Below are 54,983 nucleotides of genomic sequence, written 5' to 3'. Positions count from 1 at the left end.
TTGGGATCACTAGACACTAGTTGAGATCTCTCGGTTTCGTGTCGGTGAGGTGGGTGTCAGTGGCGAGTCTGTTTGGTAGCGGACTCGAGTCTGCTTGGTAGTGGACTGCGGTGCAGGTCAGAGGGAATGTTCTGCCTGTCGCGCCCACTGTCGCGAAAGTGAGGGATCGGGGTCCTTTCGCTGTCATCGAGTGAAAGAGCGGCGAGGAAGGGTCCCGGAGCGGTGCTCAGACCAGTCGCCATGGACCCGGCCCGGCTTGCATCGGAATTCGAACACATGAGCTACTGAAATATGCGCCACCAGTACTTCCCCCCCGACCTGGTCCGAATACAGCTCGCCTGGATCCGCACCTACGAGGACCTTGATCGTCTCACACCCGCACAGAGCCCGACCGCGCTGCGCCGTCAGCTCCTGACCCTCTCCCGGGCCCTGGCCGTCCACCCGTACTGGGCCATCCCCGGCCGTTCACCAGTAGGTCGGGTGGAGCTGCTGCGCCAGGCCCGCGCACGCCGCTGGGCGTGGGCGGCGTGATCCGGCTGACCGCGCGCCGGGTGCGGATCCTCGAAGCAATCGCCGCCCATATCGCCGCCCACGGTGTGGGCCCATCGGTCCGTGAGCTCGGCCGGGCCGTGGGGCTGGCCAGCTCGAGCAGCGTCGCCCACCAGCTGGCACAGCTGGAAAGCGGAGGGCTGCTGGTGCGCGCCGGCCGGGCCTGGAGCACGGCCGAACTGACGGGCACGGCGGTGCGCAGGCTCGCTGCGTCGCGGTAAGCCCTGCCGCTTGGGCTGCCGTGTCGTGGCGCCGTCCGGCGTCCTCCACCAGGCGGTGACTTCATGCCCGGGTCAGGCTGGGCGTGGGGCCGTGCGAGGTGGCGTAGGAGGGGGTCGTCACCCCGTTAGGCCGTCTCTTTCGGATCATGCTTCGCCCTGGCGGGCGGCCCCCGTCCGGCGGGTCATCACGTAGACGCTCCCGGCCAGGCCAACCGTCCCGGATTGGCCTTGGCGGGCTCACCTCGGCATCACTACGGTCCTGACATGCACATTCACGTCGTCGACGCCTTCACCGACCGCCCTTTCGCCGGGAACCCGGCGGCCGTATGTCTCCTGCCGCCCGGGCAGTGGCCCGGTGATGCCTGGATGCGACAGGTCGCGGCAGAGATGAACCATTCCGAGACCGCGTTCGCTCTCCCGCTGCCCTCCCCGGCCGAGGCCGACTGGGCCATCCGCTGGTTCACCCCGCTCGTCGAGTCCACGCTGTGCGGCCACGCCACACTGGCCACGGCACACGTACTGCGCAGCGAGCGGGAACTCGCCGGCACCGTACGGTTCCTCAGCCGGCACTACGGCGTCCTCCTCACCCACGCCGACGAGGACGCCGGCGTCACCCTGGACTTTCCGGCGATACGGAGCACCGCGGTGCCCGCGCCGCACGGGCTGTCCGAGGCACTGGGCGTCGCGCCCGAGGCCACCTTCCGTTCCGACGGGCTCGGTGATCTGCTGACCGTCCTTCCCGACGAAGCCACCGTCCGCGCCGTGACTCCGGACATGTCCGCGGTGGCCGCCCTGACGCAGCGCGAGGGCCTGCGGAGCGTGATCGTCACGGCGCCGGCGGCCGGGACCGGCGCGGAGCACGACTTCGTCTCCCGCTTCTTCGCGCCGGGCAGAGGCATTCCCGAGGATCCGGTCACCGGCAGCGCCCACACCGTGCTCGCCCCCTACTGGTCGGCGCGCCTCGGCCGCAGCGAGCTCACCGGCCTCCAGGCATCCGCGCGCAGCGGCCTGGTCCGCACCGCCGTACACGAGGATCGCGTACACCTCACCGGTAACGCCGTCACGGTGCTGGACGGCACCCTGCGCGTCCAGCCGGTTCCGGAAGCAGCACCCGCCAAGGCCTAGGCGGTTTCGTTTGGATCAGCGGGCGGACCAGAGGAAAATGCCTGCGATGGGGAGGCCGGCGAGGTAGATGGTTGCGGTCTTCTCGTAGCGGGTGGCGGTACCGCGCCACTGCTTCAAACGATTGATGCACCGCTCGACGGTGTTGCGTTGCTTGTAGGCGTCCCGATCGAAGGCCGGCGGCCTGCCGCCTCTGTTCCCCCCGTCGCAGCCGGTGACCTTGTTGGTCCAGTGGGACTGTTGGTCCAGTGGGACCGGGATTACCGCTCGAATGCCGCGCTTGCGTAGGTGGTCGCGGATCGCGGGGGAGCAGTACGCCTGGTCGGCCAGGACGACGTCAGGCCTGGTCCGGGGTCGCCCGCGGCGCCGGGGAACGCGCGGTCGGGCCTTGACGTCGGTGAAGGCGGGTGCGTCGCCGGCTCGTCCGGCGGTGAGGACGAAGGCCAGGGTCGGCACTTGCTGTCGGTGGCGAGGTGGATCTTCGTTGTCAGGCCGCCCTGGGACCGCCCGATGGCGTGGTCGTGCGGCTCGCCGGGCCGGGGCCCCTTTTTGCGGGCCCGGGCAGCGTGGTGGTGAGCGCGGACGACCGTGGAATCCACCGAGACGGCCCCAGTCGAGGGTCGCGGCGGGCTAATCGCCCGAGAAGGCAATCCGCAGGTCTCTGTCCGCACGACAGCGCAGGCCCCAGGCCAGCAGTGTCGTGATGGCCTCATGCTCGGCACCCCTCAACCGAGCAAGATCCAAACCTTCCAGCTCCCGCACCATCCGGACCACTGCCTCACCGCGCAGCACAGTGTCCCCGTAAGGATCGACGTCAGCCAGGGTGGGCAGCCGGTGCCGGCCCAGCCTTTCGATGGCCGTCCAGAACTCGTCATCGACGACTATCCGCTCCAATGTCCTTGCTGAGGGACGCGGCCCTGGCCTCCGTCCAGTCCGGGAGGCCGGGACTCCGCGCCGCAGTTCGATGACAAGCGTCATCCCGACCCCCCTCCTCGTTCATGACTCACCCTGCCCGGCCTGGCCAACCGACAGCCAATTCTTCATGATCTAAACGAACCTCCTAGAGGTGGCGGCCCCTTCGCATGCTCTCTACCGGGTAGGGGCGGTGCTTGCGGAGGTCGACGCTTAGCTGCCAGCACGCCAGAGCTGTGTGCGTATCTCGGTTCGAGGAAACGGCAGAAGTGCCTGTTACAGAGCTCGGAACCCCTTCGGCGCACACAAACGGCATGGCGTGAATGAACTGTTTATCTGGCCGAAACTCCATTGTCCCAGCAGTGGAAGGGCTGCCCCGGCCTCCTGCCCCGTCTGCGTCAACTGGGCTTTGACACTTGCATCTTGCAAGGGAGAGTTGCGGACATGTCCGCATTGGGAAACATGAGTGCCGGGTTGTGGCGGTTGATGGCGAGTGCGGGCCAGAGTGTGGCTCCTCGGCAGGACGCCGGGAACCGCACGGAGCCCGCCCGGCTTGCACGAGGCCGGGATGGGCTGACTGTTCAAGGAGCCATCTGTATGTCTGCTTCCCTCGCCACCCGTCGTCTTTTCGCCGCGGTCCTGGCCGCCGGCGCCCTGGTCGGCGCGGCCGCAATCCCGGCCGCCGCCCACGGCGACGGCCGGCACTCCTCGATCGTCATCGGCGACGTCCAGCACGACAGCCGCGGCCGCGAGAGCCGCGCCCTGAACCGCGAATGGGTCGAGGTGAAGAACACCGGCCGCCACTCCGTCGACCTGCGCGGATTCACCCTCACCGACCGCGACGGCAATCGCTACCGCTTCAACCACCTCCGCCTGGACGGCCGCTCCAGCGTCAAGGTCCACACCGGCAAGGGCCGAGACACCCACCGCGACGTCTACCAGGACCGCCGCCAGCAGATCTGGGACGAGCGCGACACCGCCACCCTGCGCGATGGCCGCGGCCGCGTCATCGACACCGAGACCTGGGGCCGTCGCGGCCACCACGACCCCCGCTAATCCGGCGCGGCAGCCACACCACCGGGGACCGTGAACTGCCGGCCACCATCAGCAATGGGCGTGCCGCGGCAAACAGCCGCGGCACGCAACGCCCCCCACCACTCCCGAGGCCTGACCTGCCCGATTCGTCAGGCCTCCACCCCACGTCTGCGCCACACATCGTCGGGCTTGGGAGGTACGAGAGGTGTGACGAGAGGGGTATTGAGGCCGTTCGGGTCGCGCCCGGACCTCCATCGCAGTTACGGCGGTGCCCCGAGGCCTTGATCGAAGCAGCAGCGGCACATCCGACACGGGAGGCTTTTTGTGGAGTTCTGGCAGTACACCTCGTCCGAGGCCCCGCTCCCTCAGCTGGGCCTGGACCCCTACCGCTTCCCCGGCGCTGACACCGTGCAGCCCGCAACCCACGATGCTGCGCCGCAGAGCCGCCCGGGTGACACGGACTGGCTACTGCCTCCCTTCGGCGAAGAGCGTCCGGGGGCGCACGGGCCGGCGTCCGACCGGCGCCTCGGCCGGTCCCTGACGCCCATGGACCGGCGGCGGTTGGACCTGCAAGCGGCGCTGACAACCGCCGGCATTCCACCACTCCCCGGCGACGTGGAAGCCATCTACATTCTGTCGGCGCTCGACGACACGACCCACGCAGCCCTCGTACGATGGATCACCACCAGCCACTAGACGTTCCGTAGTTCGGTCAGGGGCCGGCCGCCGCGGCTGGCTGAACATTCGGTCCAAGGGCGCATGCCGGGGGCGGCTGGGGTCTGATGCGGCTCTCGGGGTTCCCGGGCTGGCGTTATGGGGTCCGAGACGGAGACGGAGACACGGACGGCTGCCACGAAGGCCTGCCACTGCTGTGCGCTCAGTTCTCGGATATCGGGCCGCATGACGACCGCGCGGGGGCGTTCGCACCGGATGCCGCGGTGCCCCGCAGTGGTCGACGGCATTGTGGACGGCCAGGGCGCGGGCGTCCTGCGCTGACGGACGCTCAGTCGACGGACTTACTGATCGCTTTCAGTGCGGGTCGAGTTGCGGGTCTTGTGCTCGGCGATCTTGGTCGGCAGGGGTGTCCGGGGTGCGTGCTGATTTTGTTCCGGAAGACCTGTGGGAGCGGGTGGCCCCGCTGCTGCCGAACGGCGCCACTGCTACCCCGGACGCACCCGTCGGCGTAACGCCGGCTGGCAGTGTGTCCGTCACGGTGACGGTGCCGGTGGTCGGCTCGGCGCTGGCGGCGTTGGACACATCGATCGTGTAGGTGCCGGTCCCGCCCTGGGTGAAGCTGCCGGTGTGGGACTTGTTGATGGTGAGGGCCGCAGCCTCCGAGGCCGGAACGATCGTGGTGGGATCGGAGTCCGCTCCAGGCAGAGGTGCCCCGCCTCCACTCGCCGTGACATTGTTGACGACCTCTGCCGGGGCGTCGTCGGCGACGTCGACGACGATGGTGATCCGGGGTAGGAGGCACCGGGCTCCAGGACGTCGCTCCTCGTGCAGCTCAACGGAGCGAGGGTGCAGGACCAGCCAGGACCGGAGATAGTAAGGGAGTGCGGTTCGCGGTGTCGTGGGGGAGCCGGGACGTCCTGGACGCGGTCCTCGTCGAGCACTGCCAGGGCGCGGACGAGTCGGCGGTGACCGGCCCGCGCGCTCCACTCCTGGCGCCTCCCTTCGCTCCCGGCGCGCCTGTTTCCGCAGGCGCCGGCGCGGTCCGGGCACACCCCGTGCATGACGGCGAGGGCGACCGGTAGGAGAACAGCGCGATGACCACGTTCACTCCGCCCAACTCGCCGACGGCTACGGCCGCGGCGCAGCTGCTGAAAGCAGTGGCGCGGCCTCGCCACCCGGTACGACAACACCGCTACCGTCCACCTGGCTGCCCTCCACGTCGCGGGCATCCACATCCGGGTCGCCAGGTGATCCGGAAGAAACGCCTTAGGCGACGCCGGGGATCTGCCGGGCGGCGAAGGCAGCCTGTACGGCGTCCGCCTCCGTGTCGCCGTACATCTGGCGCGCCGTCGCGATGGTCGTCAGCGCCGCGTTCTGGAAGCTGGTGTCGGGTGCGAAGTCGAACTGCGCGTTGATGATGATCCGGTCGGCGGTACGGGCGCCCAGCGCGTTGCGGATGTCGAACAGCGCCCGCGACCAGATCTCCCCGTCCGCGTGCACCTCGTCTTCCAGGTCCGCGTACACCTTGTCGCCGTCCACCCGGCGCAGGCAGTGCGGGGCGGTGCTGTACGGGACCGAGTCCCAGTCCGCCACGCACGCCAGGTCCGCACGGCGCGGCCAGCCGTACGCCTCCACCGCGTGCTCCCCCACCTCGACGGCCAGGTAGTCCCCGAAGGCCTCACCGATCGCGCCCGCTTCGGGGGACGAGCCGAAGCCGGGAACCTGCGCCTGGTGCACCGCGTGCCCGTACTCGTGGACGATCACCTCGGCGTCCTCGGCATCGTCCACGCCGCCCTTGCCGAAGCGGATCTCGCCCCTCCTGTCCGTGAAGAAGGAGTTGTCCCGGCCCCACTGGTTGATCCGCACCGCCTGCCGACGGTCATTGGCGCCCGGCAGCTCACTGCCGAAGCCCAGGCCCTGGAGGTACTCCTGCGCCTCGTTGACCCAGAAGTACGCCATCACCTGCTCGAACTGGTCGTCCCTGCGGTTGTACGAGGCCGCCGCGGAGACGGTGGCAGGGGCGCCGGTCTCCGAGCGGATGTACGCCCACCGCCCCGAAAGGCGGCCACTCGCGTCGAGGTTGCCCAGCCCGGCCAGGGTGTACGCGTAGGCCGGGACGGCCGCGGGGGAGTCCCTCTGGTCGGTGAGGTTCTGGTTCCCGGTGGACTGTACGGGGTTGACCATGAAGATCCGTGCCTGGGGCAGGGCGGCGGCGCCGGCGGTGGGGGCGGCGCCAACCGGTCCGGCCGGCACGAGCAGTGCGGCGCTGGCGGCGGCCGCGGCGACGAGACCACGGGTGGTGGTGCGGCGAGCCATCAACATCCTCCTGGGTGGGGCGGTTGCGTGAGCGACGGTGATCCTGCGCACGAAGGCGCCCATCGCCAGCCACCTGCTGCCCTGACCTGCGCACGTTTCGGGACGGCTCGGCTCCGCGACGGCCTCGCCGGATGATGGAAGCATGCCGTCCGGCCGCGGCCAAGGAACCCGACGGTGAACTCCTGCTACTCCGACGCCCGTACGCCCGTACGGCGCACCGCCCGCAAGGGGAGCTGGTCCGTCCGGTCCCGGGGATGGCGGCACAGGTCGGCGGTCCAGGCTGTTCCAGCCCGCCACGCGGGTCGACGCCCCGACCGGCGCCGTACGGAGGGGCAGCACCTTCGGTCAGGGCACCGTGCGCGAGGCCGCCGAGGCCCTGCTTGCCAAGTCGAACAATGTCAGCGCCCTGGTCTCACAGTTGGTCGCCGAGGGCCTGCTTAAGCGGCGCCAGGACGCCGTCGACAAGCGCATCGCGCACCTGCACCTGACGGCCGAGGCACTGCGCCGGGTCGCGGCGATCGAACAACTGGTCCAGGGCTATGTCACCGAGGCCCTGCGTACCCTGTCGGACGGAGACGTCGCGGCCATCGGCCTGTTCATGGTCGGCCTGGACGGCAGCGTGTCTCCATCGCACCAACCCCGAGATCGGCCGGGACCTGCACGCCTCCACCGCCGACCTGCAGCGGGTCACCAACACCTACCTGCCGGCACTGGCCGCCGCACTGATCCTCGGCGGCAGGCTGGGCGACCGCTTCGGACGGCGCGCCTTCTACAGATCGGCGTGGCCGGCTTCACCGCTTCCTCGGTAGCCATCGGCCTGAGCGGATCGATCGACGGCGTCATCGCCTTCCGCGCCCTGTAGGGCTTCTTCCGCGCTCTGCTGATGCCCAACACCCATGAAGGCGAGGGATCACACCTGCTGCATCGGCGGGTCCTGGGGGCTGCCTCAACCCGGCCCCCGACAACGGCTCGGCGCTGTGCCGGTCCTGTGGTCAGACCCGCCGGGATGGCGGCGCAGGAACCGCAAGCACAGCGAAGATGCGCTGAATTCGCGTGACCATTTCCTCGGCGGTCTGCTCGGTGTGATTGCGCCACCACGCGACGGCAGCGCTCACGGCCCCGTACCACAGGTGCGTGACGAGGTCGGCGTCGAGCGGATCGTCTGCCGCGGAGGGGCCAAGGAATTCGGCCACGCCGACTGCGCCCATGCGGTTCAGTTCCCGCCGGTACACGACGGCGGCGCTGTGGAGCTCCCCTTCGGTCGGCAAGGTCAGGTCGTAGACGAGCCCCCAGTCGTACAGGCGTCCTTCGAGGGCCCGGAAGACGGCCTCCATCGTGCGTGAGGCGCGTGTGATGTCGGGCGGTCCTGTCTGCGCGGATTCGACGGCTGCCGCGAGGCGGGACCCCGCTCGGTCGAGGCAAGCCAGGTAGAGACCGTCCTTCGACGAGAAGTACTCGTAGATCATGGGCTTGGTGATTCCTGCCCGCGCCGCCAGGGCCGCGGTCGACCCGCGGGCGTAGCCCTTCGTGCCGAACTCCTCCGCTGCCGCGTCCAAGATCAGCCGTTCCCGGTCCCTGCGAGGCATCCCCTTGGTGCCCACGCGCCGGGGGACGGGGGCGCTCTCGTGCTTGCTCATGACCTCATCCTATGCCAATCTGACCGCCCGGTAACTTACCTAACGTTCAGATAGGTGGGGCAGTGAGTGGCAAGACGCGTTCATGGTGGGGATGGGGAAACGTCGAGGACGCGGTAGCCGGTTCGGAGCGTCAGGAACTCACCCGGCGCGTCGCGGAGATGCTTCCGGGCGCGGATCTGACCGTGCACGAGGCACCGCCGATCGCGTCGTTCCGCTTGGCCGCCAGCCGGGTCCAGGCGCCACCGGCGCTGGCACCGTGTGCATCGGTGGCCAAGTCCGACCGGCTGACGCACAGCCATGGGCAGGCGTTCCGCGACGTAGCGCGGGCGCTGTTGGGGAAGCTGCCCCACGTCCCAGACCTCGTCGTGCGGCCTACGTCCGAGGCCGATGTCGTCCGGGTGCTGGAGTGGTGCACGGACGAGAACATCGCGGTGATCCCCTTCGGGGGTGGCACTTCCGTCGTGGGAGGCGTCGAACCCCGTGTGAGTGACGGGTACTCCGGGGTGGTCAGCCTGGACCTGACCTCGATGAACCGGGTACTCGAGGTCGACTCCACCAGCCGGGCCGCGCTCGTCCAGGCGGGCGTTCTGGGCCCGCATCTGGAGGAGCAGCTTCGCACGCAGGGGTACACCCTCCGCTTCTTCCCCCAGTCCTTCGAATTCTCCAGCCTCGGCGGTTGGCTGGCCACCCGCGCGGGCGGCCATTTCGCGACGCGGCTCACCCACATCGACGACCTCACCGAATCGCTACGGGTGATCACCCCTGCCGGAGCCGTCGAGACACGGCGGCTGCCGGGTTCCGGCGCCGGCCCTTCCCCCGACCGGATGTTCCTCGGCTCCGAGGGCTCGCTGGGCGTCATCACCCAAGCATGGGTCCGGCTCCAGGCCCGGCCCCGCTGGCGATCGGGCGCCTCGGTGGGATTCGCGAACTACGACGCGGGTGTCCGGGCGGTACGCGCGCTGTCGCAGTCTGGGCTCGACCCGGCCAACTGCAGACTCCTGGACCCCATGGAAGCGCTGATCAACGCCGGCTCGGCGACGGCCGTCCTGGTGCTCGGGTTCGAGTCGGCCGACCACCCCGTCACCGCCCCGATGGAACGAGCGCTGGAACTGTGCCGGGACCACGGCGGTGTCCTGTCCGACCAGCCGCGCTATACCGACAGCGCTGACGATCCCGCGCGCAGCGGAGCCGCGGACACTTGGCGCTCCTCCTTCCTTCGGATGCCGTACCAGCGGGATGCGCTCGCGGCCCAGGGCATGATCGTGGAGACGTTCGAGACCGCGTGCACGTGGGATCGGTTCGACCGACTGCGCGCGGCCGTCAACGACGCAGCCCAGGACGCCATGCGACAGGTCGGCGCCGTCGGCGTCGTGACCTGCCGGTTCTCCCACGTCTATCCGGACGGCCCTGCCCCGTACTTCGGCATCTACGCCGCCGGAAAGTGGGGCAGCACGGTGGAGCAGTGGGACGAGATCAAGGCAGCGGTCTCCGAGGCGCTCATCGGCTGCGGAGCCACCATCACCCACCATCACGCCGTGGGCCGTGACCACCGCCCGTGGTACGACCAGCAGCGCCCCGACCTCTTCGCCGCCGCCCTCCAGGCCGGCAAAGCGGTACTCGACCCGGCGGCGATCCTCAACCCCGGCGTAGTGATCGACCCCCTGCCCGGCCGACGAGAAGGCTCGGCAGCCCGAGGGCACCGATGAGTTTCGCAGCGAGCGGGTGATCGTCAAGTTCGCGGCGTTGGAGGTTGCCACCGGGAAGGCCATCGGCTGCTCCCGGCGACGGGTGGCCGACGACCTGACCGATCGCGCGTCACTGCTGCTCGAAGTGTTTCCGAAGCCAAGTGAGCAAGGCCGCGAACGTGGGGGTCATGGTGGCGTCCGACTGCTTGAGGACCGTCGAACGGCCGCCGTCTTCCACCGTGATCGTGTAGCTCATCGCATCCCTGGCGCGGCTGGGCTGGTCCGCCTCGGGCGTCGGGACGGCCGCGGCCACCAGCTGGGCCAGCTCCGCGGCCGCGTGCTCGGGCAGGGTATCTGTGTCCAGCACCTTGGGCGGGAGGCGGAGGTTGATCGCCGCCGCCAGCCCGCCGTGTGTCGCGAGAGTCACCTTCATTGCGTGCGACCTCGTTACGATCGACCGAGGAGCGGCCGGCGGTAATTTCTGGTGGTCACCTGGTTGCCTTCAGCGCGTTCACATCCTTGGCCAGCTTCGTCATCTTGGCGCTCAGTTCCCCGATTTGCTTGGTCAGGGCTGCCAGGCCGTCCTGTTGGCCCACGCCACCGTGCCCGTTGGCCGCAAGGTTTCGTGCCCGGACGACCCCGGTCGGGACGCCTCTGATGGGGATTTCTACCTCCTGCCACGCCGCCAGCACGGCCGACTGCTCGGCGCTGCCGACGCCGAACAGTTCCCCGGCCTTCTGGAATGTGGTGTGGGCGAAATCCTGGAATTGGGCCTCGGCGCCGGACACTTTGAGTGATTCATACCAGATGGGCCCGGCAGCCTCCCATGCGAATCCGCCGATGCCCACGGCCGTCAAGAAGAACGCCTTGTTCGGAATGCCGGAGTTGAAGTGCACCCCGCCGTTATCACCTTCCTCGGTGTCGGGCAGGTGGATGAATTTGCTCATACGGTCGGGCTGGGGGTCCCTTCCGAACAGCGCATTGTTGTATGCGTGCCCCGGGGCCTTCAGCGATCGCAGGGCGTCGGCATCGATTCCCGGGGTCCACACGTCAGCCCCGATCAGCCAGTCCGCCTCCTCGGCCGACTGCTTGAGCGACCACTGTTTGACCAGCGACCCGAAGACGTCCGAGATCGACTCGTTCAGGGCCCCGGACTGATTGTGGTACTCGAATCCGGCGGTGTGTTCGGTGACTCCGTGCGTCAACTCGTGGGCGATCACGTCGAGGGATCCGGTGAGGTCGCCGAGCTGCTTTCCGTCCCCGTCGCCGAAGACCATTTGCCGTCCGTCCCAGAACGCGTTGTTGAACTTCACGCCGAAGTGAACGTACCCGTCCAGGCGCATCCCCCGGCCGTCGATCGAATCGCGCTGGAACACTTCCTTGTAGAAATCGCGCGTCAGGCCGAGTCCGTCGAACGCCCGGTTGGCGGACTCGTCCACGGACTCCGGTCCGTCTTCCGGCCTGGCCAGGACAGCGGCGGGGAGGAAACTCCCCTGCTCGCAGTCGAAGACGGTGCGCCGGCCGTTACCGGGGGCGGCCGCGCCGGCGAAGGACGCCCGGACCGCTCGCTCACCCCGCAGGCGAGCAGTGGTCAGCAGGGTGTCCAAGGCGGCCTGGCGCACCTCACTGTCTTCGCTCTCCAGGAGCCTCTTCAAAAGGTACGGGGGGATAATGCAGTTGAGTCGCGAGGTCCTGCTCATAGGACACCTCCCGAATAAGAGGACCGACGGTTAAGCATTCATCAACGCGCGGAAGGTTCGAGACGTTCAACGTGGCCAAATGCAGCGTTGCGACGGGCCCTCCGAGAGGATCTCGCAGACAAACGGCAGGTGCCCGCTGGACGTGGCAGCAGCGGAGAAGCGTTGGCGCCGACCAGCCCCGTTTCCAGAGGTGGGGGTTACGCTGATATGACCAGTCTCCGGCCGCACGTAGCGACTGGCAAACGCAACGCGAGTTGCTTGGTCAGGGTGTTGGCCGGTTTCCTCGTTGGCGGGGCCCGCGCGTCGCGCATCACGAAGTCGATCACACCGTCACAGCCTCGGTCCGGTGCAATGGTGAGAGACCTGGCGTGCTCGACTTCGGAGGCGCCCTACACCCAGTTGACTTCCGCCCGCTCCAGCAGTGGGTCGTCCGTCAGCTGGAACAGCGGCACGGCGAAGTTGCCCGACCTGAACCGGCCGCCGAAGTGCAGGCCGAGCACCCGGTGGTCGGCCAGGTCGAAGACCGGGGAGCCGCTGTTGCCGCCGAGCGTGGAGCAGTCGTGCGTCATGGTGAACCCGGGCCCGTCCGGGACCAGCGCCGTCACCGTGCCCGGCTGGAGCCGCTTCACGTTGTAGATGTCCATGAAGATGCGTCTCATGGCCTCCGGCTCGTTTCGGCGGCCGTCCGCCGCCGGGTAGCCGACCACGTACACGGGCCGGCCCGGCAGGTCCGGCGGAGCGTCGGCCGCGACCGGCAGTGGCGCCGGCAGCGGCCCGCCGCCGCCGGCGAGCGGGGACACTCGGAGCAGTGCCATGTCGACGTCCTGGTGGATGCCGATGACCTCGGTGACCTCGAACTCGAACGATCCGTCGGTGGCGGTCGCGCCGAGTTCCTCGGCGGTGTCGATGCGCGCACCCATGCCCTGGCGGAAGGTGAACCCGCCCTCGCCGTCCGCACGACTGAACTCGGCCGCGACATGGCGGTTGGTCATCACGGCGAACGGCGAGACCAGGAAGCCCGTGCCCAGCCAGTCCAGTTCCGCGTGGCCGGAGACCTCCACCCGGCCGACCCGCTCGATCGACTTCCGGATGGCCGGCCGCTGCCCGTCCAGCAGGGCCCAGTCGCCCGGCTGCGAGGCGAAGTCCTGGCCCTGGACCAGGATCGCCGGGCGGCCTTCGAGCAGGACGATCGCCTCCACCCCGAAGTACTCGTCCGCGTCGACATCGCCGGTGCGGCCCGCCGCGAGCTTCTCCAGCCCGCGCACCCCGGCTTCCAGCACCCTGGCCCGCTCCTCCCGGGCGGCGCGGCCGATCTGCGCGGCCGCCTCCTCCTCGCGGGGAAGCCCCTCGGCGGACTCGAGGATCTCCGCGTTCAGCCCCTCGCGTACGCGTGCGGCCACCTCCAGCAAGTCCTCTCGGAAGACCTGCTCAGGCCCGGTCGCCACCGGTGATCCACCGCGCATCTCACACCTCCTGTGGTCGTGCCCGCCCCGTCAGCGTGACTGGGCCGCAGCGATCTCGTCGTGGATTTGCGGGCTGTGCTCCCGCAGGTGCTGCATGATGGCGCTCAGTTGCGTGCCGACGTTGACGAAGGCCGTGCTCTTGCCCTGGAAGCTGACGTCCGAGACGCGGCGCGTGCCGCGGTGCAGGGCCACCACCGTCCAGTCGTCGGTCAGCACCGGCGAGCCGGAGGAGCCGCCCCGGGTGTCGGTGAAGTAGCGCACGTCCCGGTCGTCCGCTTCGAAGGCGAGGTTGTTGCGTAGCGCGATCCGCTTCGGCTCCCCACCCGGGTGCTGAATGATGTTGAGCGCCACAGGCATGTCCTTGGCCACGGCCAGCGGTGCGGTGGCGACGCGGAGGAAGGGCCGGGGCGGGGCGTCGGTCAGGCGCAGCACGGCGTAGTCGAGCTCCTCGTCCCAGGCCACGAGTTCGCTGGCGCGCGTCTCCTCGACGTCCGTGTCGTCCTCGGTCAGGTAGTCGAACCGGGAGCGTGATCCCTGGGCCTGGAGCCGGAGGTCCGCGGGGTCCGCCACCTGCTGCTGGCCGTCGGTGCGCTTGCGGGCGTTGACCACGTGGTGGTTGGTGACGAGCAGGTCGGAGGCGATGAGCCAGCCCGTGCCGTTGTGGGGCAGAGCCAGGGGCTGGAGCAGGGCGCCTCCCTGGTACGGCAGCACCTTGATACGGGCGACCGAGGAGCCCGCCAGAGCTCCGCCGCTCAGGAAGTCGAAGGGCACCGTGTCGTCCCGGAAGACGATCTCTTCCTTGGTTTCCCCGGTGGGGACGTCGGGTGCCACGTCGGGCTCACCGGCCGCGTCGCGCGCCACTCGGTCCAGTGCCTTGAGGACCACGTCGCGGGCGGCGGCGTCGGTGAGCTGGTCGGCGGCGTTCCGGAGCCAGACGGCCAGCGGCACGGTGCCGTCGATCAGCCGCTCCACTCGGTTCATCTCGTTGAGGTCCGAGTGGACCTGCTGGCCGGGCGCGGCGAGAAGCGGCAGCGAGCCGCGGTACTTCGGGAGGATGCCCGCGAACAGCAGACTCCGCAGTGCCGGGTCCGTCAGTCCTGCCTCCACCGCCGTGTCCCGCAGCTGTACGACGTCGTCCTGGGAGAGATACGTGTCGCTCATGGTCGATCAGGCCGCTCTGTGGCCGTTCCCTTCGGCTGGGCTCTCTGCTGAGGGGTCCGCGTCGCCCGGCTCCGACGCGCCCGGCTCCGACGCGCCCGGCTCCGACGCGACCGGCTCCGACGCGCCCGGCTCCGACGCGACCGGCCGCGCGTCCGTGGGTACGTCCCGGCCGGGGGTGGTGGCACCGGCGCCCATCACTGCCGCCACGCCCGAGACGAGCTCGCCGCTCCGGTCGTCGAGGGCCAGGAGGCGCCTGGCGAGCCCGTCGAGCGTCCCGAGCCGGCGCGCCTCGCGCAGCATGCCCTGCACCCCCTGGTCGGTGGCCCCGGTCGTGAACCTCCGGTCGGGCGGGCTCGCGGAGTCCTCCAGAAGGCGGCGCAGCGAGGCCCGCAGCTCGGGCCGACCGGCTACCACGCGGGTGATCGCCTCGCCGAGTATGTCCAGGACCCCGTCCTCGGTCTCGGGCAGGCCCACGACGTCCAGGGCGTGCTCCAGGATCCGCGGGTGGTCGCGCGAGACCTCGGCGACCGCGGCACGCACCAGGGCGGGCTGCCGGACGAGCTCCGCGTCGGGCAGCCGCCGCAGTCGCTCGGCGAGCCTGCCCTCGACCTCCTGATCGTGTTCCTCGGCGCCCGACGCCAATTGTGCACGGGTCAGCAGGGCGCCCAGTGCCTCGAAGTCCTTGCCCAGGCCCGTGGCGATCTCCTCGGCCTCGGCGAGGTCGTCGTCGGCCTCGCCTCGGTCGCCGTCCGCCTCGGCCAGGCGCGCCGAGAGGAGCAGCAGCTCCAGCTGCAGTCCGGGGAAGCCGTCCTCCTCGGCGCGGTCCACGGCCGCGTCGGCGGCTGCCCGGGCATCGGTACGACGGCCCAGCCGGTCCAGGGTCTCGACCCACAGCGGGTGCAACGGGCTGCCCGAGGTCCACGGGCGCCGCCCCTCGAGCCGGGCTGCGGCCTCGTCGGTGTACCCCTGCGACAGCAGGTCCTCCACCTCGTGGGCGGTGATGCGCTCCCAGTCCTCCTGGTCCGCCTTCGCCATCACCTCGTCCGGGGTGTGACCGCCGAAGCGCCCGGCGAGGTACGCGGCGGACCGTCCCGCCATGTCCTCGTCGGCCCCGACGAGGAACCGCTCGACACCGGGCAGCCAGCGCAGCTCCACCTCGCGCGGGCTCTCGTTCAACCGCAGCCGGTGGTAGATCTCCTCCGCCCGCGGCTCCAAACCCTCGCATGCCGCGTAGTACGCGACGGCCCGCTGCCCGACCGCCCGCATCAGGTCCGGACGGGCGCGGTCGGCCAGCCGCAGCATGATGGCCCGCAGATCGGTCCGGTGGCGCACGCTCCCCGGAGCGGCGGATTCCACCAGGTCGAGCCGGGAGAACAGCCCGAAGAGACGCTCCGCCTCCAGGTCGGAGTCCACCGTCAGTCCGCACGGCTCGGCGAGGACTTCCCGGATCAGTCCGGGGGTGATGGTCCGCAGCGCCATTCCGGCCTGGGCCAGGGCACGGACGTCCTCCTCCCCGATGCGCCTCAGGATCCGCTCGTACAGGATCCCCTGGATGAGCATCTGGTCGACCTTGCGGAAGAAGTGCCGGCGCCGCCGGGGCAGGCTCTCGATCAGTTCGTTCAGCGACTCGGCCGGGTCGCCCTCCTGCTCGGCTGCCCGCGCCGCCAGCTTCAGGCTCAGGGGATTCCCGCCCACGCGGTCGGCGAGCTTCTCGGCGAGTCGTTCGTCGGTCACCCCGCAGCAGGTCAGGAGGGCCGCCGAGGCCTCCGGGCCAAGTTCGTTCAACTCGATGGTCAGGGGCTCCACCAACCGGGCCGGATGCTCCTTGAGCAGCCGCCCGGCGACGACGGTCCGCAGCCTCGGGTGCACCTTCTGGAGTGCCGACCAGATACCCCACATGCGGCCGAGCTCCGGGGAACCGCGGTACTGGGCCTCCTCGAAGGAGTCGATCACGAGTACCAGGGGCGGCTGCTGCGCCGCGGGCACCCCCACCGCCTGGACGACGAGCGTCGCGAGCTGGGCCGCCAGCATGCCCTCGCGCGCGGCGGACAGGGCGTGCACGCCCGACTGGGAGAGCCGCGCCATCGTCGCCCGGGTGGTGGCGAGCTCGTAGAGCTCGTCGACCGTGTCCTCTTCGGCCCGGTGGAGGCCTACGGTCTCCTCGCACGCATGCGCCAGGGCGTCGAAATCGGCGTGATGCTCCGGGAACTGGACGCGGAGCTGGCGAGCCATCTCCGCGATCAGGGTGGCTGGTTCGTGGACCGAGAGGGTGGGCCGTGCGAAGTCGACGTACGCGAAGGGGAACGGGGTCGGGAAGTCGCGCAGGCTGTCCCGGAGGAACGTAGTGAGCAGAGCGCTCTTGCCGACGCCGCTCAGCCCGTGGATCAGCACTGGCCGCTTCGTGCCGCTGCCGAGCGCCCGGGTGAACTCGTCCTGGAACGGCGTGGGCAGTCCGATGTAGGCGCGCAACCGGGCGAGTTCCTCGACGCGCCCCTGGAAGGAGCTGCGTGCGAGGCGTTCGAGGGGCTGCATCAGCCGCGCCCGGTCCAGTAGCTGCTGGACCTCCCCGCTCTGCGGGATGCCGGTGATGCCCGGGATCTGCGCGAGCCACAACACCGCCTGCAGCGTGTGCGGCAGCTCGTCCAGCTTCTGGTGGGCGAGGTCCGGGGGGGTGCCGTCGAGGTAGGCCAACGCGGTGCTTTCCGGGCCCGAGCCGGGCGGGATCTGCTCGAGGTTGGCCAGCAGGGCGAGGTGGGCCGCTTCCGGATCGGCGAAGCCGCGCAGCGCCGTGTCACGAGCCTCCGGCTTGAGTACCCAGCTGAAAGTGTTGCGCGCGCCGACGGCCCGGCAGTCGCGCAGCAGCTCCAGGCCGGCCGCCCCGGAGGGCTCCTCCTCGCCGGGCAGCTTCAGCCGGGCCGGGTCGAACCGGCCCAGCAGGGACGCCGCTTCCCGGTAGGCCTTGCGCGGGTCCGACACGTCTGCGGGACCGGGGGCGGCCGCCGCGGCGTGCAGCCGCTCGCTCAGGCGCGTGCCGAAGTCCTCACCGGGTACGAGCGCGCCGTAGAGGCGGACCGACTCCGCTGCCGCCGTGCAGACCTTGCGCATGTAGCTGTCCGGCCCGGAGGCCTCTCCCGCGTGGAGGACGGCGGGGACGGTCGTCTCCACGAGGCTGGCGATTCGCTTCGTGTCCGGGGGCGTCGAGGCCTCCGTGAAGAACTGCCGGAAGAACTCCTGCAGATCGTCCGGGCCGAACATCCGGGCGGTGTCCCTGACCTCGTTCTTGCGTATCTCGTACGGGAGCTGGCGCATCGTCGGTGAGTACCCGAGCAGTACCAGCCGGGGCGGTACGTCCGGCGGCGCCGGCCTCTGGTTGTAGATGGTCAGGGCCAGCTTTCCGATGCAGTCCCAGACATCGGAATTGACGTCGAGCTTGTCGCAGTCGTCCAGCACCAGCCAGTACTGCCCGCGCGCGGTCGTGGCCTGCCTGACGACGCGGTGCAGCGCTGCATCGATCTCAGGTAGTGGATCGTTCAATTGTGTCGGATTCAACGGCGAGAGGGTTGCGTTCGGGTCCGCGACGGACTCGGTGAGCCGCTGGACCACCTGCTCGGCGGTCGAGGTCCGGTTCAGCGTCACCCGCACCGGCCGGAAATTGCAGTGCTCGCCTATGTGCCGGATCAGCTTGTAACTGTAGGAGCGCCCACTGTCCGGCTCTCCGTCCACTACCAGAACCGTCTTGTCGGGATTCTCGAAGAATTGGCGGAGCCGCTTCCTGAAGTCCACCCGGTCGATGAACACCTCGGCGCCGTTGCTGAGCACCCTGCTGAGGAAGAAGTCCTGGGGTGAAATGTGCAGCCGCACGGCCTCCTCCAGCTCGCACTTGAGGCGCTCGGCCTCCTTTCCGGCCGGGAGGGAGATCAGCGAGTCGATCCGCACGAGCGTACTGAGCAGCTGGAGTTGGGTTTCGATGCCACTGTTCCGCACTGCCTCGACCAGGGCGACCGAATTGTCGCTGCTCACATAACTCAGTGGGATTCTGCTCACGAACTCGGGTGAGAATCCGAACTGGACCAGCTTGGGTCGGGGTTCGCCGGAAATGAAGAAGTGGTCCCGCACCATTTCGGTGACGAGTCCCCATTCGGTGTCCTTGGGAGACATACCGCACCTGCACAGGCCGCCGTAGCGGCGTGGAAGACGGACTGCCTGATACCTGTCATGGTTTCACTCGGCCCGGTCCGTCGCAACGCGGCAAGCGGCACCAGGTCCCGCAGGCCCGAGACATTGGACCAGCCCGCCACACCCGCCGGGACCGCCGTCGGGAGCGCGAGCCGGTCCTGGACCTCGGTGATACCGAGAGGAGATCCCGCGGTGACGAACAGGGTGACGTCCCGGCGGGCCTCGCGGAGCGTTGCCGTTGCCGTTGCCGTTGCCGTTGCCGTGGACGTAGACGTAGACGTAGACGACGGTGGCGTCGTCCGTCAGCTGCCCAGGACCACGTCCTCGTAGCTCTCGAGACGCTTCCAGCGCTCCGCGGGTGCGCGGGTGACGGGCATGAGGTCGGCGGCCGGCAGCGGCCCGAAGTCGAGGCCGGTGAGCTCGACGACGTCGGTGACCGGCACCTGGAACGTGCGGTACGGGCCGAGCGGCGGCGGATCGCCGGGCTTGGCGCTCGCCATCGCCCGCTCGCGGTCCCGGCTGAGGTCCGGGCTCTGGTCGAGGATGTACCCGGTCGAGGCCAGTCGGCCGTTCTGGACGAAGGCGGCCACCTTCCAGAACCGCAGCGGCACCTGGATGCCCCGGTAGGGCGGGTCGGAGTCGTGCAGGACGGGACCGGTGAAAACGGACAGCTTGCGGTCGAACTGGGCCGCGTGGTCGAGCAGATGGTTCTCCAGCCCCTGCCACAGCTCTTTGCCCTGGTTGAAGACGTCCTGCTGCGGCGCCGCGTTGGTGAAGTGGAAGGTGTCCGTGTTCGCGCGGTTGGCCTCGGACACGGCACCCCAGACCGGGTCCAGGCGGCGGACCAGGTGCCCCCGGTCCAGGGAGTTGTCGCGGTAGATGTCGTTGCCGGCCTGCTGGGCCTCGGGTACGCGCGGGTCGAACCCCCAGGCGTCGTCACGGGGTACGTCCTCCACGATCCGCTCGCCGTCGATGCAGACGGCGGTGGAGGCGGCCAGCCTGCGGTCTGGGCGCAGGACGACGGTGAAGTGGGTGTAGGGGAGGACCACGGTCTCGATCCCGGTCGCGGCCGGCAGGGGGAGCGGGACGACGGTACCGAGGAAGGACTCCTCGTAGCCGGTGCGATCGGCGAGAGAGTCCTGCCGTGCTTTGGCGCCCGCAGCCCGATCCGGTGGCGTGTCGATTGCGTTCATAAAATAGCAATACCGTGCCCAAGTGATCGTTTACGGTCCGATGCCACGGGTCACCCGAACAGCGGCTCCCCTCGGCAGGCCCGATCGGGCGGCGTCCCCCGCGCCCCGGTTCAGGCGGCGGCCACTGCGGAACCCATGTTGTCGACCCCACTTGCCCGCCACGCCCCGAGGAGTACCCGTGCCCACTGGCCTGTCCATCCATGTCGGTCTGAACAAGGTCGATCCCGACGCCTACGACGGCTGGGACGGCAAGCTCCTGGCCTGCGAGAACGACGCCCGCGACATGGCGGCGGCGGCCCGCGCCAGCGGGTTCGACGACACCGTCATCCTGACTGGCGACGGCACGGTGGAGAACATCACCGCGGAGCTGCGCAACGCGGCCGGACGGCTCAAGAGCGGGGACATCTTGCTCTTCACCTACTCGGGCCACGGCGGCCAGATGGACAACACCGTCGGATCGGACGTCGAGCCCGACCGGCTGGACGAGACGCTGGTGTTCTTCGACCGCCAGTTCCTCGACGACGAGCTGGACCGGGAGTTCCGCCGGTTCGAGGAGGGGGTCAGGATCTTCGTCCTGCTGGACTCCTGCCACAGCGGCAGCGCCATCGAGTCCCTCCAGGGGCTGCTCACCCCGGAGGCGCTGCAGTCGCAGTTCCAGACCCGTGACCCGGGCCAGGTGGAGGCGGCGTCCCGGCTGATGCCGTTGCTCAAGCAGCAGCAGATCTTCGCACGGGACCGGGCGTTCTACGAGGGCCTCCAGCGCGAACTCAAGGACGGCAACGGCGGTCGCCCGGCGCCCGGCGTCGTGCTCATCGCCGCCTGCCAGGACAACCAGGTGGCGTCCGACGGAGACGTCAACGGACTGTTCACCGCGAACCTTCTCAAGGTGTGGGGGAAGGGCGCCTTCCAGGGCGACTACCGCACCTTCCACCGCGACATCCAAAAGCGCATGCCCGTCATCCAGAGCCCGAACTTCTACACGACGGGCAGCCCGGCGGACGGCTTCCTCAAGCAGAAGCCGTTCACCATCTGACACCGACTGCCGTACGGCCGCCCCCGGGAGCCGTCGTATAAGGGGGTGTGCTCCGCGAGCTGCTTCCGATCGCCCCGTGGCCGCAGGACGCGGACGGGCGAGGCGTCGAGTGGCCGCTCGCCGCCCAGGACCTGCTCGAGTACGAGCCCCGAGGAAATCCTCGGGGCTCTCGGCTCCGCCGTCCTCGTCCCCGACGCCAACCGCGAGCCCCGATCGCCGCCGACACCCCGTACTACTCGGGGAAACACAAACGCCGCCTGAGGCCGACAGTGACGCTGCTGCTCGACGCGTCGGCCTGCGCGCCCGCCCGGACCGCCCGCCCCTTCGCCTGGCCGGACTCGTCCCCTTACCCGCTTGAGCGGGCCTTCTCCAGGAGCTCCTGATAGGGCGTCTGCACCGTGGAGCCACGCACCGGCGAGAGACCGTACCGGTCATTGACCTCTTCCTTCGCGTAGGGATTCACGGGATCGAACTCTGTCCGTTCACCCGGCGGCGACACGTCCACAACAACGCGCGGCCACTCACCACTGACCACTCTGAACACTGTTATCCGCTGCCGACCCCGGGTCACGTTCAGGATTTCACTGCTGTTCGAGATCTCGGATCGATACCTGTACTTTGCGTCGGGAGGATATCCCTTCTCCTTCTTGGCCTCTTCTGCGAGCTCCTTGCCCCCGATCCCGGAACGCTCGTAACCGGCGGGTATTTTCGTTCGGTCTTTCCTGATCACGTACACCTCGGTCTGGGCCCTGATGGCTTCATACTTGCGCGGAGTGGGATCCTTGATCTCGACGACCACGTCCTGTGCGACTTCCTCCCCTGGGTTCAACACGCTGCCCACCGGCGTGACGAAGGCGCCATCGTAGATCAATTCGAACGCGCCGGGCTTGACGTCGGAGCTACTGCTCGCGGGCCCGCCATGGATCCAGTACTTGCTGTCGAGGATGTAGACGGGAACCTGGCCCGCGTTCTTCACGTACAGATGGACCGTCACATACAGCTGCGCCGCTCCGTTTTTCATACTCGACTCTTTGAACTCCGCCCCACTCTGTATCAGCGGGGTTCTCACATAGGGAAGGTAGATCTGTGAATATGCCAGGTTGGCGCCGGCGAGAAGGGTGGAGATGATGGCACCGATCGCGATCTTCTTGGGGTTGCGGAGACCTTTCCACGCCCGCAGTTTGACAAGTCCGACCAGCGCCGCGGAGGACCAGACGCAGAGGGCGATCCCGATCACGGTGTAGCCGGTGAAACGCTCGCCGATCTGCAGCAGGAGGAGGGAAATTCCACAGAGGAGGGCGATTACCACTCCGGCCAGAACGGCCACACCCGAGTTGCGCCATCGCCGCTTGCCCCAGTAGTCGAACGCCGCCCCGGCGGCGGCCAGTTCCACCACGGCCGCAACGAGGACGGTAACTCCTGCGATCCGTCCGCCGTAGGTCAGGGCATCACCGCTGTCCGATATTCCGATCTGGAAGAGCGGACATGCGGTCGCGAGGAAGCCGAAGACCATGAGGAGGCCGATTGTCAGTCGCCGCCCCACCCGGTCCGGCCAGACAGTGCAGTCTCCGCCGAGCCATTGGATGTCGTGGTGCCCGAGTGCCACACCAGCACGATCCAGGATTCTTCGGAGCTCCCCGTGGGACCGGGCCTTCCCCGCGAGGTCGCCGTCGATCAGGACCTTCCGCAAGCCGAGGTCATCAGGAGGCCCTACGGCTACCTCGGGCGTGTTCGCCATGACACCAGCCTGACGCCTGTCCGCGGAACGCGCCCCCTGAGCACCCCCGCGTCAGGGTGCGATCAACGCGGCGCAGGGCGAAGCTGAAGTTGATGTGTGTGTTGGTTTAGCTCGTCCCCAGAGGAGCTCTCATGCGTAGACGTATTCTCGGATTCACCGCCGCACTCGTACTGGCCGTTCTCGGCGCCGCAGTACCCGTCGCGCAGGCTGCCGCACCGGCTGTCACCGGACCGGAGTGCATCGCTGACAAGGTTGGAAAGGTGGAGTACGACTCCGGCACCGGCCTGTGGACCTGCATAGGCGGCGAGCACGACGGCGAACCCATCACCACGAAGTGAACGCCGCCCGCCCGCCCCTTCTCGTTCGGGGCGCACGGCGCCTTGGGTTCGATGTCTCGTGACGGGTCGTTGGTTGTCCGGCGGCCCGTTTCTGCTTGCCGGGTCGCTTGGGGTCATGGTGGGGGCCGGCTGTCGCGTCGAGACGGGAAACGGTCGGATGGCCGGGCGGGGGAGGGGCCACGCCCGCCCCACCCCGGCGCACGTGCGTAGCCGCCCCACCGCCCGTGCGGGCCGCCGCATGAGCGTCCTCTCAGCCGCGACCGCCTTCGGCTTCCTTCGCCGTGGCCAGGCGCCAGGGCGCGAACGCGCTGGCCGTGCGCGGCAGGAGGCCCGCCAACTCGGGGCAGTGCCGCACCACCACGCTGGTCATGCCATTGCGCTGGATCCAGTCGATGCCCAAGGGGGTGTACACCTCGGGCCTGAAGTCGACCGTGAGGAAGCGATCGCTCTGCAGGCGGCGGGTCGCCATCAGGATGAAGATGCGGAAGGCGGTGTCGCTGAAGCCGAAGCCCTGCGGCGGGTTCTCGGCGAAGAGACCGACCATGGTGTCGATCTGATCGACATCGCGGTAGACCTCCTTCAAGCGTGCGATCGTCTCCGCGTCGGAAGACACGTCCTCGAACCGCCGCACGCGCGGCTTGTGCAGACCTGCCCGGAAGTCGTTGTAGCGCGGTACACCGCGGCGCCGGGTGCGTACCAAGTCGACCACGGACAGGTCGATGATCTCGCCGTCCCGCTCGAACGCCCGCAGGGCGCGGGGGTAATTGTGCAGGGTGATCGCGCCGGGATGAGCGATGCCGAGTGAGTACAGCGAATTGGCCAGACCGGTCCTGCGGATGAGCGCCTCCGCAGCGGGGCCCTGCACGTCGTTGAAGCCGAGGGTGTCCAGACGCCGGCCGAGCCGGTGGTCCACGATCTCGAAGTCGTCGGGGAGCAGCGGGTGCATGCGGTAGACGGTGACGAAGTCCTCGGTGAGCGAGTACGGAGCGGCATGGTGGTCCGGCAGGGTCTCGGGGATGCCGGTCAGTGAATGCGTCTCGAAGAGCCACAGTCCCAATTGTTCGAGCCACTTCTTCGGCGGCCCCTGCCAGTTGGTCTTGAGACCGATGTCGATCACTTCGGTGGCGAGGATCGCGGGAGTCCACTCCACGGTGTGGATCTTCGCGATGAGAGCCGAGACGACCAGTCGCGCAGTCTGGTAGACACGGTCCTCGCTCAACCTCGGGTACTCCTGCCGCAGCGCTTCGCACACGGCGTTGTGCTCGCGGGCGAAGAGGGTCTGCATGGCGCTCAGGCCGTACCACCAGCTCTCCGCGAACCCGGTGAGCGGGAGGCCGTCCGGCCCGGCCGGCAGGTAGTCGTCCTCCAAGCGCAGCGCGGCACCGCCACCCGGCTCGCGCAGCGACCTTCCGGTGCTCTCGTCGCCGCCGTAGATCTCGGAGCCGTCCCACCACTGGGACGCCGCGTTGGCGAACAGCGTCGGCGGACCCTTGCCGTCGGCCGGGTGCAGCCCTTCGTTCTCAGCGAAGCGCATGACCTCCTCGGGACGTCCGCCCGGCGTGTTCTGCCACGTGACACCGGGAGGGAGCGGCACCTCGACGCTCTTCGTACCGGTGGGATAGCGCTTGTGGTTGACCCAGTCGTGCACCTGGAACTGGATCCAGGCGGCGGCCAGGACGTTGAGGGAGCGTGCCGGGATGAAGACGTCGCGGTGCAGCAGCTCCCGACTGACAGTGACCGGGTTCGGTACGTCGAACAGGTCCGGTTGGTAGACGGGTGCGAGGTTCCGGCCGAAGGCGGACCCGACAGCGCCCATCGTCGGTGCGGACAGGTCGTTGTACGTGCCGTCGTAGCTCCGCGCGAGCCGCATGTCCTCGTCGATGGGATCGGGTACGGGCTGGGTTCTGGGCGGAGCCTCGCGGACCTCGGTGTCGACCAGGTTGTACTGGCGCAGCTTCTGCCGAAAGGCCACGAGGTTCAGCAGACCGAGGCGTGTGGGCAGCCGGTGCCAGGGGACGAATCGGTTGAGGCCGCGGAAGGCGGCGCGCAACGGCACGCCCAGTACGGCGTTGCGTCGGGGCTCGACGTTGGCGAACCGGTGGCCCAGGCGGTGGGCGCTGCTGGCTTCGTAGGCGACCTTGCGTGCACGGTTGAGGTTTCCGAGGGGCCGAAACTCCTCCGTCGTGTTCCACGGGTTGAAGGCGAGCTCGTCAACCCGTGCCGCTGCGGCTCGAGCCTCGGCCGAGCCGATGTCATGTCGAGGGATGGTCAGCGTTGCCACCCGCACAAGAGGCGTGTCCTCCTCCTTCCACTCGGCCGCGCCGTCCTCGATGGGCGTCCGGCGGGCATCCACGTAGCGCTGGACGTACAACTCGAAGACGACATCTGCCTCCTTCAGCCGCTGTGCGAGTTCGTGCTGCAGGAAATCGGGGTCAGTGCCGGAGGGGGCGGGGGCCGACGGAGCGTCGGCTGCGGGGCCCAGCTGATAACGCACCGGCCCCGCGTCACCCCACAGGATGGCGCCGCGGCTCCAGTACGTCTCCAGCGCCAGGCTGCGCACCGTGCGGCTCGTACCCGCACGCACGTTGCGCCGCATGCGCGCGGCCGTGGACCATCCGACCGCGAGCGGCAGCGTGACGAACAGCGCGAGGGCCTTCCGCGGTGTCGAGTCGGCGCCCGCCATGGCCTTCGCGAATTCGACGAACTCGCGCGCGTTGCGCGCATGCGAGACCGGATGGCTCGTCATCAGCAGGTCGTGCGCTTCGTCGGCTCCTGCCGCGATGCGCAAGGCCGCCCCGCGCAGATCGGGGGCGTGGTCGGGCTGGCGGGCGCCGTTCGCATTGGAGAGCCGCACGGTGACGGGGTACTGGGCACCCGGTTGGGCGAAGCCGGTCCGCAGGTCGGGGGGCAGGTCGCCGACGAAGGCCAGACGCGCGTTCTCCGCGCCGAGAACGGCCTTGGCGTGGAACGTCCGCGCGAGGTCGGCTGCGCCACTGCGCTTCTTGGACTTGAGCTGGACCCGCATGAGCTCACGGGCGAGCCGCTCGAAGATGAGTCGTTCCGCCTCCGGGTTGCCGCCCACGTAGTGCTCGTACTGCCTGATCTCGGCCATGTGTGCCTCTTCGCCAAGGCGCACCCCGCTGTCCGGACGCAATGCCGGCGGACGACGAGGTCACGCTGCACGGCTGCCCGAGACTTGGTCCGCGGGCACCTGGGTTCACACAGCAACCCTGACCCAGTGGTGCGGCCGCGGCGCGCGGAACAACGCAGACGGGTGGCATCCGCTTCGCGCCCCGGTAGGGAACCGCCGCACGAGTTCTGCGGGCGCCCTCAGCGGTGACGCCGGCCCTGCCACTCGTACGGCCCACTTCATGTGCGGGAGCGGGATGTGTCGAGTACTGGCAAACTGGTTTCGGAAGACCGCACGGCAGAGCTGTCCGGCGCGTCCGAACGCTTCTTCCCGCATCAGTGGGCCACACCCGGTCGGTCCGCGCGACCAGGGTACGTCGCCGTTGGCCGACGGGGACCGACGCCGAGATCACTCGGTAGGCCCTACCGCACCACAGCCACAGCCACCACGGCCACCACAGCTCCTCGCCCGAGGCGTCATTCCCGGCAGCCGGGGACGCTCGAGACGGCTCCGTCATGGGTGACTGCGCCGACACGGCCGCACCACGTGCCGCGTCGACACCGCACTCGCCGACAACAAATGCGGGGGAGTGGACGAGGGAACGGCGATGAGGGTTTACGAAGCCATAGTCAAGGGCCTGGAAGACATCGGAGTACGGGCCGCTTTCGGCGGTGCCGGAGAGAACGCCGCCGGCCTGATGCTGGCGCTGAAGCATTCGCAGCAGATCCGGCCGGTCATCACGCGGCATGAGCAGGCCGCGTCCTTCATGGCGTGCGGCCACGCGATGTACACGAACCAATTGGGCTTCTGCTTCGCAACGGCCGGGCCGGGTGCGTTCAACCTGTTCTCCGGTCTGGCTGTGGCGATGTCCGACTCCTACCCCGTCCTGGCGGTCTCGGGATACGCCTCGAGGGCATGGCAGGGATGGGGCTCCCTCAACGAAACCTCGGGCCTGAACCGGACGCCCGACTCCCGGGCCATGTTCGCCGCCACGACGAAGAAGTCCTTCCTGCTCACCGATGCCGCCGACACGTGTGATGTGCTCGAGGAAGCCGTCAACATCGCCTTCGAAGGAAGGCCCGGGCCGGTGCACATCCACGTTCCCGAGGACCTCACCCACCGCGGTGTCGAGGTCACGGACTTCCGGCACATCCGGCTCGACGTAGCCCCGGTCGTCCCGGATCCGGCCCGCGTGGAGGCGATCGCCTCGATGCTGGCCGACGCCCTCACACGGCGCAAGCGCATCGTGGCGCTCGTCGGGTTCGGCGCGATCCGCAGCGGAGCGGGAGCGGAGGTCCGGCGCTTCATCGAACGGTTCCAGATTCCCTTGCTCACCACACTGGACGGCAAGGGCATCGTCTCCGAGGGGCACCCGCTCTCGGTGGGCGTCTTCGCGGACAGCGGACACTCCAGCGCGTGGAAGGCGTTCCGCGAGGCCGATGTCGTGCTGTGCGTCGGCAACTCCCTGAATCAGCACGCCACGTTCAACTACCGCGAAGACCTCTTCGATAACAAGGTGCTCGTCCATGTGAACATCTCCGAGACCGAGTTCCGCAAGGCCTACCGGCCCGACTACGCGCTGCTCTCCGATGCGCGCCTCGGGGTTGCCGCCCTCCACGAGGCGCTCGACAAACGGGTCGGCGACGTCCCGGCGGTCGACGTCGACGGCCGCGACTACGAAGCCCGTCACATCACGCACCTGACCGGAAAGATCCACCCGGGGGAGCTGGCCCAGGCGATCGGCAGGATGCTGCCCCCACGAGGTGTTCTGCTCGCCGACGCGGGAGCACACCTCGCCTGGCTCAGCTACTACGTCGAGCTGGAGGAGGGGCAGAACTTCCGCAAGGTCGGTTCCTTCGGGCCGATGGCCGGCCATGTCAACGGTGCCATCGGAATGAAGCTCGCACACCCGGAACGGACCGTCGTCGTCGGGTGCGGTGACGGCTGCTACTCGTTGTCCGGTTTCGAGCTGATGACCGCCGTCGAGAACGACATCCCCGTCATCTGGATCATCTTCGACGACCAGGAATTCAAGCTGATCAAACTGTTCCAGCTCGTCACCTACGGGGAGACGGGGCTCGTCGAGTTCCAGAACCCGGACTTCGCCGCATACGCGCAGGCGTGCGGCGCCGACGGCTACCGCGTCGAGACGCTGGAGGAGTTCGAGAAGGCGTTCCGTGAAGCGCTCGCCTCCGGCCGGCCCTCCCTCATCGACGCCCGGATCACGCGATGGGCCGTCCCCCACTACAGCCCCTCGCCCGACGGCGTCATCGCCGGCCTCGTCGAGACCATCGAGGCACGCTTGCGCGGCTGACAGCGTCCGTGTCCGCTCCTCCCCCCGGCGAGCCCCGCGCCCACGGCGAACGGCACGGTGTGGGGTGCCGAGGCCGGGCAGACCGGCTCGTCCGGTCGCGCCGTGAAGGGACAGCATGATGAACGACCCGCTGAACACCCACAGCCGTGCCGGGTTCGAGGCCCTTGTGAACCGCCCGCTGCTCACGTCGATCTGGCGTCGCCGCACCCACCGGGTCAGCCGCGGCAGCTCGGTCGAGGCCGGTTCGATGAGCTGGGCCTCCACCGCACCACGAGCCCCGCTCACAGAGCTCGAAGAGGCCGTACTCATCGCCATCACGGGCTGCTCCGGCCTCACCATGCCGGACCGCCCTTTCGCCGACCCCCGCGACGGCAAGCCCATCATGGCCAAGCCGAACCTCAACATGGCCGGCCGGACCGCGGGCAGCCCCGACAACGCGCAGGGCACGCACTTCTTCCTGATCAACGACACCGGCACCTACTTCCTGCGCAACCTGCCCCCTGCATCCGACGGCGGGGCGGCGGCGTTCGACGCGGAGACCCTCTGCTCGCGCGCCGCCGAGGCGAAGGTGCGGGTGCTCGACCACCGCATCGACGTACCGGAAGGAAGGCGGGACTTCCCCGCCTACCTCGACTCGAACCGGTTCCTGTCGAACCTCCCGGGCAGCACCCTCCTCTTCCCCGTGGTGGACCTGTCACGGCAGTACATCAACGGGCTGATGTACCTGCTGACCCAGCCCGAGGGGGCACGGCCGGCGATCGTCGACGACCGGAACCTCTACCGCTCGGCGGGCGTGCGCAAATGGGTGAAGTCGGGGTTCCTGAACGAAGACATCAAGCTGCCCCTGGGCTTCATCTGGGCCATGCGCACGCAGATCGAGGCCGACCTGCTGCTCCAGAACCTCATGCTCACCGCCGACGCCATGGGTCTCGGAGCCTGGATCCACGCCTCGATCGCCCCGTCGATCATGCTGGGCGACCCGAGGTTCCGTCCCACCTACGGTCCCATGCTCGATTTCGACTGGACCACCCCACGGTGGAGACCGGCGGACCTCCTGCGCTGGCAGGTGCCGCTCCCGCGCTACGCGGACCTGAGGGCGACCGCCGTCGGCCTGCGGCACAACGGTGAACACCTCATCAAGGCGATGTGTCCGCCCAACTACGCCACCATGGGCGAGGCGGTCGACGCCGTCGTGGCGGGCAAGTTCGGGCCGACGGGCATCTACTCCGACGAGGGGTTGTTCGCCCGTATCTACCGGGGGGAGTTCGGCAGCCAGTACCTGCACGAGGCCAGCGACTACTCCGCCGACGTCATCGCGTGTACGCGGGACATCTGTACCTACATCTACGAGACTCACGGGCGGTTTCCCGCCCACTGCGACACGATCCACGTACCGGGCGTGTGGCTGCAGGCCCATCACCTCGAAAACGCCTACTACGAGCGGTACTTCCGCGACGGTCTGACCGAGGCCCACCGCACGCACGACGAGTACTGGCACGGGGAAGGGTGACAGGACCCTGCGGAACGGATCTGTCCGGGACGGTGACCGTCCCGGACAGTCCTGGGAACCCCTCGCGGTGCGGGGCCGTCAACCTCAGTCGAACCGTACGCAGATGGCCACCGGCAGTCTCGACGACCAGGTCTCGGTGCTGTGGTCGTACGCCACGGCATAGCCGTTGTTCCCGGGGGCGCAGGGAGCGGAGATGTTCGTCTCCAGATAGACGGCCCCGCCGGGGATACCGGAATTCGTCTTCGCGGTCACGGTGCCGTGGTACTTGATCTGGCCCGAGTTGAACTTGACGGCCACGTAGACCTTGCCGCCGAGGGTGAAGTTGCCACCGCCGATCTTGAGGTGGTTCCGGTAGGTGTACTGGAACAAGTAGAGGCCTCCAGGTGCCTTGTCCAGACTGGCCGGCGTCGACCGGACCTGGGTGGGCAGGCCGGCGGGTGCCGCGTCTGCCGTCGCCGTCGCCGTCGCCGTCGGTGAGACTCCGAGGCCGACCACGGCCAGCGCTGTTGCGGTTACTGCGAAGCGGCGCGACCAGCGAGATGCTGAGCGTGGGAACGTGTGCATGACTGCTCCTTAGGGCAGTTCGGAACCATCAGTCCTACGGGCGCACATTCAGGTGGACCTGCGGAGACCGCCGGATACGGGAAGAGCTGGTCAACGCGCCGCGGTTGCAGGCCTGGATGACGAAGCCGTAGTCACGGGACTGGGCGGTGAGGGTCCGAAGGAGGCATCGACTACGTCGCCGCACGAGGCGGCCCGGGGACGCTCGTACGGCATCGCTGCGGCAAGAACTCGACGACCCTTGGTGTCGGCGGCGTCCGCGCTCTGCTGCCTGGCGGAACGTCCGCATTCCCCGGGAGACAATGGTTCAAGCATATTCCGAACGGGTGAATTTCGCCTGGTGAGGCTACGTTTCTACGACGCGAGGCGTCCGGATCAGCCGGGCAGTCCGCCCACCTCGATGGGCGTCCCCGGCGGCGGCCACTGCCGACGGGAAGGGACCAGTCCCCGCAGGACCTGGAAGGCCCGGCGGCGCTTCCAGTCGTCCGGTGAGCGGAACTCGGCGATGAACGCGGCCGTGGACCTGCTGATGGAGCCCATCGCCTCGCCGCTCGCACCCGGATCCAGGAGCCTGTCGCAGTTGAACCAGGCCAGGCCCCGAGCGACCCGGATCCCGTAGCTGGTGAAGAGTTCGTCGTCGCGGATGAACAAACGGTCCAGTGAGCTCAGCCGACGGCAGTAGCGGGCGGCGATCTCGTCCTGGACCACGTCGACGGAGGAGGCCAGCAGGTCGTTCATGCGGTGGAAGTCGGCGATGCGGTGGTGTACGTCCTCGCGCGCGGCCAGGACCCGCAGCGCCAGCGGCAGATCGTAGGACATGTGCGCCATCATCGAGAAGAGCACCTCCTCCAGGACGTAGGAGTGCCGCACGGTCGAGGCGGCGTAGACGTCCCGCCAGGGTTTCGGGACGGTTTCCGGAAGATCTGCGGAGAGGACCTCCCCGCCGGGCCGGGCATCGGGGACGGGGCCCAGCCAGGTGTCGATGGCGTCCATCGCCGTGAAATAGGCCGCGGCGAGGGAGACGGACAGGTCGGCCACCCACTCGGGCGCCCTGAACGACAGGCTGTTCGCGCGCAGGCTGGCGGCGAGGTCGGAGGTGAGCCGGAAGTAGGTGTAGGCGAATACCGCGCGCGGGTCCCGCAGGGCGTCGTACCGCTCGACGCGGGCGGCGAGCTCCCCGACGACCCCGGCGACCTTCTCGGCAGCAGCGGCCGCGGCAGCGGCAGTCGGGTCCCCGGTCATGAGGCCCGGCGGGCGTTCTCCGTCGCCTTCGCCCAGTCACAGACGAGTTCCCCCGCCAGGCTCTGCCGGTCGGTTCCCACCCGGTACGTCGCCGTCCACGGGCTTCCCAGCAGCGGCATGTGGTAAGTGGACCCCATGCCGGAGGGCTGGATCTCCGCGGGGTAGGTGAACTTCCGCGTCAGGATGCCCGGCACGGGGCTGAACTGCTCGTTCGCCTCTACGGTGACGCCCCTGCCGTCAGGATCGAGCAGGTAGCGCTCCTTCAACAGGTACAGGGTCACCCCGAACTTGGAGACCCTGACCACGTTGTCGGCCACGCCGAAGGCGCCCGCGGACGGGGTGGCCACGATCGTCGACTCCAGCCGGGACGCGCCGGTCAGCCGCTGGGTGAGGGCCATCGCGACGACGAGCGCCCGGTTCCGCAGCCCGATGCCGCGGGTGTTCCGGAGGCGTCGCCACGAGGTGACCCGGAAGGTGAACTCCCCCTGCCACTCTCCGGCCCCCACGTCGAAGTAGTAGATGTGACTGGGGGAGGCTGAGCGGGACGGCGCACTGTTGTTCGTCACCCTGTGTAGGGTAGCGTCGACTGCGCGCACGGAACGTGAGTGGCAGGCGTGTCTCTCGGTCGGCCGTGTGGACCTGGCCCCGTGGACGACCGGCCGCAGGTCAGGGGAGCCCAGCCGGGGGCGACAGCGGCATCCCTACGGCTCGCACTTGCCGAAGGTGACCACGTAGGTGCCCGCCTGGCTCTGGTTGGCTCCGGCCGGGTCCGCCGCTCCGCCCCTGGACGCGGCACCCATGTCGGTCAGGGTGGGGTCGCGGATGATCTCGGCGTGGCCTTGCGTACTGATGTTCAGCCACCAGTTGACGGCCGCTTTCGGAGTGCCGGCTCCGCCCCACCCGTTGTACGCGATCTCGTGGCCGCTCCACGACCCGCCGTTCGCGCAGTAGCCGGCGTCCTTGATGCGGCGCCCGATCTGTTCATCGGCGCTTCCGGAAACCTTCGGGTTCTGGTGCGGATTCTTGCCCTTGCCCCACCACTTCTGGGTCAAGGAGGCGTTCAGGTGCGTACGGGCCGCCGACGTCAGCTCGGAGTTGAGCGGGAGTTCCGAGAGCCCGAGGCGCCGACGCTCGTCGTTGATCAGGCACATGGTGGCCAGGGTCTGGAACATGGTCCCGAAGCCGAAACGGCCCGGGTTGGCGGAAGGCGCTATGTCGTCGGCCTCGGGGCCCATCTGGGTGCAGTCCACCGGGGCGGCAGCGGTCGGGGCGGCGGCCGCCGGGACGAGCGGAACCGACAGGGCGACCGCGGCTGCGAAGGAGACGACGGCGGTGGCGCGCGGAATGCGGATTCTCATGGAGACTCCCTCCTCTCCCGCGTACCGGCACAGGAAGAGGTCCGGAACTGGAGGTGGTGGGGACGGCACGGTGCGCCGCCTCCCATGGTGCGCTCCACCGGGTGGCTCTGCCACTCGGCCCTACCCGGCCGCCCGGCGGCCGGGTATCGGCGGGGCGGGCTCCGCGGGTCAATTCGGTGGCAGACCGTCAACTCCCGGTAAGGGGCTGGCCGGCTCGGTCGTGGGGAACGCCCAGGCTGTGCTCCAGCACTTCCTCCCCCCGCCCCCCGCTACGGCTGAGACGCGTGCCCGGACCCGCGGCGCCTGACACCGCACCGCGCTGCGTGAGCGGGGCGTACCTCCGCGGCCTTGGTGCCGAGGTGGTGTCCGAGCGCCCGGTAGGCGTCGAACTGGGCGTGGTCGAACCACTGGTCGAAGGTGGCCTGGCGGGGGAAGGCCTTCTCCCGGAGGGCGTAACTGAGCAGCTCGTACGGCATGTCAGGGGTCAGACCGGCCTTCACGTAGATGATCGTCCCCTTTGTGGCGGCCGGTGTGTCGGGCGAGAACTGGACCCGTTCCGGGTACTCGATCGTGCCGCGCACCACGCAGGTGGCGGAGAACCGGGCGTTCAGGGAGGCCATCGGCGCCTCGGGCGCGAGCGGTTTCGCGCTGCCGGGTACCAGGTTCAGCAGATTCTGCCCCTCGTCATCGAAGGTGATCGTCACTCCGAGGTCCTCGTAGGCGAGTGTGATCGCCTGCGCGAGGGTGGTCGCCAGCGGCGGCGAGTCCCCCGAGGCGTCGATGACGTAGATGGTCCGGCAGCGGAGCCGGAGCATCTCGACCAGACCGAGATTGTCGAAGTGCCCGCCGTCGGTGCACAGCAGTAGGGGAGTGGTGTCCGAGTACCGGCCCACCAGCTCCTGGAGTTGGTACCGCAGCCGCCGTACCCGCGGCAGCCGCGGCATGATCCGGTTGGGCCCGTACGTCGCCAGTTCCGCGAGGTACAGGGGGTTGGGCACCCAGGTGCCGAGCCGCACGTTGGACAGCGCGAGCAGCCGCTCCATGAACATCGTCTGTGAGCCCATCGCGGAGGCGAAGGCCGCTCCGGACACGGCGACGGCGGACTGTACGGTCAGGTCGCGCCCGATCAGCGCCGGGGCCGTCTTCTGCAGAGTGCCGGTGCGAACCCAGCCCGTGTCGGGTCCGCCGCAGTAGTCGGAGGCGAAGGTGAAGGGCACGGCGGGCCGGCCGGGCGCGGTGCGGTTGCGCAGCGAGACGGCCGCGGAGGCGGCGAAGATGACCTGAGGAAAGCCCTCCACCTTCTGTGCGTAGGGGTTCAGCGGGGTCGGCTCGTTGTTGTAGTCGTACGGCAGGGCGCCGACCGAGCCGTCCTTCAACACCGCGCGGCGCACGGCGAAGGCACCGGCCAACCGCTGTCGGTAGAAGGGGTGCAGGCTGAAGGTGGTCTGGTCGATCACGAGCGTCAGCACGATCAGGGCGAGCGGCACCCCCCACTTCCACCCCGCGTGCCAGCTGCCCGCGTAGACGGCGGCCCAGGACATGAGGGCGAGGCCGAAGAACGCGACCAGGAGCAGCACCAGCCAGCACACCACGGCTTTCACCCAGCTGGTGCCGACCTGCGTGACGAGGGATGTGCCGCCCCTGGCGAGCGGACCTGCCTGCTCACCGTCCGGCTTCAGCTTCTTCACCGTTTTGGTGACCGCAATGAACCAGGTACCCACGGCGGTCGCCGCCGCCGTGATCGCGCCGAGCAAGGCGACTCCCGCCCCGCTGTCGTCCCAATACCCCCCCTTGTCGGCCTTGTGGGCCAGAGAGGCGAAGAACCAGATCACCGAAGGAAGGACGACCGAGTACACGGTGACCGCCAGCGCGAGGCCGGTGAGCGTGTTCACCGTGCTGCGCAGCCATGCGGGGCGGGACTTGCCGCTGCCGGCCCGCGTGAAGGCGTACCCGACGGACACCAGGCCGGCCAGGCCGAACAGGGCGAGGACGGGCTGCCAGGCGTTCGGGTACAGATCAAAGGACGAGTCGAACACCTCCCCTTCCGCCGCGAGGGGGCGGAGTTCGGTCAGCGGAACGTACGAGTAGAACTGGTGCAGGAACTGACCCGCCACGGTGAAGACCAGCGCCAGCATGCCGAAGGAGACGGCCATCCCCCGCAGCACCGCCCCCGCGGCGTTCAGCTTCTCCTTGGGCGCGTCCGCCAGGTACTTCGCGTGCCGGCGGATGTGGTCCTCCTCCGGGCTGCCCGGCGCGAACACATCCGCGGGTTGCGCGAGCCCGGGTCGCACCGAAGGGCTCCCGTCCGGGGCCCGGAGCCGGGCATCGGTCAGCGCCAGTTGGAAGGCCCCGGCGGTGTACCCGCCGCCGGACACCGACACCAGATACGTCGCCTTGAGCAATTGCCCGCGCAGTGCCTGCAGCGCGCCGAGGGCGACCGATGCCGACCGGATGCCGCCGCCGGAGACGCAGAAGCCGAGCTCCGCGGGCTGCCGACCGGGCGGCTGGTAGGCGCGGGTACGCCAGCGGGTCACCGCACTGTCCTTCGGGTTCTGGGCCTCGGTCTGGCGTGGTTGCGCCGGGTCGGGGGCGGTCCACTCGGTCCGGCGCTCCCAGTCGTGGGGCGCGGCAGGCGGGAGGATCACGTCCGGGTCGCTCCACTGGCTCTCCGTGCCGTCCACGAGCCGGTGGGCGTGGGCCACGACGGGACGGGGACGGTCCTCCCGCGCACTCCGCACGAAGGAGGGGTCCAGCACCCGGCGGCAGTAGAGGATGACGACGATCAGGATGGCCGCTGCCACCAGCGGGACGACGAGCGCCCATTTCAGCTGGGCGAAATAGGCCGCCCGCGTCAGGTCCGGTACCGGGTCGGCGGCAAGCCGGTTCAGAGCTCTCCAGAGGAAGATGTTCTCCACGCAGTCCGCTGCCACCGGCACGGCGGTGAGGGTGAGGGCGCGCCGGGCCCACAGCCGCGTGGACTCCCGGTAGAGGAAGAGGTGCCCGAGCCCGAAGGCCCCGGCCAGGGCCAGCGCGTACCCGGGAATGAACAGGCGCCAGTCGAGCACGAGGCCGTCCTGGAACAGCTTGTCCCCGCCCCCGCCCCCGCCTTCGACGCCCTTCACGACGGCGCGGGCCTCTTCGGCCGTCGCCGCGAACTGCAGGAGCAGTTCTCTGCTCCCTGCGGGCTTGTCCAGGAACGGCGGATCCACCGCGTACCAGATGATCATGCAGAGACCGGCGGTGAGCCCGAACAGACACAGCCCCACCGCCCAGCCCGGAATCTCTCGCAACCTCGACTGCGTCGGAGCATTCGGCATGTACGCAGAGTAGTCATCCGGACCCCGTCCCGACGTCATTCGTATCGGTGTTGTGGGCGTGGCCGGGTAGGGGAGTGTCTCGACACCAGCGCACGGGCCACGTCCTGTCCGTGAGACGGCGAAGCCGGGCAGGGGCTGTGGTGGATCGAGCCACAGGTTGGCTGTTCGTGGTGGCCGGCGGTTGGCCGGTGCCGGGGCCGTGCCGGTGGGTTCGGGCAGGGCTGTGAGGGTGTGGGTGGTGTGGTGGTCGATGCCGGCCAGGAGTAGCGGGAGGCTGCGGGTGGGCCGGGTGTGCCAGACCAGCGTGAGGTGGATGCCGGTGTGTTCTCGCAGGTGAAGGAGTTGCTGTAGTCGGTGTGCGGTGAGCCGGTGGGCGCGGGTGAGGTCAGGTCGGTGATCTGTAGGGCGGTGGTCCAGGCGCGGACCGCTGTCCAGGCGGGGGTGAGGGAGTCGGCCCAGGTGCCGTGGCCGGCCGGGGTGCCGAAGCAAGTTTTGCCGAGTGCGTGGAGGATGTCCTGGGCCAGGGCGGCGGGGGCTGTGGTGGCGGGTGTGGGGTCCACGGTGATTCGCCCGGCTGCGACGTGGTGTGAGGCCGGCGCCTGGGCGGTGACGGCTGGATGGTCGTCGGCGTCGATGAGGATGGTGACGGGCGGCGGTGTGGCAGGTGCCGGGCCTGCGCGGGTGGACGGGGGGCCGGTCCTCGGCATTACATGCCGCCGATTTTGCTGTAGACCCAGTGGATGAGGGGTTCGTCGACCTCGGTCAAGCTCTTCTTGCGCATCCCGGTCAGGACGTGGGCGGTGATGCATGCCCAGTTGCGGAAGCTGCCGTGGGCGGCCTGTTTGTCGACGGTTTCCATCAGAGCCGGAGTGACGGTGATGGAAGACGGGGATGGTCTGGAGGACCTCGGCACGTGAGAGCCGGGTGAACTCCTGCCAGACGTGGATGCGGGAGGCGAGCATCGGCTCGCGCAGCAGGACCTTGTAGCAGCCGTCGCAGCCGGCGAAGACCACGGCGATGTCGGTGCGCTTGTCGTCCCACAGGTGTCGCCAGTACTCGAAGGACGTCTTCTTCATCCACTGCGCCTCATCGCACACCAGGATCCGGAACTCCTCGGCGAGGGTGTCCTTGAGGAGGTTGTCGAACTCGATGGGCCGGATGGGAGGTTCTCCTGGGGGGCCGAGTGCGTTGAACAGTCCGTGGCGGATGTCGCGGGGTGTGGGGCCGGCGCGCAGTTCCAGGACGAGACAGTCGATGGACGCCGCCCGCAGGATGTTGTTGATGGTCAGCCCGGCGGGTCCGACGCCCAGGATGACGACCGGAAAGCGTTGCGGACGGCGGATCGGCGTGGGGAGCTGTGGAGGTCACTGGGACATTAGGTCGACGTGTGCTCCCAACGAGCAGAAGGATACCGCGATACTGTAGACGCCCTGATGACAGCGAGTGATCGGGTTGCCGACATGTCAGATCTGCTCCCCCTGGCGGCGCTGTCCGCCGCGGCGCTCACCGAGGGCGTCAGATTCCTCTACGACCAGGCGGGCGAACTGCTCAGAGCCCGTCGTGAGCGCCGCGCGGAGCAGTCCACCGTGGACACCCCGGCCGTCGTCGCCGAGCCGCCGGTCCTGCCCGTGGCCGCACCCGCCGTGGTGGAGCGGTTCTCCGAGGACCTGCGGGCGCTCCGGGCCGATCTGCACGAATTCGTATCCGGGGTCGACGAGATCGATCCGTCGAACGAGGCGCTGGTTCGCCGCGTCGACGCCCTGCGCGGCGTCCTCGAGGCCGTGTACGGCGTCTCCGTGACGTTCGACGGCGAGGCACGCCCTGCCGGCCCACCCCTGGTCCATGGGCGGATCGACGTCGACGCTGTGGCGGGCTACGTGGCGGCGGTCCGGGCCGACCGCGCCTCCGGGTGGATTCACGGTGACGTCCGGGCCGGCCGGGTCGAGGCGGGCGGCGAGGCGATCGGCGTCGACCTCCGCGACCAGCGGTGATCGTCCGATGGCGGGCAAGCGCGACGACGATGCCGGGCTGCTCTTCGGGGACCTGATCGCGGACCGCTCCACGGAGTACGTACCACGCCCGTGGTTGGTCCAGGACATCGAGCGGGCTCTGCCGGACGGCTCGACTCGCATCGTGCTCGTCACGGGCGAACCGGGCGCCGGCAAGACCAGCCTGCTCGCCGGTCTGGCCCGCGCCCACCCCGAGTGGCAGCACTACTTCATCCGCAAGGACAGCCGGACCGCGCTCGTCGGCAGTGACCTCCAGTCGTTCTTGCTCACGATCGGCCACCAACTCGCCCGTACCTGGCCGGAGTTGTTCGAGCCGCAAAGGCTGGAGGTCACCGTCGAACAGCACATCGGCGTAGTGGAGGCCGGGGCCAGGGCGGTCGGCATCCGCATCGACGACCTGCGTGCCTCGCCGTTCCAACGGACCGCGGCCCTGCGTGTGGAGCAGGACATCCTCCAGGTGTCGGGCAGCGCCCTGGGCGTCGAGATCGGCACCGCGACCGTGGAGCCACGGCTGCTCGAACCGGCCGTCCTCGCCCACCTCGCACTGATCGGTCCGGCGCAGGTGCTGCTGTCCGACGCGCCGGACGAGCGGATCGTGATTCTCGTCGACGCCCTCGACGAAGGCGCGCACGGGCCGGGCGCCACCCTGCTGGACTGGCTCGCCACGGGCCCGGAGCTACCGGCGAACGTCCGGGTCGTCGTCAGCTCGCGTCCGCATCCCGCACTCGACCGGCTCCGTGAGGCCCGGGCCGGGAGCGTCGCCGAGATCGCCATCGACCCGCTGTCACCACAGGTGCGGGACGACCTGCTCACGTACGCGGACCGCGAGCTGGCCTCGGTCACGGCCGCGAAGGCGCTGCGCGCGCAGGGACGCGACCCCGTCGCGTTCGCGCGCACGCTGGTCCAGCAGTCGAGCGGGAACTTCCTGTACCTGGCGATGTACCTGAGGGCCCTGCGCCAGGCGATCGAGGAGGGCGACGCGCCGCTCGCCGCACGCATGATGAGCGCCGATACCGTTCCGGGAGGCCTTCCCGGCCTGTACACGTTCTTCGTCGAGACCGCACGCGCGGACCTGGAACGGCTGGGCGTGTTCGACATCAGCGACCCCCTGACCCCCACAGATCTGGTCACCCCCGCCTGGGAGGGAGCCGCCCAGCCCCTCCTTGGCGTACTGGCGGTCGCACGCGAGCCCATGACCCCCGAACAGCTCCGCACCCTGACCGGGGTCCGGGTGTGGCCCCGCGCCGTCCGCACCGTCCTGGGTCGGATCCGCTGGCTGCTGTCCGTCCGGGACGGCCGGTACGCCTTCTACCACTCGTCGGTGGCCCAGTTCCTGACGGACCCACAGGTCAGCCGTGAGCACCCCGACTGGGGCATCGCCGAGCAGGAGTGGCACGAACGCATCGTGCGGCACTACCGGGCCGGGGCCCAGTCCTGGGCGGACGTCGACTGGTCGGCGGTCGACCGATACGGCCTGGCCCACCTCGCCCACCACCTCGTCCAATGCCGGTCCGCGATCGCCGCCGAGGTGCCGGAACTGGTGTGTCCGGGGCTGCGCCTGGCCGGCCGGGCGGCATTCGGCTCCGACAGGCACTTCACCAGGGTCGTCGAAACGGCTGCCGAGCACCTGGTCGACGCCGCTCCCACGGCGTCGGACACTCCGACGATGCTGTTCCTGGCCACGATGCGGCGCCAGCTGCGGCGCGCGACCTCCATGGCGGCGCCCGCCGTGTACGGCCTGCTGGCCCGGCTCGGCAGGGTCGACGAAGCCATGGCCCGGCTGAGCGCGATGGCGCCGTCCGAACATCAGATGGCCGCTCTGCTCGAAGTGCACCGTCACACCGCGCACCCGGTACACCGGGCGGCCGTACGGGAGTTACTGGGCGAGGCCGCGTCGGCGGCACCGCTTGTCACCCACGACTTTGCACGCGGCTATATGGAGGAGGCGGCCCGCACGCTCGCTCCCCACGACCTCCGGCTGGCCCTGCACCTCTGGGAACGGGCACAGCACGGGTCCACCGACCCCCGCCCGACGCGGTCCAGCGTGCGGCGGCCGACGCGGCCGACACCGGGGACGCGATCGAGCACGTCTCATGGATGACCGCCGGCCGTGCCGGGGCATACCTCGACCTGGCGGACCGGGCCCGCGGCGAAGACCGGGACGAGCTCCTGGCGTGGACGGAGCGCGCACTCGGTCACGCCACCCCCGCGGAACGCCTGCCCGGACTCGTGCGCCTCGCGGCCGCCCGGCACGACACCCACCCCCACCATGCCGACCACCTCGTCGAACAGGCCCTCCACGAACTGGCCGAGGCCTGGCCCGGAGAGGACCCCGCCCTGGCCGACGCGGCGGCCGAGGCGGCCGAACACGCCGCCGGCCCGTACCCGCCGATGGCGCGACAACTGCTGCGGAGCTTCGACACGGCTGAGGTGAACGACCGCGTCGTCGACGCCTTCTGCAGCGCGGCCCGTACCTGGGCGGCTCTCGACGACCTCCCCGCCGCACGCGGACTGATCGAACGCGTCCTGGGATTCAGCAGCGACGTCTCGTACAGGATGAAGGCCGCAAAGGTGCTGGCCACCTTCGACCCCGAGGCGGCGACGGCGGTGATCGAAGCCGCCTGCGCCGCGGTGCCTCCCGAGCCGTCCGCGCGGGACATCCTCAGCCGGTTGGACCACGACGGCGACCTGCAGACGCTCGCCGAAAACCTGACCGACCACGCCCCCGACCGCGCCGCAGCCTACGCCCGCGCGATCGAGACCACCCAGTGGCAGCCGCCCTTCGAGGACCGCTACTCGGCGCTCACCCTCGTCGCCCACCGGCGTGCCGACGCCGGGGACCTGGCCACCGCCCGGTCGATCATGGACGAGGCACTGCACGCGGCCGAGCAGGCACCGCCCGTCGCAGACCCGGAGCTGTGGGGCTTCTACCACCTTGCCGGGGAAGGGAGCGACGCGGCCTCGGGGAGCCCCATCAGCGACGCCGCGGCCGAGTGGCCCATGGTCTTCAACCACACCAACGACTGGCATCGACTAGTCCAGCAGCGCTTCTACACCGATCCGTCGGACTTCCTGCGCGCCATGTCGCCCAGCACCTGGTCGGTCGGCCATCCGTTCTCCTGGGCCCGCACGGTCCGCTGCTTCGCCGAGGCCGTCGCCGTACGGGACCTGGGCCGCGCCCGCACCCTCGTGCACGCCCTGACCGACCCCGGTGAGCTGGCCGTCGGACTCGCCGGGCTCTTCGGCACTGCCGCGGCCGTGGCGGACCAGTCGACGGGCGACCGGCTATGGGAAGAATTCGGGGAGGCGTACACCGCGATCCCCTCGTACGAGTGGAACCTGACGCAGCAGGAGGACGGACCGCTGGCCTACGTGCGTCCGGACCTCCGGAGCAGGTTCGAGGCCGCGGTCCGGCTCACGCCGTGGGAGGCGGACCCGGCCATGGCCCTCCTCCGCGCCGACGGCACCGCGTACCTGCTCACCATGTTCCACTTCGCCTTCGCCGCGGACGCCTCGCGCCGTTACGCAGCCGACGTGATGAACGGCCGGCAACCGTATCCGGTGTTCGCCCACACGCACCGGTCCCTACTCAAAGCGCCCTCGGACGTCCACGGGCCGCTGCTCACCGGGGTCATGCAGGCCGCGGCCATCGTCAACGAGCACCTCGCGACCGCCCACGGCGCTCCCCCGTCCGTCGCGTCCCTGCCGGTCCTGGAGGACGAGCTGTACACGGCCTACGCGGATCTGGCCCTGCGCGGCCCGGAGGCCTGCGCCGCCCGGCTGCGGCCCCTGCTCCGAACACCCAGGCTGCCAGCCGTGGCGGCTCTGACGGCCCGCGCAGCCGAGATCTTCGGCGCCGACCACGCGTCCGTGAGCGCGCTGTCCGCCGATGTCGTCGCAGCGGCGGAACGGGCCGAACCTGTCCAGTACGCGGTCACGATGCTGCAGCTGGCGCGGTCCCCGGTCACGACCCACCTGGTCGACGCGGAGCAGCTGCTCGAGCGGACGCTCGAACTCTCCGGCAGCCACCCCCTGGAACGCGTGGAGCGTGACGAGGTGCTGCGTGAGCTGTTCGGCATCCTCCTCGGCAGACACCCAGAGGTCGCGCTGCGGCTGCTGTACGGCCAGACCGCGACCAGTTGGGCCATGGCGACCGCGATGCTCGAGAACGCCGTCGCCCCACTTCTCGACGCCTTGGGCCCGGATGCCCCGTTCCTGCTCCACCGGGCCCTGCGGCGTGCCGTCGCCTGCACCTCCGCCCCGGGCGACACCGAGACGCCGTCGATCGACGGTGTCCGTACGGCACTCGGCGAGTGACCAGGACGGGCGGTCCCGGACGGGTGGTCCCGGACGGGTGGTCAAGGCCGCAGGCGGGTCAGCCACTGCCACGTCGCGCCCGGAGGATCCTGCGGTGGGCGCGGGCGCGTCCGGGTCGATGTCGAGGCTTTACGCCAGGTCCGGCGAACAAGTCCCCCGCTAAGTCCCGCATTCCGAAGGCGATCGTGCCGGACCATGCGGCCGCGGCCGGGACGGGCTATGGCAGCCGGGCGCGGACTAGGTAGGACAAGCTCAGCGCGCATCGGCGCGATGGTCAGGCCCTCGGACCACAGTGCGCCAGCCACGGCCGAAGTGGTGGGGCTCTGTAGGCCCGCCTCCGCCCAGCGCGTCGGGTTCGACGCCCGCGGCGAGGAGTTCGGCGACGAGAGCCGCGTCGCCGTCCTCCGCCGCACGTCCGAGCCGCTCAACGTGGCACGCGATGCTCGGCCGGCTCGACTGACCCACCCCGCAACGGACCGGATGTCAGACGACAAACTCAGGGCCTGGCGTACCAGCCGTTCTCGCCGCTGCCTTCCGACGGGTCGTACGACTGGTGCAGTCCGATCAGCGCGGCCACCAGTCGGGGGTCCCAGCTCCCGTCGAGGACCCGGTACTCGTCCGCGACCCCCCGGAAGACGAGGTGCGCCTGACGTGAGGAGTCGCGCCAGATCACCCTGCGGGGCTTGCCGAAGGCGTCGTCGCCCTCGCCGAGCAGGGACAGGATCAGCCACACCAGGCTCACGGGCAGGCCGACGGGCCACCACACCGCCCACCAGAACAGGCGCCCACGGAAGCCGCGCACGGAGTGTCCGGTCACCGACTCGACGGTCCAGCGCGCGCGGGCGCCGCGCAGGGCGCGTCCGCGCCGGTACGTGATCCGGCCCAGCGGGGCGCCGTATGGGTCGTCGACGCGGTAGACGGCGGGGCGTCCGCTCACGCGCGAGCCTGTCTCCTCCGTCGACACCCGGGCGATCGCGGTCTGGCCCTCACCGACGACGTCGAAGGTACGGGCGGAGGGGTGCACGGCTACTCCGTGGCCGTCGGACACGCGGCAGAGCAGCCCGATGGCGAAATGCCCTTCGTGTCCCGCCCCGTCGCCGTGGCGGACGACGACCGGCAAGGACGTCCCATACCGCACGTTGTACGTCATCCGCCCCTGGGCCACGCTCTGTCCTTCCCCCGCGTCGCCGCACGGCGGCGCTTCCGCCCTCATGATCTCATTCGCCGTTCAGGCACACCCGGAGGGGAACGCCCGGGCCGCGAAGAGCCGCTCCACGCGCCCCGTCGGGCACTCCCCAGGGCCTGCACCGGTTGGAGAGGAGACGCACTGACGCTGACGGCCAGTACGCGTCGAGGGTCTGGTGCGTGATGCGATCCTCGCGTCCCTGGCGTGGCCGGGCATCGCGGCCGCGATGGGCCGCCTCGACGCGAAGGGCATCGATGTGGCCCGGATCCTGACCGACGCGCATGCGGCGGGGTCGGCGTGGACCAGGCCGTCGCCGCCGTAACCGCGGCCGCCACCCAGGCACCCGCGCCCGCCTCGGCCGCGAATGCCGCTCCGGCCCCTGCTCCCGCTCCGGGGCTGGCCGGTGCCCGGGTCCCCGCGCCCGCCGCTGCGCCCACACCGGCCGCGCCTGCCGCGCCGCCGGTGCGGGAAGCCGTCGATCCGTGGGCGCCGCCCGCGAGCACGGATGCGAAGCGTTCGTGGGGACCGTTGACCGAAGGCTTGAGCGTCCCGCGCGACCTCGATCTCGGCGACCGGGCGAAGGCGTTGGAGCATCTCGGGGTCAACCGGCTTGCGCACGCCACGATCGTTGCGACGGTCAAGGACGTGCTGCCGGAGCAGGAGGTGGGCCTCCTGGTCGGCTCCCGTCAGCGGCCGTTGTTGGCGGCCCGCATGGAGCAGGTCCGCGAACGCGGGGGCACCAACCTCCTCGGCGCGCACCTTGCCCCTCTCGGCGAGAACACCTTGTGGAAGGAGGGTCCGTCCCTCCGCTGTGGTGGGCCGCCTCGTGGACGCGACCCTCCACTCCCTGACGGCGCCACCGTCCGCGCCCGCGTCCCGGGCCCGGGTCTCCCCGGCCGCGGCCCGCTCACTGGCAGCAGGCTGCGCCTGCCAGGGGGCGGGGTACCGGCGGTGACGGTGGCGGTCCCTTACTCGGTGGCGGATGGCGACGGAAGTGCCGCCTTTGCCCCACACGCCTCTCACGCCCGTATAGGCCTGCGATGGAGCAGCGTCGGCCGTCTGGTCCGTGACTGCTCGGTGCCGAGCGGACGTGGGGCCGGTTGGGTAGACCCGCATGTTCCCGTCGGGTACCGCGCTATGAGCGTGAGCGCGGTCGTCCGGTCCTGCTCAGTCACCGATCCCTGGCCGGGTCGTTAGCCGGTCATGAACAAGATCCATTCATTCGGAAGGGCCGTGGCTGCCGTCGGCGGTGCCATCGCGCTGCTCACCACGCTCACCGGCTCCGCCTCCGCCGCAGACGGAGAGTTCGCCTACGCCAGGTTCGACGACGGGACCTCGAGCGCGCTCGTCGCCCCAGCAGATGATGCCTGCCTGCCGCTGGACGGCGGAGCGGTCCACGCGGCCAACGACACCGACGCCACCGCCTTCCTGTACGCCGACGTGAGCTGCAAGCAACTGCTCGCCCTGGTGGCTGTTGGAGCCGCCTGGGACGCGGTGGGTCCGCCCGTGCAGCCGGCCCAGGGCGTACGGTTCAGCTCCAGCTAAGCCCTCGTGCGCTGCTGCCTCTCCTCATGCTGCGCCCTGCCCGTGGGCGCAGCATGAGGAGGCACTCCCGGGGTCGCGCTCAGGCGGACTAAGTGGCCGCTGCGCGCTGCCTGTGGTGGTGCGTTTGGTGTGCGTTGCGTGGTGACAGCGGGTTGCGGTGACGGGGTGACAGCTTCGTGCGGCCGGGGCGGAGTTCGGCCGCGAGGGGTTGGCGATAGGTCTTCAGCGGTTGTACCCGGGCCTTCTTCAGTACGGCGACAGCGTGTTCACCAGCGGAACGACACAGCTTTTCACCTCGACACGAAGCTCTGACTTCACGCTGAGAGCCTTCTGTCGCCGGACGGTGAGAGTGCGCAGTTCCACCGATCGCCGACACACGTGTCGTTGGTCAGTGCATCTGGGCAGTAGTCATGCTTGTGACCTGGGGTTGTGTAGTTTGGTTGAGCGGCTTGGTGGTACCGATGGCTCGTTGAATCTGCGCAGGGTCGGGGGTCGTCGGCCGTCTGGCCTGGGTGATTCTCGGTCTGGGGTGTGGCTGTGCAGGTTGTTTGGTCGTTGCGCAGTCCTACTGGTCCTCGGGATGTGGCCAAGGGTGGGCTGCTGGCCTCGGGCTGTGGTCGCGGCCAGGGGGGTGGACCGGTGGGCGGGGTTCACCGCCCGTCCGGGCCGCCGAGCGGCGCGGTGAACCGCGGCCGCCAGCCTTCCTCCGTCAGCACCACCAGCTGGACCGCCGCCGCACGGGTGCGCAGCGGCAGCAGGCTGCCGATCGCAGCGCGGACATGGGCGGCGGCTGTCGGGTTGTCCGCACCCATAGCGACCGTGACATGGGCGGCGGGCCGCGCCCCGAAGCGGCCCCTGTACGGGCGCAACCCGGGCCACTGGGCGCGGAACGCATCGACGATCGGTTGGAGTTCCGGAACGGTGACGGCGACGAAGCCGGACGCCGTCACGACCTCCTCCAAGAGCAGATCAGCTGCCGGAAAACTCGCCGCCAGGGAACGCACACCCTCCTCGTCCTGACCTGCCAGCGCCGATTCCGGCACGAATGGGTAGAGGAGCGAGACGTGCGCCGGCACCCCACGACGCACCAGAGCCGGATCGATACGCCACGCCGCATCGAGGAGCGGGGCGGCATCGGGCAAAACAATGACGACGGCACTGGTTCCTGGCTCTGGCACTCCACCATCATCGCAGGCCAGGTGGCCGACCGCGGCCGTGGTGGCGGGGTTCTGCCTCCAGATCGGGGGCGGGTTCCTGGCCGGCAACGCCCTGCCGCGCCGCCTGCTGAAGGTGCCTGTGAATGGGTGCGCTGGTGGCACCGGGTGAGCGTCAGCCAGGTCGAGGGGGTTGTCCCTGCTCCTGCTCTGCAGGGGTTGTGATCATGGCTGTCATGGGGTGAGCAGGCTGCTGTCATGAGGCGCCTCGTGGGAGGTGGTCGGCTGCCACCAGCGCGCCCATTCACAGCGTCACGCCGCCCGCGAGGCGGGCGCCGGGTGCGATCTCTCGGTTTCGTGTCAGTGAGATGGGTGTCAGTGGTGAGTTTCTGCGGGTGTGGATCGGGGTGCTGGACAGGGGGATGTTCTTCCTGTCGTGCTCACTGTCGCGAACGTGAGAGGGTCCCGGGCCTCGATGACCTCCGCCAGGCAGGCCGCAGTCGTGGCCGCCGAGAATGAGGAGCGGCGGGCGGGCCAGGCTGCCCGTGAGCGCGCCGATGACGGCCAGGGCCATCCCCGGGGCACGGTGCCGTTCGCCGCGACGACTCGCCCAGTCTGCCGGGGCGGGTCAGGTGCGGGGTTCCCAGCGGAAGCGGCGAGCGGCGATCCAGGCGAAGAAGGCCGTCCAGGCGAGGGAGAGCGCGCAGCGTGCGAGGGAGTCCAGGGCGGTCAGCTCGCCGGTCCATCCCGTACGGATCAGGTCGACGGTGGCCGACATCGGGGCGTACAGCAGGGCATCACCCACCGGCTCGGGCAGTACCTCGCGCGGCAGGTGGATTCCGGCGACCATGGGCAGGACGAAGAGCGCCGGGAGCGTGGCGACCAGCGCGGATTCCACCGTCCGGCACAGTGCGGCCGTGGCTGCCGCCATCGCTGAACCGGCCCCGCTGAGCCCCTGGCTCCGCGTCCCCCACGGGCGCCCGGTCCGGACACGCCCGGACCGGCCCCGCCGACCTGTCAATGGTCACGGCGTCGGCAGGCAGTGGAAGTGCCTGCCGACACCGGCCACTGTCCGATTTATCAGATCTATGGAGAAAACACCATGTCGATCCTCATGGACAAGATCAACGCCGTCGAGATCCAGGCGTCGGGCGACGCCTATGCCCCGGTGATGGCGACCCCGGCCGCCTTCGTCGCGGGTGCGGTCGCGGGCGCCAAGGTGAGCGGCGCCTTGGTCGCCGCCGCCGGTGTCGGAGCGGCCGTGGCCTCGGCCAAGAAGTAGCCAATCTTCCGAGGGAGCCGGCCCGCACCACTGGGCCGGCCCCCTCGGGGACCAACAGCCTCGCAATCAGGAACAGATGATGTTGTCACGTCTGCGCAGACCGGCCGAAGCAGCGTGTGCGAAACCGCTCACCACGGCCGAGCGGCTGTCCGCCGCCACCCACCTACTGTCCAGCCTCGAATACATGGTGCGTCGGTCCGACCGCGAACACGGCGGCCTGAACGACTGGACAAGAGCCCGCCTACGACATGGTCTTCGACTACGAGAAGGTGACCGCGTGACCGCGCCGCCGCAGTACGGGACGGCCGTGGCCTCGGTCTATGACTCCCTGATCGCTCCAGCCATGCCCGCCGGGCAAGCCGTCGAGCGGCTGCGGCCGTCCGTCACGGGAGCCCGGGTCCTGGAGATCGGTGTGGGGACCGGTCGGGTCGCGACGCCCGTGGCGGCCTTGGCCGCCGAGCTGGTCGGCGTGGACAACTCACGGCCGATGCTGGAGGAGTTCGCCGCAAGCCGCCGCCCCCGAACGTCTCGCTCGTCGAAGCCGACTTCGGCCTGCCGCTACCGGTCACCGGCATCTTCGACGCGGCCTACTCCACCATGGGGTCGCTCGCCTGCGTACGCAGCCCTGACGAGCTGACCATCGCTCTCGTCCACATCCACGAGGTCCTGGTGCCGGGCGGCTCGCTGTCATTCGAATACTACGCGTCGAGCGTGTACCGGCCACTCGCCGATCAGGGCACCTTCACCGTGCCCACCCCGCACCACGGCGGCACCACCACATTCACCGTCACGCTCGACGACAGGGACCTGCTCACCATGGGCACACGCGTCGACGAGCAGGGCAGGCCACCGGTCGAGTTCAGCGAGCAGGTACTGCTCATCGGCCGCGAACAGGTGGAGAACTGCCTGGACGCAGCCGGTTTCACGCTCGGCTCCTTCGATCCGTCCGAGGGACTCCAGCCCTACGACTGGTACACCACACACCGCACCACGTAACAGAAGCAGGGGATCAGCAGTGCTGACAGCAAGCCGTGCGGCCTGGTTCGCCACCGCGTTCGCCTTCGCCGTCCCGGCGACCGTGATCATGTTCCGCTCCGAAGGCACCCTCACCCGGGAGACATGGGTGAAGGCCCTCCTGTTCGCCGCGTCGATCGCCGCCGTCGCCGCGATCGTGCTGGGCAAGGGCAAGCCGTGAACATCTCCGTCCTCGTCCGGCGCCACCGCCTGCTGCTCGGCCTCGGCGTCCTGCTGGGCCTGGCGGGAACCGCCGCCACCCTGCTCCAGCCGCTCCTGATCGGCGACCTCATCGGAGCGGTCGCCCACGACGAAGACCTGACCTGGTCCATCGCGTGGATCGGCGCGCTGTTCGCAGCCGACGCGCTGCTGGCCGCCGCGCACTTCTACCTGATCGGCCGGGCCGGCGAGAACATCGTCCTCGACATGCGCACGACCCTCACCGGTCGACTGCTGCGTTCCCAGATCCGTTCCTTCAACAAGCTCGAACACGGCGACGTTTTCACCCGCACCCTCGCCGACACCTCGCTGGCCCGGGTCGCCCTCTCCTCATCCGTCGCCCAGCTGATCACCGCAGGGTTCACCACCGTCGGCTGCATCGTGGTGATGGCCTGGATCGACTGGCGGATGCTACTCGGCACTGTGGGCTGGCTGGGCGTGGCTTCCGCACTGGCGCTGCTCATCGCCCGCGCGGTGCGCCAGGCCGCCGTCGCCAACCGCGACGACACCAGCGCCTACGGCTCCGGGCTGCTGCGGGCCCTCGGCGCGCTGACCACCGTCAAGGCCTCCCGGGCCGAAGGCCGGGAGGCCGAACACCTGCGGGACCTCGCCGACACGGCCCGACTCAGCGGCATCCGCGTGACCAAACTGTCGGCGCTGCTGATGCCCGCCATGAACGTCGGCACACAGGTCTCCCTCGCCGTGGTGATCGCATGGGGGATGGCGCGGACCGCCACCGGTGATCTGCCCGTCGCGGACCTGACCGCATTCATCATGTACCTCTTCTACCTGGTGTCCCCGCTGGTCATGTTCTTCATGGCGCTCGGCGAGCTCCAGCAGGGCCGAGCAGCCATCAGCCGGGTCACCGAACTCGGCGCCATCGAGCAGGAGCCGGACCCGCAGAACCGCCCCGGGCCCGCGCACGCACCCCGGTCCGGGAGGCGGCCCGGGAACCGGCCCGGGCCCGGTACGGCCTCGATCGCCTTCGAGGACGTCACGTTCGGATACGACGCCGCCACACCCACCGTTCACGGGCTGTCGTTCGAGCTGCCCGCCACCGGGGTCACCGCGATCGTCGGCCCGTCCGGCGCCGGCAAGACCACCCTCTTCCAACTCGTCGAGCGCTTCCACACCCCCGACCGGGGCACGATCCGGCTCGACGGACAGGACACCGCCGCCATGCCGCTGGAGCAACTCCGCTCCCGCATCGGCCTGGTCGAGCAGGAAGCCCCCCTGATGCGCGGCACCATTCGCGACAACCTCACCTACGCCCGTCCCGACGCCACTGACCGCAACGTGGCCGAGGCGCTGCGTGCCGCCCACCTGCCCAGGTCGTAGACGCCCTCCCGGACGGCCTGGACACCGAGCTCGGCGAAGGCGGCACCGGGCTCTCCGGCGGCGAGCGCCAGCGGCTGGCCATCGCCCGTGCGCTGCTCACGCAGCCCGACGTGCTGCTGCTGGACGAGGCGACGTCGAACCTCGACTCCGATTCCGAGACCGCCCTGCGTGACGCGCTCACCAACATCGGCACCCACTGCCAGGTTCTGACCATCGCTCACCGGCTGTCCACCAGCGTGGGGGCAGACGAGATCCTCGTCATCGAGGACGGACGGCTGCGGGCCCGCGGCACCCATGCCGAGTTGATGGACACCGACACCACCTACCGGCGCCTCGCCGGCCACCAGCTCAGCCCGGCCGGAGCCGGCCGATGAGCGAGGCCGCGATCGTCGGCACCGGCCCGAACGGGCTGGCCGCCGCCGTCACCCTGGCCCGGGCCGGGCTGCGGGTCACCCTCTTCGAGATGGCCGACACCATCGGCGGCGGCCTGCGCACCGAGTCCCTCTTCGACTCCGAGGTCGAGCACGACATCTGCTCGGCCGTCCACCCGATGGCCGCAGCGTCGCCCTACTTCCGCCGGTTCGACCTGCCCGCCCGCGGCGTCCGCCTGCTACAGCCAGAAATCCCCTACGCCCATCCCCTCCCGGGCGGCCGGGGTGTCGCCGCCTGGCGCAGCCTCGCGCGGACCGCCGCGCACCTGGGCGCCGACGGGGTCCGCTGGACCCGGCTGATGGGTCCGCTCGTCACCCGGTCGGCGGGGGTCGTCGACCTGCTCCTGTCGGACTTGCGCACCCCGCCCAGCGACCCGATCGCGCCCCTGCTGCTCGGCCCGCGGGTGCTGGCCCACGCCGGGCCCCGCAGCCCGTTCGTGACGCAGGAGGCCAAGGCGCTGCTGACCGGGGTGGCCGCGCATGCCGTCGGGCGACTGCCCACGCTCGCCTCGGCCGCGGTCGCCCTGCTGCTCGGGCACACCGCGCACAGCACTGGCTGGCCCCTGCCGGAAGGCGGCAGCGCCCGGATCGCCGAGGCGCTGGCCGCGGACATCACCGCCCACGGCGGGACCTTCCACACCGGCCACCGGATCCGCGACCTCGCTGAACTCGACCGGTTCCCGCTGGTCATGCTCGACACCGGGGCCAAGGAGTTCCTCGCCCTCGCGGGTGAGCGGCTGCCTGCACGCTACCGCCGGAGTCTGGAGCGATTCCGTCCCGGCCCCGGCGCGGCCAAGGCGGACTTCCTCGTCTCCGGGCCCCTGTGGCGCGATCCGCTGATGGGCCGGGCGGGAACCGTCCACCTCGGTGGCACGCACGACGCGATCGTCCGCCAGGAGAACGCCGTCGTGGCCGGGGACCGCGGTACCGTCCCGTTCACCCTGGTCGTGGACCCGGCCGTGACGGATCCCTCCCGCGCCATCCGCGGCAAGCGGCCGGTGTGGGCCTACGCCCATGTACCCCACGGCGACGTACGGGACCCGGTCCCCATGATCCGCGAGCACATCGAGCAGTACGCGCCGGGGTTCGGCGACACGGTGATCGCCGCCCGCGGACGTCCGGCCGCCGCGTACGAGACGTACAACCCGAACTACGTCGGCGGCGACATCGCGGCAGGGGCCATGACCCTGCGGCAGAGTCTCCTGCGGCCCACCGCCCGCTGGGACCCCTACAGCACGCCGCTCCCCGGGGTGTACCTGTGCTCGGCCGCCACCCCGCCCGGGCCGTCCGTACACGGCATGTGCGGGCACCTCGCCGCGCGTTCGGCCCTCCGCCGCCAGTACGACGTCCACGACTGCCCCGACCTCGCCCCCCGAGGTCGGGAACCACACGGGACCGGAAATCCGCGGTCCACTGCTGAGAGGAACACGACATGAGCGGGATCGACCCGAAGGACCTGGACGAGGCCATAGCCAGGAGCTTCAAGAGGCTCCAGACGGCAGTCGCCACACACAGCGAGCAGAGCATTCACATGTACAGGCAGGCCCTGTTGGCCCTGGTCCAGCTCCGCGCGCAGGTCGCGACGAAGTAGCGAGACACTCCGAGCGCCTCCACGGCTCGGCGGGTTTCCGCCACCGGGGCGCGAACCTCCCTCGCCGAACTCGGCGTCGATCGACGATCGGATTTCCGCGATGTTGAGCAGAAGCACTGGTCAGTGGGGTGGAGGCCGGTCTTGCGGTGTGTTCTGTCACTGTCGGGCGTTGAGAGATCAGGGGCGTCGGTACTGTCATCAAGCGGTATGTGTGCAAGTCGCGCACTGTCACGAAATTGAGAGATCGCAGTCAGGCGGTGTCGTGGCTGCTGGTGCTGGAGGAGTTCGGTTACTTCTGAACCACCTGCCCCACGACCACCTCAGGTTTGCCGCCAAGCGCTGGTTGGGCGGCCAGCGACAGCCCGGTGCGGGCGACCCGGCTCCAGCCAGCCGTGGACCCACGGCGGCGACGTCCCGGCCATGCTCAGTGACGGCCGCTTCTCCGGGCCCGCCCTCGACTTCGCCAAGTCCCGCAGCGCCGCCACCTCGTCGACCGCAACCTCTTGCCCAGTGGGCCGGCGGATCTCGCCCCTTGAGGGAACTCCTGCGTGCCGTCCCCCCGCCCCGCACACTCACCGCACTCTCCTGACTTCCGCGAGCTCGGCTCAAGAGCTCGGGCTGTTCCAGGTGGCGGTGATGTCTTCCGCGACATCGCGGAGGAGTTCGAGGAACACGTCCACCAGGGGGGTGAGGGTGGTGTCGGCCGAGGCCACCGCTCGGAGCCGGCGGTGCGGTGCCTGCCGGACCAGTTCGCGGTGCGTGGTACCGGGAACCCCAGTCAGGGCCAGTCGGGAGACCAGCGCGACGCCGACGCCGGTGCCGACGAGGGCCTGCGCGACGTCGTAGGACTCGGTCTGGAACCGCACCTGCGGACTGAAGCCGGCGGCGTTCGCGACCCGGTCGAACTGGTCGCGGGCGGGATGGCTGGCCCGGATGGCGACCCAGGACTCGTCGCGCAGCTCTTCCAGGCGCAGGGCGGTGCCGGGCGGGCGTCTGGCGACCAGCGGGTGGTCGTCGGGGAGGACCACGACCATCGGGTCCAGCAGCAGTGGGTGCACCGAGACCTGCGGGGGCGGGGTGAACGGCGTGCCCCACGTGGCGATGATCGCGACGTCCAGGCGCCCTGCGGCGACCTCGTCCTCGCCGCGCCCGGACACCACGTCCACGACGGTCACGTCCGCGTCCGGATAGCGGTGCCGCAGAGCCGTCAGGGCCCGTGGCAGCAGATGCAGGGCGGCGGCCTGGAACGTGCCGATCCGCAGGCGCCGCGACAGGTGCCCCAGCAGGGCGGACAGTCCCGTCGCGGCCTTGTCCGTTTCTTCCTCGACGACCCGTCCGTGGGCGGCGAGCAGCGCGCCGGCCTCGGTGAGTACGGCTCCGCGTGGCCCGCGGAGCACCAGAGGGGCACGCCAGTCACGCTCTGCCCTGGCCAGTTGTTGTGTCACTGCGGGCGGGGTGAGCCCCAGGGCGTGAGCTGTCGCCGTCAGGGAGCCGTTCCGCTCGATCAAAGCGAGGAGTCTGAGCTGTCCGGGGTCTGCGGGCATTCATGAATCTTAATGCCCGGTGCCGAATCACTAACTTCTCCGACAGTCGGCCGCCGGGCAGCCTGAAGGGCGCAGCACAGCGACCCGCGACCCCCGACACCGCGATCCGAAAGGCCCTGACGTGCGCACCCGTCTGCCTGTATTCCTCATCACCACCTGGCTGTTGGCGATGCTGCCCGGCGCCAGTCTCGCGCTCATGACCCGGCAGACCCTGGAGGGTGGCCTGCGCGTGGCCCGGGCCACCATCGCCGGTAACGCGACCGGGCTGCTGATCTGGTCCACCGCCGCCTCGGCCGGGCTGTCGGCCGTTCTACTGGCCGATCCCACCGCATACGCCGTGGTCCGCGTCGCCGGCGGAATCGTACTGATCGTCCTCGGGGTGAATACCTTGCGAGCCGCACAGGGGGCCGCCGCCCCTCATCCGACCACCGGCGACGGGCCCGGGAACCGCCTCTGGCGCGGGTACACCAGGGGTCTGGGCACCAACTTGGGCAACCCCAAGGCCGGCGTCTTCGCCGTCTCCGTGCTGCCCCAGTTCGTCACGGCCCAGGGCCCGGTACTCGTGTCCAGCATCGCCCTGGGCGCACTGTGGGCGCTCGTCACCGCCTGCTGGTACGTGCTGTTCACCTGGGCCGTCAGCCGGGGCCGTGCCCTGGTGTCCAGGCCGGCGGTCCAGCGCGGACTGCGGGCTGTGACAGGGTTCGCGCTGCTCCTGCTCGGTGTGACGGTGGCCACAGGAATGTGAGACCGTGTCCAATGTGGTGAGGCGAACGAGATCAACTCTGAAGCCAAGAGCGGAATTCTCGGGCTGAGCACCGTAGATGGAGACCTGATCGGGCTCAACCTGTTGTCGAACGGAGACGGAGATCCTTTCGGCGACGACGAATGATGACGGGGCCCGTTGAGGTTCCCCACCCTGCTGGCGCGAGAGCCTCGGGTCACTAAACCTTGATCCACCGACTGGATT

At 69.8% G+C, this 54,983-nt stretch carries 44 protein-coding genes and 4 pseudogenes; 25 read left to right on the top strand and 23 right to left on the bottom strand.

Translation table 11 applies throughout. The features are described 5' to 3' along the window. Nucleotides 1-291: 291 nt before the first annotated feature. The 3 genes from J7F03_RS10320 (at nucleotide 292) to J7F03_RS10310 (ending at nucleotide 1,895) form a co-directional block, all read left to right on the top strand. Nucleotides 292-531 carry a hypothetical protein gene (locus J7F03_RS10320; protein WP_214948397.1) on the top strand — a complete coding sequence of 80 codons (240 nt, stop codon included), beginning with the start codon at nucleotides 292-294 and terminating at the stop codon, nucleotides 529-531. Then, nucleotides 519-770 carry a LexA family transcriptional regulator gene (locus J7F03_RS10315; RefSeq protein WP_214948396.1) on the top strand — a complete coding sequence of 84 codons (252 nt, stop codon included), beginning with the start codon at nucleotides 519-521 and terminating at the stop codon, nucleotides 768-770. The genes J7F03_RS10320 and J7F03_RS10315 overlap by 13 nt, the downstream gene beginning before the upstream one ends. 264 nt (nucleotides 771-1,034) lie before the next feature. After that, nucleotides 1,035-1,895: a PhzF family phenazine biosynthesis protein gene (locus J7F03_RS10310; protein ID WP_214948395.1), complete on the top strand. Its 861-nt coding sequence runs from the start codon at nucleotides 1,035-1,037 to the stop codon at nucleotides 1,893-1,895. 15 nt (nucleotides 1,896-1,910) lie between these two features. Here the strand turns inward: J7F03_RS10310 and J7F03_RS10305 are convergent. Both J7F03_RS10305 and J7F03_RS10300 read right to left on the bottom strand, forming a co-directional pair. Continuing rightward, nucleotides 1,911-2,500 (bottom strand): annotated as a pseudogene (locus tag J7F03_RS10305) (IS5 family transposase); the annotation flags it as partial. Nucleotides 2,501-2,522: 22 nt separating this feature from the next. After that, on the bottom strand, nucleotides 2,523-2,870 hold the full coding sequence (locus J7F03_RS10300) for a hypothetical protein (RefSeq protein ID WP_214948393.1): 348 nt from the start codon (nucleotides 2,868-2,870) through the stop codon (nucleotides 2,523-2,525). 531 nt (nucleotides 2,871-3,401) lie between these two features. On the opposite strand from J7F03_RS10300, the gene J7F03_RS10295 reads away from it, so the two are divergent. Both J7F03_RS10295 and J7F03_RS10290 read left to right on the top strand, forming a co-directional pair. Further along, nucleotides 3,402-3,860: a lamin tail domain-containing protein gene (locus J7F03_RS10295; RefSeq protein WP_214948392.1), complete on the top strand. Its 459-nt coding sequence runs from the start codon at nucleotides 3,402-3,404 to the stop codon at nucleotides 3,858-3,860. A 303-nt stretch (nucleotides 3,861-4,163) separates the two neighbouring features. Further along, entirely contained in the window at nucleotides 4,164-4,535 is a 372-nt protein-coding gene (locus J7F03_RS10290) for a hypothetical protein (RefSeq protein ID WP_214948391.1), read from the top strand. 1,245 nt (nucleotides 4,536-5,780) lie between these two features. On the opposite strand, the gene J7F03_RS10280 is transcribed toward J7F03_RS10290, so the two are convergent. Next, nucleotides 5,781-6,830, bottom strand: coding sequence for a M4 family metallopeptidase (locus J7F03_RS10280; RefSeq protein ID WP_214948389.1), 1,050 nt, complete (start codon nucleotides 6,828-6,830; stop codon nucleotides 5,781-5,783). A gap of 583 nt (nucleotides 6,831-7,413) precedes the next feature. Here J7F03_RS10280 and J7F03_RS10275 point away from each other — a divergent pair. After that, nucleotides 7,414-7,689: pseudogene (locus tag J7F03_RS10275) on the top strand (MFS transporter); the annotation flags it as partial. Between the two features lie 133 nt (nucleotides 7,690-7,822). Here J7F03_RS10275 and J7F03_RS10270 read toward each other — a convergent pair. Then, entirely contained in the window at nucleotides 7,823-8,467 is a 645-nt protein-coding gene (locus J7F03_RS10270) for a TetR/AcrR family transcriptional regulator (RefSeq protein WP_251071703.1), read from the bottom strand. Between the two features lie 62 nt (nucleotides 8,468-8,529). On the opposite strand from J7F03_RS10270, the gene J7F03_RS10265 reads away from it, so the two are divergent. Next, the gene (locus J7F03_RS10265; protein ID WP_214948388.1) at nucleotides 8,530-10,173 is read left to right on the top strand and encodes an FAD-binding oxidoreductase; all 1,644 of its coding nucleotides are present in this window, start codon (nucleotides 8,530-8,532) and stop codon (nucleotides 10,171-10,173) included. Between the two features lie 109 nt (nucleotides 10,174-10,282). Here J7F03_RS10265 and J7F03_RS10260 read toward each other — a convergent pair whose 3' ends face one another. The 6 genes from J7F03_RS10260 to J7F03_RS10235 form a co-directional block, all read right to left on the bottom strand. Further along, nucleotides 10,283-10,585 (bottom strand): protealysin inhibitor emfourin, encoded by a 303-nt coding sequence (locus J7F03_RS10260; RefSeq protein WP_214948387.1) that lies wholly within the window; start codon nucleotides 10,583-10,585, stop codon nucleotides 10,283-10,285. Between the two features lie 55 nt (nucleotides 10,586-10,640). Beyond that, nucleotides 10,641-11,759 (bottom strand): M4 family metallopeptidase, encoded by a 1,119-nt coding sequence (locus J7F03_RS10255; RefSeq protein WP_251071702.1) that lies wholly within the window; start codon nucleotides 11,757-11,759, stop codon nucleotides 10,641-10,643. A 482-nt stretch (nucleotides 11,760-12,241) separates the two neighbouring features. After that, complete coding sequence (locus J7F03_RS10250) at nucleotides 12,242-13,315, bottom strand: serine protease (protein ID WP_214948385.1); 1,074 nt, start codon at nucleotides 13,313-13,315, stop codon at nucleotides 12,242-12,244. Between the two features lie 30 nt (nucleotides 13,316-13,345). Beyond that, a complete protein-coding gene (locus J7F03_RS10245) occupies nucleotides 13,346-14,476 on the bottom strand; it encodes a trypsin-like peptidase domain-containing protein (protein ID WP_214948384.1) in 1,131 nt (376 codons plus the stop codon). 6 nt (nucleotides 14,477-14,482) lie between these two features. Beyond that, nucleotides 14,483-18,634 (bottom strand): AAA family ATPase, encoded by a 4,152-nt coding sequence (locus J7F03_RS10240; RefSeq protein WP_214948383.1) that lies wholly within the window; start codon nucleotides 18,632-18,634, stop codon nucleotides 14,483-14,485. 320 nt (nucleotides 18,635-18,954) lie between these two features. Beyond that, nucleotides 18,955-19,845 carry a DNA/RNA non-specific endonuclease gene (locus tag J7F03_RS10235; RefSeq protein ID WP_214948382.1) on the bottom strand — a complete coding sequence of 297 codons (891 nt, stop codon included), beginning with the start codon at nucleotides 19,843-19,845 and terminating at the stop codon, nucleotides 18,955-18,957. A gap of 178 nt (nucleotides 19,846-20,023) precedes the next feature. On the opposite strand from J7F03_RS10235, the gene J7F03_RS10230 reads away from it, so the two are divergent. After that, nucleotides 20,024-20,878 carry a caspase family protein gene (locus J7F03_RS10230; RefSeq protein ID WP_214948381.1) on the top strand — a complete coding sequence of 285 codons (855 nt, stop codon included), beginning with the start codon at nucleotides 20,024-20,026 and terminating at the stop codon, nucleotides 20,876-20,878. A 346-nt stretch (nucleotides 20,879-21,224) separates the two neighbouring features. Here J7F03_RS10230 and J7F03_RS10225 read toward each other — a convergent pair whose 3' ends face one another. Beyond that, complete coding sequence (locus tag J7F03_RS10225) at nucleotides 21,225-22,616, bottom strand: hypothetical protein (RefSeq protein WP_214948380.1); 1,392 nt, start codon at nucleotides 22,614-22,616, stop codon at nucleotides 21,225-21,227. A gap of 131 nt (nucleotides 22,617-22,747) precedes the next feature. Here J7F03_RS10225 and J7F03_RS10220 point away from each other — a divergent pair, with 131 nt between their 5' ends. Further along, nucleotides 22,748-22,954, top strand: a complete 207-nt coding sequence (locus J7F03_RS10220) for a hypothetical protein (protein ID WP_214948379.1) — start codon at nucleotides 22,748-22,750, stop codon at nucleotides 22,952-22,954. A gap of 250 nt (nucleotides 22,955-23,204) precedes the next feature. Here J7F03_RS10220 and J7F03_RS10215 read toward each other — a convergent pair whose 3' ends face one another. Continuing rightward, complete coding sequence (locus J7F03_RS10215) at nucleotides 23,205-26,066, bottom strand: peroxidase family protein (RefSeq protein ID WP_214948378.1); 2,862 nt, start codon at nucleotides 26,064-26,066, stop codon at nucleotides 23,205-23,207. A gap of 625 nt (nucleotides 26,067-26,691) precedes the next feature. Here J7F03_RS10215 and J7F03_RS10210 point away from each other — a divergent pair. Both J7F03_RS10210 and J7F03_RS10205 read left to right on the top strand, forming a co-directional pair. Beyond that, a complete protein-coding gene (locus J7F03_RS10210) occupies nucleotides 26,692-28,398 on the top strand; it encodes a thiamine pyrophosphate-binding protein (RefSeq protein ID WP_214948377.1) in 1,707 nt (568 codons plus the stop codon). Nucleotides 28,399-28,516: 118 nt separating this feature from the next. Next, the gene (locus tag J7F03_RS10205) at nucleotides 28,517-29,908 is read left to right on the top strand and encodes a hypothetical protein (protein WP_214948376.1); all 1,392 of its coding nucleotides are present in this window, start codon (nucleotides 28,517-28,519) and stop codon (nucleotides 29,906-29,908) included. An 84-nt stretch (nucleotides 29,909-29,992) separates the two neighbouring features. Here the strand turns inward: J7F03_RS10205 and J7F03_RS10200 are convergent, their stop codons facing one another. The 7 genes and pseudogenes from J7F03_RS10200 to J7F03_RS40930 form a co-directional block, all read right to left on the bottom strand. Then, nucleotides 29,993-30,472 (bottom strand): hypothetical protein, encoded by a 480-nt coding sequence (locus tag J7F03_RS10200; RefSeq protein WP_214948375.1) that lies wholly within the window; start codon nucleotides 30,470-30,472, stop codon nucleotides 29,993-29,995. Between the two features lie 372 nt (nucleotides 30,473-30,844). Next, nucleotides 30,845-31,711, bottom strand: a complete 867-nt coding sequence (locus J7F03_RS10195) for a DUF5995 family protein (protein WP_214948374.1) — start codon at nucleotides 31,709-31,711, stop codon at nucleotides 30,845-30,847. Then, complete coding sequence (locus J7F03_RS10190; RefSeq protein ID WP_214948373.1) at nucleotides 31,708-32,277, bottom strand: hypothetical protein; 570 nt, start codon at nucleotides 32,275-32,277, stop codon at nucleotides 31,708-31,710. Before J7F03_RS10190 ends, J7F03_RS10195 begins: the two co-directional genes overlap by 4 nt. A 135-nt stretch (nucleotides 32,278-32,412) precedes the next feature. Beyond that, complete coding sequence (locus J7F03_RS10185) at nucleotides 32,413-33,069, bottom strand: CAP domain-containing protein (RefSeq protein ID WP_214948372.1); 657 nt, start codon at nucleotides 33,067-33,069, stop codon at nucleotides 32,413-32,415. A 269-nt stretch (nucleotides 33,070-33,338) separates the two neighbouring features. Then, nucleotides 33,339-36,386 carry a hypothetical protein gene (locus J7F03_RS10180; RefSeq protein WP_214948371.1) on the bottom strand — a complete coding sequence of 1,016 codons (3,048 nt, stop codon included), beginning with the start codon at nucleotides 36,384-36,386 and terminating at the stop codon, nucleotides 33,339-33,341. A 706-nt stretch (nucleotides 36,387-37,092) separates the two neighbouring features. Then, complete coding sequence (locus J7F03_RS10175; protein WP_214948370.1) at nucleotides 37,093-37,245, bottom strand: hypothetical protein; 153 nt, start codon at nucleotides 37,243-37,245, stop codon at nucleotides 37,093-37,095. Between the two features lie 175 nt (nucleotides 37,246-37,420). Beyond that, a pseudogene (locus J7F03_RS40930) lies at nucleotides 37,421-37,621 on the bottom strand (ATP-binding protein); the annotation flags it as partial. A 225-nt stretch (nucleotides 37,622-37,846) separates the two neighbouring features. Here J7F03_RS40930 and J7F03_RS10165 point away from each other — a divergent pair. From J7F03_RS10165 to J7F03_RS10155, 3 genes are read left to right on the top strand one after another with little or no spacing between them, the layout of a single operon-like run. Further along, nucleotides 37,847-38,377: a hypothetical protein gene (locus J7F03_RS10165; RefSeq protein ID WP_214948369.1), complete on the top strand. Its 531-nt coding sequence runs from the start codon at nucleotides 37,847-37,849 to the stop codon at nucleotides 38,375-38,377. Between the two features lie 7 nt (nucleotides 38,378-38,384). Next, complete coding sequence (locus J7F03_RS10160; protein WP_214948368.1) at nucleotides 38,385-40,496, top strand: ATP-binding protein; 2,112 nt, start codon at nucleotides 38,385-38,387, stop codon at nucleotides 40,494-40,496. After that, on the top strand, nucleotides 40,493-42,712 hold the full coding sequence (locus J7F03_RS10155; protein WP_214948367.1) for a hypothetical protein: 2,220 nt from the start codon (nucleotides 40,493-40,495) through the stop codon (nucleotides 42,710-42,712). The genes J7F03_RS10160 and J7F03_RS10155 overlap by 4 nt, the downstream gene beginning before the upstream one ends. 496 nt (nucleotides 42,713-43,208) lie before the next feature. On the opposite strand, the gene J7F03_RS10150 is transcribed toward J7F03_RS10155, so the two are convergent. Further along, complete coding sequence (locus J7F03_RS10150; RefSeq protein WP_214948366.1) at nucleotides 43,209-43,877, bottom strand: hypothetical protein; 669 nt, start codon at nucleotides 43,875-43,877, stop codon at nucleotides 43,209-43,211. Nucleotides 43,878-44,073: 196 nt separating this feature from the next. Here J7F03_RS10150 and J7F03_RS10145 point away from each other — a divergent pair, with 196 nt between their 5' ends. Both J7F03_RS10145 and J7F03_RS10140 read left to right on the top strand, forming a co-directional pair. Further along, nucleotides 44,074-44,220 (top strand): hypothetical protein, encoded by a 147-nt coding sequence (locus tag J7F03_RS10145; RefSeq protein ID WP_214948365.1) that lies wholly within the window; start codon nucleotides 44,074-44,076, stop codon nucleotides 44,218-44,220. A 911-nt stretch (nucleotides 44,221-45,131) separates the two neighbouring features. Further along, on the top strand, nucleotides 45,132-45,443 hold the full coding sequence (locus J7F03_RS10140; protein ID WP_214948364.1) for a hypothetical protein: 312 nt from the start codon (nucleotides 45,132-45,134) through the stop codon (nucleotides 45,441-45,443). A 650-nt stretch (nucleotides 45,444-46,093) separates the two neighbouring features. On the opposite strand, the gene J7F03_RS10135 is transcribed toward J7F03_RS10140, so the two are convergent. Together J7F03_RS10135 and J7F03_RS10130 are read right to left on the bottom strand one after the other, a co-directional pair. Further along, nucleotides 46,094-46,621 carry a 2'-5' RNA ligase family protein gene (locus J7F03_RS10135; RefSeq protein WP_308379320.1) on the bottom strand — a complete coding sequence of 176 codons (528 nt, stop codon included), beginning with the start codon at nucleotides 46,619-46,621 and terminating at the stop codon, nucleotides 46,094-46,096. A 604-nt stretch (nucleotides 46,622-47,225) separates the two neighbouring features. Then, entirely contained in the window at nucleotides 47,226-47,528 is a 303-nt protein-coding gene (locus tag J7F03_RS10130) for a hypothetical protein (protein WP_214948363.1), read from the bottom strand. A 171-nt stretch (nucleotides 47,529-47,699) separates the two neighbouring features. Between J7F03_RS10130 and J7F03_RS10125 the strand changes: the two genes are divergently transcribed. From J7F03_RS10125 to J7F03_RS10100, 8 genes and pseudogenes are all read left to right on the top strand, one after another. Then, nucleotides 47,700-47,879, top strand: a complete 180-nt coding sequence (locus J7F03_RS10125; RefSeq protein WP_214948362.1) for a hypothetical protein — start codon at nucleotides 47,700-47,702, stop codon at nucleotides 47,877-47,879. 597 nt (nucleotides 47,880-48,476) lie between these two features. Next, nucleotides 48,477-48,875, top strand: coding sequence for a hypothetical protein (locus J7F03_RS10120; RefSeq protein ID WP_214948361.1), 399 nt, complete (start codon nucleotides 48,477-48,479; stop codon nucleotides 48,873-48,875). Between the two features lie 19 nt (nucleotides 48,876-48,894). Then, a complete protein-coding gene (locus tag J7F03_RS10115; protein ID WP_214948360.1) occupies nucleotides 48,895-49,074 on the top strand; it encodes a hypothetical protein in 180 nt (59 codons plus the stop codon). Then, nucleotides 49,071-50,450 carry an ABC transporter ATP-binding protein gene (locus J7F03_RS10110; protein WP_308379318.1) on the top strand — a complete coding sequence of 460 codons (1,380 nt, stop codon included), beginning with the start codon at nucleotides 49,071-49,073 and terminating at the stop codon, nucleotides 50,448-50,450. The genes J7F03_RS10115 and J7F03_RS10110 overlap by 4 nt, the downstream gene beginning before the upstream one ends. Before the next feature lie 17 nt (nucleotides 50,451-50,467). After that, nucleotides 50,468-50,527, top strand: a pseudogene (locus tag J7F03_RS40925) (hypothetical protein); the annotation flags it as partial. Nucleotides 50,528-50,560: 33 nt separating this feature from the next. Then, nucleotides 50,561-50,824 carry an ABC transporter ATP-binding protein gene (locus J7F03_RS40920; RefSeq protein ID WP_251071699.1) on the top strand — a complete coding sequence of 88 codons (264 nt, stop codon included), beginning with the start codon at nucleotides 50,561-50,563 and terminating at the stop codon, nucleotides 50,822-50,824. Beyond that, nucleotides 50,821-52,317, top strand: a complete 1,497-nt coding sequence (locus J7F03_RS10105) for an NAD(P)/FAD-dependent oxidoreductase (protein ID WP_214948359.1) — start codon at nucleotides 50,821-50,823, stop codon at nucleotides 52,315-52,317. The genes J7F03_RS40920 and J7F03_RS10105 overlap by 4 nt, the downstream gene beginning before the upstream one ends. Beyond that, nucleotides 52,314-52,472 carry a hypothetical protein gene (locus J7F03_RS10100; RefSeq protein WP_214948358.1) on the top strand — a complete coding sequence of 53 codons (159 nt, stop codon included), beginning with the start codon at nucleotides 52,314-52,316 and terminating at the stop codon, nucleotides 52,470-52,472. The genes J7F03_RS10105 and J7F03_RS10100 overlap by 4 nt, the downstream gene beginning before the upstream one ends. Before the next feature lie 605 nt (nucleotides 52,473-53,077). On the opposite strand, the gene J7F03_RS10095 is transcribed toward J7F03_RS10100, so the two are convergent. After that, on the bottom strand, nucleotides 53,078-54,016 hold the full coding sequence (locus J7F03_RS10095) for a LysR family transcriptional regulator (protein WP_214948357.1): 939 nt from the start codon (nucleotides 54,014-54,016) through the stop codon (nucleotides 53,078-53,080). Between the two features lie 121 nt (nucleotides 54,017-54,137). Between J7F03_RS10095 and J7F03_RS10090 the strand changes: the two genes are divergently transcribed. Continuing rightward, nucleotides 54,138-54,761 carry a LysE family translocator gene (locus tag J7F03_RS10090; protein WP_214948356.1) on the top strand — a complete coding sequence of 208 codons (624 nt, stop codon included), beginning with the start codon at nucleotides 54,138-54,140 and terminating at the stop codon, nucleotides 54,759-54,761. Nucleotides 54,762-54,983: the final 222 nt, after the last annotated feature.

This window comes from Streptomyces sp. ISL-43 (assembly GCF_018614195.1).
Classification (GTDB): Bacteria; Actinomycetota; Actinomycetes; order Streptomycetales; family Streptomycetaceae; genus Streptomyces.
This window is presented reverse-complemented; position numbering and strand designations above follow the sequence as displayed.

Coding starts and splice junctions, on each gene's coding strand:
- J7F03_RS10320 (WP_214948397.1), top strand. CDS start 292: ATGCGCCACCAGTACTTCCCCCCCGACCTGGTCCGAATACAGCTCGCC.
- J7F03_RS10310 (WP_214948395.1), top strand. CDS start 1,035: ATGCACATTCACGTCGTCGACGCCTTCACCGACCGCCCTTTCGCCGGG.
- J7F03_RS10300 (WP_214948393.1), bottom strand. CDS start 2,870: ATGACGCTTGTCATCGAACTGCGGCGCGGAGTCCCGGCCTCCCGGACT.
- J7F03_RS10295 (WP_214948392.1), top strand. CDS start 3,402: ATGTCTGCTTCCCTCGCCACCCGTCGTCTTTTCGCCGCGGTCCTGGCC.
- J7F03_RS10280 (WP_214948389.1), bottom strand. CDS start 6,830: ATGGCTCGCCGCACCACCACCCGTGGTCTCGTCGCCGCGGCCGCCGCC.
- J7F03_RS10270 (WP_251071703.1), bottom strand. CDS start 8,467: ATGAGCAAGCACGAGAGCGCCCCCGTCCCCCGGCGCGTGGGCACCAAG.
- J7F03_RS10260 (WP_214948387.1), bottom strand. CDS start 10,585: ATGAAGGTGACTCTCGCGACACACGGCGGGCTGGCGGCGGCGATCAAC.
- J7F03_RS10250 (WP_214948385.1), bottom strand. CDS start 13,315: ATGCGCGGTGGATCACCGGTGGCGACCGGGCCTGAGCAGGTCTTCCGA.
- J7F03_RS10245 (WP_214948384.1), bottom strand. CDS start 14,476: ATGAGCGACACGTATCTCTCCCAGGACGACGTCGTACAGCTGCGGGAC.
- J7F03_RS10240 (WP_214948383.1), bottom strand. CDS start 18,634: ATGTCTCCCAAGGACACCGAATGGGGACTCGTCACCGAAATGGTGCGG.
- J7F03_RS10235 (WP_214948382.1), bottom strand. CDS start 19,845: ATGAACGCAATCGACACGCCACCGGATCGGGCTGCGGGCGCCAAAGCA.
- J7F03_RS10225 (WP_214948380.1), bottom strand. CDS start 22,616: ATGGCGAACACGCCCGAGGTAGCCGTAGGGCCTCCTGATGACCTCGGC.
- J7F03_RS10220 (WP_214948379.1), top strand. CDS start 22,748: ATGCGTAGACGTATTCTCGGATTCACCGCCGCACTCGTACTGGCCGTT.
- J7F03_RS10215 (WP_214948378.1), bottom strand. CDS start 26,066: ATGGCCGAGATCAGGCAGTACGAGCACTACGTGGGCGGCAACCCGGAG.
- J7F03_RS10210 (WP_214948377.1), top strand. CDS start 26,692: ATGAGGGTTTACGAAGCCATAGTCAAGGGCCTGGAAGACATCGGAGTA.
- J7F03_RS10205 (WP_214948376.1), top strand. CDS start 28,517: ATGAACGACCCGCTGAACACCCACAGCCGTGCCGGGTTCGAGGCCCTT.
- J7F03_RS10200 (WP_214948375.1), bottom strand. CDS start 30,472: ATGCACACGTTCCCACGCTCAGCATCTCGCTGGTCGCGCCGCTTCGCA.
- J7F03_RS10195 (WP_214948374.1), bottom strand. CDS start 31,711: ATGACCGGGGACCCGACTGCCGCTGCCGCGGCCGCTGCTGCCGAGAAG.
- J7F03_RS10185 (WP_214948372.1), bottom strand. CDS start 33,069: ATGAGAATCCGCATTCCGCGCGCCACCGCCGTCGTCTCCTTCGCAGCC.
- J7F03_RS10180 (WP_214948371.1), bottom strand. CDS start 36,386: ATGCCGAATGCTCCGACGCAGTCGAGGTTGCGAGAGATTCCGGGCTGG.
- J7F03_RS10175 (WP_214948370.1), bottom strand. CDS start 37,245: ATGGAAACCGTCGACAAACAGGCCGCCCACGGCAGCTTCCGCAACTGG.
- J7F03_RS10165 (WP_214948369.1), top strand. CDS start 37,847: ATGTCAGATCTGCTCCCCCTGGCGGCGCTGTCCGCCGCGGCGCTCACC.
- J7F03_RS10160 (WP_214948368.1), top strand. CDS start 38,385: ATGGCGGGCAAGCGCGACGACGATGCCGGGCTGCTCTTCGGGGACCTG.
- J7F03_RS10155 (WP_214948367.1), top strand. CDS start 40,493: ATGACCGCCGGCCGTGCCGGGGCATACCTCGACCTGGCGGACCGGGCC.
- J7F03_RS10130 (WP_214948363.1), bottom strand. CDS start 47,528: ATGGCGGCAGCCACGGCCGCACTGTGCCGGACGGTGGAATCCGCGCTG.
- J7F03_RS10125 (WP_214948362.1), top strand. CDS start 47,700: ATGTCGATCCTCATGGACAAGATCAACGCCGTCGAGATCCAGGCGTCG.
- J7F03_RS10120 (WP_214948361.1), top strand. CDS start 48,477: ATGGGGTCGCTCGCCTGCGTACGCAGCCCTGACGAGCTGACCATCGCT.
- J7F03_RS10105 (WP_214948359.1), top strand. CDS start 50,821: ATGAGCGAGGCCGCGATCGTCGGCACCGGCCCGAACGGGCTGGCCGCC.
- J7F03_RS10100 (WP_214948358.1), top strand. CDS start 52,314: ATGAGCGGGATCGACCCGAAGGACCTGGACGAGGCCATAGCCAGGAGC.
- J7F03_RS10095 (WP_214948357.1), bottom strand. CDS start 54,016: ATGCCCGCAGACCCCGGACAGCTCAGACTCCTCGCTTTGATCGAGCGG.